General features: G+C 63.3%; 52 protein-coding genes and 1 riboswitch (2 of these 53 only partly in view). Of the genes, 32 read left to right on the plus strand and 20 right to left on the minus strand.

Annotated elements, in window-relative coordinates:
* Positions 1–388 carry the 3' portion of a prolyl oligopeptidase family protein gene (locus KIP88_RS23340; protein ID WP_214490332.1) on the plus strand. It extends 1,670 nt beyond the left edge of the window, so 388 of the gene's 2,058 nt are visible here — the last part of the coding sequence; its start codon lies off the left edge, out of view; its stop codon occupies positions 386–388.
* Positions 389–434: 46 nt separating this feature from the next.
* Here KIP88_RS23340 and KIP88_RS23345 read toward each other — a convergent pair whose 3' ends face one another.
* Positions 435–929: a type II toxin-antitoxin system HicB family antitoxin gene (locus KIP88_RS23345; RefSeq protein WP_214490333.1), complete on the minus strand. Its 495-nt coding sequence runs from the start codon at positions 927–929 to the stop codon at positions 435–437.
* Positions 930–1,021: 92 nt separating this feature from the next.
* Between KIP88_RS23345 and KIP88_RS23350 the strand changes: the two genes are divergently transcribed.
* Positions 1,022–1,891, plus strand: coding sequence for a protein-L-isoaspartate O-methyltransferase (locus KIP88_RS23350; RefSeq protein WP_214490334.1), 870 nt, complete (start codon positions 1,022–1,024; stop codon positions 1,889–1,891).
* Positions 1,892–1,906: 15 nt separating this feature from the next.
* Here KIP88_RS23350 and KIP88_RS23355 read toward each other — a convergent pair whose 3' ends face one another.
* The gene (locus tag KIP88_RS23355) at positions 1,907–2,593 is read right to left on the minus strand and encodes a DUF938 domain-containing protein (RefSeq protein WP_214490335.1); all 687 of its coding nucleotides are present in this window, start codon (positions 2,591–2,593) and stop codon (positions 1,907–1,909) included.
* Between the two features lie 46 nt (positions 2,594–2,639).
* Complete coding sequence (locus tag KIP88_RS23360; protein ID WP_214490336.1) at positions 2,640–3,005, minus strand: helix-turn-helix transcriptional regulator; 366 nt, start codon at positions 3,003–3,005, stop codon at positions 2,640–2,642.
* 254 nt (positions 3,006–3,259) lie between these two features.
* Between KIP88_RS23360 and soxC the strand changes: the two genes are divergently transcribed.
* The 10 genes from soxC to KIP88_RS23410 all read left to right on the plus strand — a co-directional run bounded on the left by soxC (position 3,260) and on the right by KIP88_RS23410 (position 11,050).
* Positions 3,260–4,468, plus strand: a complete 1,209-nt coding sequence (soxC, locus tag KIP88_RS23365) for a sulfite dehydrogenase (RefSeq protein WP_249790967.1) — start codon at positions 3,260–3,262, stop codon at positions 4,466–4,468.
* Entirely contained in the window at positions 4,452–5,123 is a 672-nt protein-coding gene (locus tag KIP88_RS23370) for a c-type cytochrome (RefSeq protein ID WP_214490337.1), read from the plus strand. Before soxC ends, KIP88_RS23370 begins: the two co-directional genes overlap by 17 nt.
* A gap of 62 nt (positions 5,124–5,185) precedes the next feature.
* Complete coding sequence (gene soxX / locus KIP88_RS23375) at positions 5,186–5,512, plus strand: sulfur oxidation c-type cytochrome SoxX (protein ID WP_214490395.1); 327 nt, start codon at positions 5,186–5,188, stop codon at positions 5,510–5,512.
* 32 nt (positions 5,513–5,544) lie between these two features.
* Positions 5,545–6,033 carry a thiosulfate oxidation carrier protein SoxY gene (gene soxY / locus KIP88_RS23380; protein ID WP_214490338.1) on the plus strand — a complete coding sequence of 163 codons (489 nt, stop codon included), beginning with the start codon at positions 5,545–5,547 and terminating at the stop codon, positions 6,031–6,033.
* Positions 6,034–6,115: 82 nt separating this feature from the next.
* Positions 6,116–6,427 (plus strand): thiosulfate oxidation carrier complex protein SoxZ, encoded by a 312-nt coding sequence (soxZ, locus tag KIP88_RS23385; RefSeq protein ID WP_214490339.1) that lies wholly within the window; start codon positions 6,116–6,118, stop codon positions 6,425–6,427.
* Entirely contained in the window at positions 6,424–7,290 is an 867-nt protein-coding gene (soxA, locus tag KIP88_RS23390) for a sulfur oxidation c-type cytochrome SoxA (RefSeq protein WP_214490340.1), read from the plus strand. The genes soxZ and soxA overlap by 4 nt, the downstream gene beginning before the upstream one ends.
* Positions 7,287–7,604: a hypothetical protein gene (locus KIP88_RS23395; RefSeq protein ID WP_249790963.1), complete on the plus strand. Its 318-nt coding sequence runs from the start codon at positions 7,287–7,289 to the stop codon at positions 7,602–7,604. Before soxA ends, KIP88_RS23395 begins: the two co-directional genes overlap by 4 nt.
* Before the next feature lie 26 nt (positions 7,605–7,630).
* Positions 7,631–9,379, plus strand: a complete 1,749-nt coding sequence (gene soxB, locus KIP88_RS23400) for a thiosulfohydrolase SoxB (protein ID WP_214490341.1) — start codon at positions 7,631–7,633, stop codon at positions 9,377–9,379.
* Complete coding sequence (locus tag KIP88_RS23405) at positions 9,376–9,837, plus strand: hypothetical protein (protein ID WP_214490342.1); 462 nt, start codon at positions 9,376–9,378, stop codon at positions 9,835–9,837. The genes soxB and KIP88_RS23405 overlap by 4 nt, the downstream gene beginning before the upstream one ends.
* A 172-nt stretch (positions 9,838–10,009) precedes the next feature.
* Complete coding sequence (locus tag KIP88_RS23410) at positions 10,010–11,050, plus strand: MBL fold metallo-hydrolase (protein ID WP_214490343.1); 1,041 nt, start codon at positions 10,010–10,012, stop codon at positions 11,048–11,050.
* A 152-nt stretch (positions 11,051–11,202) separates the two neighbouring features.
* Here the strand turns inward: KIP88_RS23410 and KIP88_RS23415 are convergent, their stop codons facing one another.
* From KIP88_RS23415 to KIP88_RS23425, 3 genes are read right to left on the minus strand one after another with little or no spacing between them, the layout of a single operon-like run.
* Positions 11,203–12,039 carry an ABC transporter substrate-binding protein gene (locus tag KIP88_RS23415; protein WP_214490344.1) on the minus strand — a complete coding sequence of 279 codons (837 nt, stop codon included), beginning with the start codon at positions 12,037–12,039 and terminating at the stop codon, positions 11,203–11,205.
* Entirely contained in the window at positions 12,039–12,821 is a 783-nt protein-coding gene (locus tag KIP88_RS23420) for an ABC transporter ATP-binding protein (protein ID WP_214490345.1), read from the minus strand. The genes KIP88_RS23415 and KIP88_RS23420 overlap by 1 nt, the downstream gene beginning before the upstream one ends.
* Positions 12,818–13,861, minus strand: coding sequence for an iron ABC transporter permease (locus KIP88_RS23425; RefSeq protein WP_214490346.1), 1,044 nt, complete (start codon positions 13,859–13,861; stop codon positions 12,818–12,820). Before KIP88_RS23425 ends, KIP88_RS23420 begins: the two co-directional genes overlap by 4 nt.
* 135 nt (positions 13,862–13,996) lie before the next feature.
* Positions 13,997–14,197, plus strand: a riboswitch (cobalamin riboswitch).
* A 178-nt stretch (positions 14,198–14,375) separates the two neighbouring features.
* Here KIP88_RS23425 and KIP88_RS23430 point away from each other — a divergent pair.
* The 3 genes from KIP88_RS23430 (at position 14,376) to KIP88_RS23440 (ending at position 17,466) form a co-directional block, all read left to right on the plus strand.
* Entirely contained in the window at positions 14,376–16,583 is a 2,208-nt protein-coding gene (locus KIP88_RS23430) for a TonB-dependent receptor (RefSeq protein ID WP_214490347.1), read from the plus strand.
* Between the two features lie 346 nt (positions 16,584–16,929).
* Positions 16,930–17,169 carry a transcriptional regulator gene (locus tag KIP88_RS23435; RefSeq protein ID WP_214490348.1) on the plus strand — a complete coding sequence of 80 codons (240 nt, stop codon included), beginning with the start codon at positions 16,930–16,932 and terminating at the stop codon, positions 17,167–17,169.
* Positions 17,170–17,175: 6 nt separating this feature from the next.
* Positions 17,176–17,466 (plus strand): hypothetical protein, encoded by a 291-nt coding sequence (locus tag KIP88_RS23440; protein WP_214490349.1) that lies wholly within the window; start codon positions 17,176–17,178, stop codon positions 17,464–17,466.
* A 145-nt stretch (positions 17,467–17,611) separates the two neighbouring features.
* Here KIP88_RS23440 and KIP88_RS23445 read toward each other — a convergent pair whose 3' ends face one another.
* Positions 17,612–17,854, minus strand: a complete 243-nt coding sequence (locus KIP88_RS23445; protein ID WP_214490350.1) for a hypothetical protein — start codon at positions 17,852–17,854, stop codon at positions 17,612–17,614.
* 167 nt (positions 17,855–18,021) lie between these two features.
* Here KIP88_RS23445 and KIP88_RS23450 point away from each other — a divergent pair, with 167 nt between their 5' ends.
* The gene (locus KIP88_RS23450) at positions 18,022–18,186 is read left to right on the plus strand and encodes a hypothetical protein (RefSeq protein ID WP_214490351.1); all 165 of its coding nucleotides are present in this window, start codon (positions 18,022–18,024) and stop codon (positions 18,184–18,186) included.
* A gap of 130 nt (positions 18,187–18,316) precedes the next feature.
* Here the strand turns inward: KIP88_RS23450 and KIP88_RS23455 are convergent, their stop codons facing one another.
* The gene (locus KIP88_RS23455) at positions 18,317–19,567 is read right to left on the minus strand and encodes a hypothetical protein (RefSeq protein ID WP_214490352.1); all 1,251 of its coding nucleotides are present in this window, start codon (positions 19,565–19,567) and stop codon (positions 18,317–18,319) included.
* Positions 19,568–19,843: 276 nt separating this feature from the next.
* Between KIP88_RS23455 and KIP88_RS23460 the strand changes: the two genes are divergently transcribed.
* On the plus strand, positions 19,844–21,058 hold the full coding sequence (locus tag KIP88_RS23460; protein WP_214490353.1) for an MFS transporter: 1,215 nt from the start codon (positions 19,844–19,846) through the stop codon (positions 21,056–21,058).
* 98 nt (positions 21,059–21,156) lie between these two features.
* Entirely contained in the window at positions 21,157–22,899 is a 1,743-nt protein-coding gene (locus KIP88_RS23465) for an amidohydrolase family protein (protein WP_214490354.1), read from the plus strand.
* A 172-nt stretch (positions 22,900–23,071) separates the two neighbouring features.
* On the opposite strand, the gene KIP88_RS23470 is transcribed toward KIP88_RS23465, so the two are convergent.
* Entirely contained in the window at positions 23,072–24,346 is a 1,275-nt protein-coding gene (locus KIP88_RS23470) for an MFS transporter (protein WP_214490355.1), read from the minus strand.
* Positions 24,347–24,608: 262 nt separating this feature from the next.
* On the opposite strand from KIP88_RS23470, the gene KIP88_RS23475 reads away from it, so the two are divergent.
* The 4 genes from KIP88_RS23475 to KIP88_RS23490 are packed head-to-tail and all read left to right on the plus strand — an operon-like array spanning position 24,609 to position 29,239.
* Positions 24,609–25,283: an ABC transporter ATP-binding protein gene (locus KIP88_RS23475; protein WP_214490398.1), complete on the plus strand. Its 675-nt coding sequence runs from the start codon at positions 24,609–24,611 to the stop codon at positions 25,281–25,283.
* Positions 25,280–27,742: an ABC transporter permease gene (locus tag KIP88_RS23480; RefSeq protein WP_214490356.1), complete on the plus strand. Its 2,463-nt coding sequence runs from the start codon at positions 25,280–25,282 to the stop codon at positions 27,740–27,742. Before KIP88_RS23475 ends, KIP88_RS23480 begins: the two co-directional genes overlap by 4 nt.
* Positions 27,732–28,817, plus strand: a complete 1,086-nt coding sequence (locus tag KIP88_RS23485) for a lipocalin-like domain-containing protein (RefSeq protein WP_214490357.1) — start codon at positions 27,732–27,734, stop codon at positions 28,815–28,817. Before KIP88_RS23480 ends, KIP88_RS23485 begins: the two co-directional genes overlap by 11 nt.
* 29 nt (positions 28,818–28,846) lie before the next feature.
* On the plus strand, positions 28,847–29,239 hold the full coding sequence (locus KIP88_RS23490) for an MAPEG family protein (RefSeq protein WP_214490358.1): 393 nt from the start codon (positions 28,847–28,849) through the stop codon (positions 29,237–29,239).
* A 221-nt stretch (positions 29,240–29,460) separates the two neighbouring features.
* On the opposite strand, the gene KIP88_RS23495 is transcribed toward KIP88_RS23490, so the two are convergent.
* The 3 genes from KIP88_RS23495 to KIP88_RS23505 form a co-directional block, all read right to left on the minus strand.
* Positions 29,461–30,654: an ABC transporter substrate-binding protein gene (locus tag KIP88_RS23495; RefSeq protein ID WP_214490359.1), complete on the minus strand. Its 1,194-nt coding sequence runs from the start codon at positions 30,652–30,654 to the stop codon at positions 29,461–29,463.
* Positions 30,655–30,907: 253 nt separating this feature from the next.
* On the minus strand, positions 30,908–34,060 hold the full coding sequence (locus KIP88_RS23500; protein WP_214490360.1) for an efflux RND transporter permease subunit: 3,153 nt from the start codon (positions 34,058–34,060) through the stop codon (positions 30,908–30,910).
* On the minus strand, positions 34,057–35,187 hold the full coding sequence (locus tag KIP88_RS23505) for an efflux RND transporter periplasmic adaptor subunit (RefSeq protein ID WP_374226503.1): 1,131 nt from the start codon (positions 35,185–35,187) through the stop codon (positions 34,057–34,059). The genes KIP88_RS23500 and KIP88_RS23505 overlap by 4 nt, the downstream gene beginning before the upstream one ends.
* 660 nt (positions 35,188–35,847) lie before the next feature.
* On the opposite strand from KIP88_RS23505, the gene KIP88_RS23510 reads away from it, so the two are divergent.
* From KIP88_RS23510 to KIP88_RS23540, 7 genes are all read left to right on the plus strand, one after another.
* Positions 35,848–37,002 (plus strand): iron-containing alcohol dehydrogenase, encoded by a 1,155-nt coding sequence (locus KIP88_RS23510; protein WP_214490361.1) that lies wholly within the window; start codon positions 35,848–35,850, stop codon positions 37,000–37,002.
* 16 nt (positions 37,003–37,018) lie between these two features.
* Positions 37,019–38,569: an AMP-binding protein gene (locus tag KIP88_RS23515; RefSeq protein WP_214490362.1), complete on the plus strand. Its 1,551-nt coding sequence runs from the start codon at positions 37,019–37,021 to the stop codon at positions 38,567–38,569.
* Between the two features lie 235 nt (positions 38,570–38,804).
* On the plus strand, positions 38,805–40,400 hold the full coding sequence (locus tag KIP88_RS23520; RefSeq protein WP_214490363.1) for an ABC transporter substrate-binding protein: 1,596 nt from the start codon (positions 38,805–38,807) through the stop codon (positions 40,398–40,400).
* Positions 40,401–40,542: 142 nt separating this feature from the next.
* Positions 40,543–41,490, plus strand: a complete 948-nt coding sequence (locus KIP88_RS48245) for an ABC transporter permease (protein ID WP_214490364.1) — start codon at positions 40,543–40,545, stop codon at positions 41,488–41,490.
* Between the two features lie 4 nt (positions 41,491–41,494).
* Positions 41,495–42,388, plus strand: a complete 894-nt coding sequence (locus tag KIP88_RS23530) for an ABC transporter permease (protein ID WP_214490365.1) — start codon at positions 41,495–41,497, stop codon at positions 42,386–42,388.
* Positions 42,388–43,401, plus strand: a complete 1,014-nt coding sequence (locus tag KIP88_RS23535; RefSeq protein WP_214490366.1) for an ABC transporter ATP-binding protein — start codon at positions 42,388–42,390, stop codon at positions 43,399–43,401. Before KIP88_RS23530 ends, KIP88_RS23535 begins: the two co-directional genes overlap by 1 nt.
* Positions 43,398–44,390 (plus strand): ABC transporter ATP-binding protein, encoded by a 993-nt coding sequence (locus tag KIP88_RS23540; protein WP_214490367.1) that lies wholly within the window; start codon positions 43,398–43,400, stop codon positions 44,388–44,390. Before KIP88_RS23535 ends, KIP88_RS23540 begins: the two co-directional genes overlap by 4 nt.
* A 95-nt stretch (positions 44,391–44,485) precedes the next feature.
* On the opposite strand, the gene KIP88_RS23545 is transcribed toward KIP88_RS23540, so the two are convergent.
* The 7 genes from KIP88_RS23545 to KIP88_RS23575 all read right to left on the minus strand — a co-directional run bounded on the left by KIP88_RS23545 (position 44,486) and on the right by KIP88_RS23575 (position 53,234).
* Positions 44,486–46,465 (minus strand): acetyl-CoA carboxylase biotin carboxylase subunit, encoded by a 1,980-nt coding sequence (locus tag KIP88_RS23545; protein WP_214490368.1) that lies wholly within the window; start codon positions 46,463–46,465, stop codon positions 44,486–44,488.
* A complete protein-coding gene (locus KIP88_RS23550; protein WP_214490369.1) occupies positions 46,462–48,078 on the minus strand; it encodes an acyl-CoA carboxylase subunit beta in 1,617 nt (538 codons plus the stop codon). The genes KIP88_RS23545 and KIP88_RS23550 overlap by 4 nt, the downstream gene beginning before the upstream one ends.
* 154 nt (positions 48,079–48,232) lie before the next feature.
* Positions 48,233–49,099, minus strand: a complete 867-nt coding sequence (locus KIP88_RS23555) for a 3-keto-5-aminohexanoate cleavage protein (protein ID WP_214490370.1) — start codon at positions 49,097–49,099, stop codon at positions 48,233–48,235.
* A gap of 66 nt (positions 49,100–49,165) precedes the next feature.
* A complete protein-coding gene (locus KIP88_RS23560; RefSeq protein ID WP_214490371.1) occupies positions 49,166–49,987 on the minus strand; it encodes an AraC family transcriptional regulator in 822 nt (273 codons plus the stop codon).
* A gap of 114 nt (positions 49,988–50,101) precedes the next feature.
* Complete coding sequence (locus KIP88_RS23565) at positions 50,102–50,758, minus strand: glutathione S-transferase family protein (RefSeq protein WP_214490372.1); 657 nt, start codon at positions 50,756–50,758, stop codon at positions 50,102–50,104.
* 36 nt (positions 50,759–50,794) lie between these two features.
* Positions 50,795–51,946: an acyl-CoA dehydrogenase family protein gene (locus KIP88_RS23570; protein WP_214490373.1), complete on the minus strand. Its 1,152-nt coding sequence runs from the start codon at positions 51,944–51,946 to the stop codon at positions 50,795–50,797.
* 133 nt (positions 51,947–52,079) lie between these two features.
* Positions 52,080–53,234, minus strand: a complete 1,155-nt coding sequence (locus KIP88_RS23575; RefSeq protein WP_214490374.1) for an acyl-CoA dehydrogenase family protein — start codon at positions 53,232–53,234, stop codon at positions 52,080–52,082.
* A 213-nt stretch (positions 53,235–53,447) separates the two neighbouring features.
* Between KIP88_RS23575 and KIP88_RS23580 the strand changes: the two genes are divergently transcribed.
* Positions 53,448–54,659: an ABC transporter substrate-binding protein gene (locus KIP88_RS23580; RefSeq protein ID WP_214490375.1), complete on the plus strand. Its 1,212-nt coding sequence runs from the start codon at positions 53,448–53,450 to the stop codon at positions 54,657–54,659.
* 12 nt (positions 54,660–54,671) lie between these two features.
* Here KIP88_RS23580 and KIP88_RS23585 read toward each other — a convergent pair whose 3' ends face one another.
* A complete protein-coding gene (locus KIP88_RS23585) occupies positions 54,672–55,250 on the minus strand; it encodes a TetR/AcrR family transcriptional regulator (protein ID WP_214490376.1) in 579 nt (192 codons plus the stop codon).
* Positions 55,251–55,363: 113 nt separating this feature from the next.
* Here KIP88_RS23585 and KIP88_RS23590 point away from each other — a divergent pair, with 113 nt between their 5' ends.
* Together KIP88_RS23590 and KIP88_RS23595 are read left to right on the plus strand one after the other, a co-directional pair.
* Positions 55,364–55,618, plus strand: a complete 255-nt coding sequence (locus tag KIP88_RS23590; RefSeq protein WP_214490377.1) for a hypothetical protein — start codon at positions 55,364–55,366, stop codon at positions 55,616–55,618.
* A 250-nt stretch (positions 55,619–55,868) separates the two neighbouring features.
* Positions 55,869–57,491, plus strand: the 5' portion of a protein-coding gene (locus KIP88_RS23595) for an acyl-[ACP]--phospholipid O-acyltransferase (RefSeq protein ID WP_214490378.1). The gene runs 1,809 nt beyond the window's last position; only the first 1,623 of its 3,432 coding nucleotides appear in the window; it begins with the start codon at positions 55,869–55,871; its stop codon lies beyond the right edge, outside the window.

Here is a 57,491-nt window from a genome sequence, read left to right on the forward strand (position 1 = left end):
AAGATTCGGCGCGCTGTTCTGCACGATTCCTTTGATCGACATGCGCCGCTACACAAAGCTGCTCGCGGGTGCAAGCTGGATCGCGGAATATGGCGATCCCGACAAGCCCGCGGAGTGGGAGTGGCTGAAAACCTATTCCGCCTATCACGCCGCAACGCCGGGCCAGAACTACCCGCCGATCCTGCTCGCCACCACGCGCCGCGACGATCGCGTGCATCCCGGCCACGCCCGCAAGATGGCGGCCAAGCTGGGATACGAAGCCTGGTTCTACGAGCCGGCGGCCGGCGGTCACGGCTACGGCAAGGACAACCGCGAGCGCGCGGGGTTCATCGTGCTGGGATATACATTCCTGAGGAACAAGATCGGCTGGGCGGATAACGCCGCGTAGCGCTTCGCTATCGGCGTCCGAATGTGAGGCTAAAATCCACGTCCTTTCACGGCCGCTTCTTGCCCGATTTCCTTTCGGCTCGCACCGCACCGGTCTTGTGGACCTTTGAGCGAGGATCCGCGACGCCGGGGCGCGGGAAGCCCGGACTCCAATCAAGCGCAATCGTGGCGGCGAAGCCGAAGAAGCTGGAGCGGCTCATGCCGAACTCCGTGGCGCGCTTGTCGATCCGCGCAATCAGGCTCTTCGGCAAATAGACATTCACCCGTTCGGACGGATCGGGCGGATCGACCCCGACAATGAAGTAGGCGACGACGTCCGCGCCCTTGGGCAAGGCGATCTGCTCGATCGGCGTCGGCTCCGGCAGCGGCCTGCCCTGCTCTGCCATTCCATCCAGCGCTCGCGCCAGCGCATCCTCTGCTCTTTCGATCGCCTCTTCCTGCGATCGCCCGCCGGCAACGCAGCCCGGAAAATCGGGAAACCACGCGCCGAGCGCGCCGCGCGGACCGCGCTCCAGCACTGCCGGATAAAGCCGCTTTTTCAATCTGGCCTCCATACGACTGTTATGCTATTTAACACACACGCCGGTGTGTCAAATCACACAACATTGATAGCATGGGCCAAGATGGAAACAAAATGGACACGCAAGCCGAACTCCGCATCGTCCGAGCCGCATACGCCAAGCAGGTGCTTGCCGCTGCTGCCGTCGACAATGCGCGCCTCGCTCAGGCGTTTGCCACCATTCCCCGCGAGGATTTTCTCGGCCCGGGTCCGTGGCTGGTGCGACGGTGGCTACGCGACTACGTGTCGACACCCGACGCCGACCCCGTCTATCTCTATACCGACGATCTGGTCGCGCTCGTGCCCGAGCGTGGCGTCAACAACGGGCAGCCGTCGCTGCACGCCCATCTCATCCATCAGGCCTTGCCCGCCGCCGGCCAGCACGTGGTGCATGTCGGAACTGGCACGGGCTATTACACGGCGATCCTCGCACATCTCGTCGGGCCGTCAGGGCGGGTAACGGGAATCGAATATGATGGGAGCCTCGCCGCGCGCGCCAGAGCCAGCCTGGCGCCCTATGCGAATGTCGCAGTGATTGAAGGCGACGGCACGCAGGTGCCGTTCGATGCCGCCGATGTCATCTATGTCAATGCCGGCTGCACACGGCCAGCTGCACGCTGGCTCGATGGCCTTGCCGATGGCGGCCGCCTGATCATGCCGATGACGTCGGATCAGGGATTTGGCGCCATTGCGCCGGAGCGCCTGGCGAGTGCCGGCGCGGTGTTCCGGATTGAGCGAAGAGCTGCAGACTATCTTGCATACTGGATCTCGCCCGTTGCGATCTTCCCCTGCGCCGGGGGCCGCGACGAGGCATCCGAACGAGCGCTTGCCGAAGCCTTTAGCCGTGGCGGCTGGCAGAAGGTCACACGACTGTATCGAGACGAGGACGTTCCCGAAGAGCGCTGCTGGCTTCGCGGACCGGGCTGGTGCCTCGCCTACAATTGACGCGCCGAAGGGCGACTACGCCGACAGGTTCGATCTTCCGAAGACCAGGATCATATTGTTGGCGGGCATTTGCACGGTTTCGAACAATGCGAGGCCCACACCAGCAGCAAGCTTTTCGAGATCGACGATGTCGCGCACGCCCCATTCGGCATCCTGCTCGCGCAGGCTGGTGTCGAACACGGCGTTGCTCATCGCGGTGTGCTTGCCCTCGCGCTTGAACGGGCCATAGAGAAACAAAAGCCCCTCGCTGCGCAGATAGCGGCCTGCGCCGGCGAACAGGCCTTCGGCAACGCGCCACGGCGCGATGTGGATCACGTTGGCGCAAAACACCGCCAGCAATTCGGCCGGCCCGCTGCCGTCATGCATCGCCGGACACCACGCGGGATCGGTGAGATCGATCTGCAACGGCGGACGAATGTTCGACAGGGCGGCATGCGCGCGCCACGCTTCGATGCTCCTGATGTGCCGCTCGTTGAGATCGCTCGGCCACCAGGTGATGCCCGGGGTATTTTTTGCAAAATGCACGACATGCTGGCCGGTGCCGCTGCCGGCCTCGACGACGTCCCCCGTTTTGCCGGCGAGGAATTTCTGCAGCACCGCCCAGATCGGCGCATGGTTGCGGTGGAACGCCGCCGCATCGAGCCGCCCGTCGGGTTCGACCGGCCGGCCATCCTTGCCGAATTCCACTACGTATTCGGCCATTGCCGCCTCGCCTGAAAATCGTTGTGGGTCTGAAACGCCGAAAGCGTCACTTCAGTTCGCCGCAATAAATCTCTTTCAAAACCTGCAGCAGGCGCAACGCGCGCTCGTCGGCGACGCGATAATGCAGTGTCTGCGACGTCCGCCGGAATTCGACCAGGCCATCGGCGCGCAGTTTCGCCAGATGCTGCGACAATGCGGACTGGCTCAGCTTGACGATGCCGACGAGTTCCCCGACCGTCATCTCACCGCGCACGGCCAGAAAGCAGAGGATCAGCAAACGCTTTTCGTTGGCGAGCATTTTCAGGAGTTGCGCGGCTTCGCCCGCCTGCTTCGCCAGCTTCTTCAGCGCTGCCGCATCATCGGCGCCGGGCGCGGATTGTATCTCTTTGGCTGCTGTCGCGGCTGCTCTCATAGTGTCTAATCCGGAGTGGTTTTCCGTGCCTGCGAAGCACAGATATCATACTACCGCCCAGGCCTTTCTTTAGCATTGACTAAATTAGCAAATGCCGATACCGGTTCAAAAAAGCAAGAAATAATGCGGCGATGTGGCCGTGAGGGGAAGAAAACGTGCGGCATAACCCGTTACGCAGCAAAGCTATTCTTTCCGATCTTGCCGGCTCGGACGCGCCTGTGGGGCGACGCGGCTTCCTCACCCTCGGCGCGGCGCTGACCGGCGGCCTCGCCCTTGGCGGCAAAACCGCCATGGCCGACCCCGCGCCGGAGGCTCCTCCCGCGGACGCCCCCTGGTCGCAATCGATCGGCGCGGGCGTGGTCGACCGGCCCTATGGCCGGCCTGCGGATACCGAAGCCTCCGTCATCCGGCGCAACGTCCCCTGGCTTACCGCCAGCGCGGAATCGTCGGTGAGCTTTTCGCCGCTGCAGGACCTTCACGGCATCATCACACCCAATGGATTATTCTTCGAGCGTCACCACGCGGGCCGGCCCGACATCGATCCGGCGCAGCACAAGCTCATGATCCACGGACTGGTCGAGCGCCCGCTGCTGCTCACCATGAAGGACATCCTGCGCTTTCCATCGATATCGCGCATCCATTTCATCGAATGCCCGGCCAATGGCGGCATGAACTGGCGCGCCGCGCAGATGAACTCGCTGCAGTTCAGCCACGGCATGGTCAGTTGCGCCGAATGGACCGGAGTCAGGCTGTCGACGCTGCTGGAGGAGACAGGCGTCAAGAAGGACGCGAAGTGGGCGATGGTCGAAGGCGCCGACGGCGCGCATATGAACCGCAGCCTGCCGCTCGACAAATGTCTCGACGATTGTCTCGTGGTCTACGCGCAAAACGGCGAGGCGCTGCGGCCCGAACAGGGTTATCCGCTGCGGCTGGTGGTGCCGGGCTGGGAAGGCAACGTCAACATCAAATGGCTGCGCCGGATCAAGCTCGGCGACAAGCCTTGGCATTCGCGCGAAGAAACCTCGAAATACACCGACCTGATGCCGGACGGCACCTCGCGCGGCTTCACCTGGCTGATCGACGCCAAATCCGTCATCACCTTTCCCTGCCCGGAAAAGCCGCTCGATGGGCCCGGCCTCTATGAGATCAGGGGACTGGCGTGGACCGGCAACGGCAAGGTCAGGCGTGTCGACGTCTCCATGGATGGCGGCGTCAACTGGCAGACCGCGTGGCTGCACGAGCCGGTGCTGTCGAAGGCGCTGACGAAATTCACCCTGCCCTGGCGCTGGGACGGCCGACCGGCGCTGGTCGCATCCCGCGTCATCGACGAGACCGGTTACGTGCAACCGACAATTGCGGAGCTGCGAAAGCAGCGCGGTTCGAACTCGGTCTATCACAACAATTCGATCCAGACCTGGCAGGTCAAATCAGACGGAAGCGTCTTCAATGTACAGCTCGCGTAAGATTTGTCTGCCGATCACCGTCATCCTGCTTGCGGCCGGAAGCCTCGCGGGCGCGGCAGAGCCCGGCTCGTTCGGTTATGGCCGCGTGGCGACGCCGGCGCAGATCGCCGGATGGGATATCGACGTGCGCGGCGAGGACGGCGCAGGCCTGCCGCCAGGCAAGGGCACGGTTGACCGGGGCGCGGACGTCTATGCCGAGCAATGCGCTGCCTGTCATGGAACCTTCGGCGAAGGCGAAGGCCGCTTCCCCAAGCTGGTGGGCGGCGTCGGATCGCTCCGGGACGAGCGCCCGGAGCCGACGGTCGGCAGCTACTGGCCGTTTGCCCCGACCCTGTGGGACTATATTAACCGCGCCATGCCGATGGCCGCGCCGCACACATTGTCAGCGGATGACGTTTATGCTTTGACCGCCTATATTCTAAGCCTGAACGACCTCGTTCCCCATGAATTCGTTGCCGATCGCAACAGCTTGCCGAAAGTCAAAATGCGCAATCGCGACAATTTCATCTGGAGCGACCCGCGGCCCGATACGGTGGCAGCTCCTTGCATGAACGCTTGCGTCAACGCCGCCGATGTCAGGATATCGTCGACGGCCGAAGGCAGGAATCTCACGCCACGCACGACCGGACCGCTCGACACGATGCAACCGAAATAGAGATTACGGAAACGCCTGTGACCGATCATTCCCTGACGAAATCCGCAAAGCTCCCGGCGTTCATGCTGGCGCTGATGATCGGCGCTTTCGCTTCCACAGGCGCCGCGCAGGCGCAGTCCGCCGCGGCCGAAGGCCAGAAGCTCGCCTTCGATCGCAGCAAGGGCAATTGCCTGACCTGCCATGTCATCAAGGGCGGCAACCTTCCCGGCTCGCTCGGGCCGGAGTTGATCGACATCAAGAGCAAGTACCCCAATCGTGCGGACCTCGTCGCCATCATTACCGACGAAACGCTGCGCAACCCGCTGACCGTGATGCCGCCATTCGGACGGAACCGGATTTTGACCGAAAAGGAAATCGAAGCGGTGGTCGATTTCCTGCAGACGCTGTGACGTGCGCGCGCACGCTTTAGGAGACGATGCAAATGACTGACGTCGGATTTTCGGCCACGCGGCGGCTGATCCTGCAGGGTGCAGGCGCAGTGGCGCTCTTAGGCCTGGGCAACCTTCCGTTTGGCCTGACGCCGGCGCTCGCCGCGGCCAACGACAAATATCCGGAAGAGGCGTTCAAGGCCAAGAGCGAAGCCGACGCGATCAAGGCGCTCTACGGCAAGACGGCGGAGCCTTCGGACAAGGTCAAAATGGACGCGCCCGAAATCGCGGAGAACGGCGCCGTGGTTCCGATCTCGGTAACGACGACGCTGGCCGACGTGACCTCGATCTCGTTCCTGGTCAGCGAGAATCCGGTCGCGCTGGTGGCGTCCTACAAGATTCCGGCCGGCACGCTTCCAAACGTTGCCAATCGCATCAAGATGGCGAGAACCAGCAACGTCATCGTGGTCGTGGAAGCCGGCGGCAAGCTTTACAGCGCCAACAAGGAAGTCAAAGTCACCGTCGGCGGTTGCGGCGGCTAACGGGCAGCACGCATGATCCGGACAAGTCGGTACCGGTTTTTCGACAAGATCATGCGCCAAATATTGAGCTAGGAGAATTCAGATGGCATCGACCATTCGCGTGCGCGCCACTTCGAGCGGCGAGACCACCGAGGTGCAGGCGCTGATCCAGCACCCGATGGATTCCGGCTTCATCAAGGACGCCAAGGGCGAGATCATTCCCGCGCATTTCATCCAGCAACTCACCTTCGAGTACGACGGCAAGAACGTGTTCACGGCCGATTGGGGCGGCGGCGTTTCCAAGGACCCTTACGTCAAGTTCGCCTTCAAGGGCGGCAAGAAAGGCGATGAGCTGAAGGTCAGCTGGGTCGACAACAAGGGCGCGACCGACACCACCACGGCGAAGATCCAATGAAGCTGCGATCCGCGATCTATCTGGCTTCCGCCACGCTTGCGTTCGCGGCGTTGACGTTTGCGAGCACGCTGCCCTCGGGCGCCGCCGACAAGATCGACCCGGTTGCCGACGCCAAAGCGTTCCAGAAATTCTTCACCGACAAATTTCCGAAGGTGAAGTACGAGGATTTCGTCAACGGTCCCTATTCGATGAACGAGGACCTGCACCGGCAATGGCAGGAGAAGGAGCAATTCCCGCCCTACGAGTTCTCGCTCGAAATGGGCAAGGAAATGTTTTCCAAGCCATTCAAGAACGGCAAGACCTACGAGGATTGCTTCCCGAATAAAGGCATCGGTATCCGGCAGAACTATCCTTACTTCGACGAGAAGGAAGGCAAGGTCATCACGCTCGAGCTGGCGCTGAACCGCTGCCGCGAGGCCAATGGCGAACCGCCGTATTCCTATGTGAAAGACGAAATGGCGGCACTGACCGCCTACATGGCCTTCACCTCGCGTGGCAAGCCGATGGACATCAAGATCCCGGACGATCCCCGCGCGCTCGCGGCCTACGAGAACGGCAAGGAATATTTCTACACGCGGCGCGGCCAGCTCAACTTCTCCTGCGCCACCTGCCACGTGCAGAGCCCAGGTGAGCGCATCCGCGCCGAAATCCTGGCGCCTGCGCTCGGCATCGTCAACGCGATGCCGATCTACCGCTCGGAATGGAGCGGCATGGGCACCACCAGCCGGCGCTTCACCACCTGCAACAGCCAGATTCGCGGCGTGCCACTCAGCCCGCAGGACGATGAGTACCGCAACGTCGAATACTTCCTGTCCTATGTCAGCAACGGGTTACCGATATCGGGGCCGGGAGCGCGGCCATGAGGAACATGACGCAGAAATCCGCATTGGTTCTGGCGCTGCTGGCCGCGGGCGCCGTGTCCGCGCTCGCCGCGGGCTCCGAGGACGAATACAAAGCGGCGTTCGCCGCCGCTGAAGCCGCCAACAAGGAAGCCGGCAAGCTTCGCAACCAGTGGACCACCACGGCGTCGACGCTGGCGGCGGCAAAGAAGTCGGCCGAAGCCGGCGATTTCGACAAGGCCACGACGTCTGCCAAGGAAGCCGAGGCGCTGGCCAAGGCTTCGATCTTCCAGGCCACCAGCGAGAAAACCCGCTGGAAGGATATGGAAATACGTTGAAGCCGTTACGACGCGCGGAGACCCGCATGCACATCCGCCGCCGCGATTTCCTGACGCTAGCGGGCGCCGCTACCCTGTCCGGCAGCCTGCCACGGCTGGCGCGCGGGGCCGATAATGCGGGCGTTTACGATCTCGAGCGCTTCGGCAATGCGCGCATCTTGCACATCACGGATACACACGCACAGCTCAGGCCGGTGTTCTTCCGCGAGCCGAGCGTCAATCTCGGCGTCGGACCGATGCGGGGCAACCCGCCGCACCTTGTCGGACGCGCCTTCCTCGACCGCTTCGGCATCCGGCCCGACAGTGCCGACGCCTATGCTTTCACCTGCATCGAGTTCGAAAAGGCCGCCGGGAGATTTGGCAAGCTCGGCGGGTTTGCGCATCTGAAGACATTGGTCGATCGGATGCGCAGCGAAGCCGGCTCCGGGCGCGCGATGCTGCTCGACGGCGGCGACCTCTGGCAGGGCACCGGCCTTTCCAACACGCTGCAGGGCGCCGACATGGTCGACGCCGCCAACCTGCTCGGCATCGAGGCGATGACCGGTCATTGGGAATTCACCTACGGCGAGAAGGCGCTACGCGCCAACCTCGAACGCTTCAAGGGCGAATTCCTGGCGCAGAACGTCTATCTCACCGAGGAAGCCGCCTTCAACGACGCCAAGGCGTTCGATCCGGCATCAGGCCGAGTGTTCAAGCCGTCCGTCATCAAGGAAATTGGCGGGTATCGCGTTGCCATCATCGGCCAGGCGTTCCCCTACGTCCCGATCGCGCATCCGAAGCGTTTTACGCCGGACTGGAAATTCGGCATCCGCGACGAGGAATTGCAAAAGCTCGTCGATGTCAATCGCAACAATGACAAGGTCGACGCCGTCATCCTCCTTTCCCATAACGGCATGGACGTCGACCTCAAGCTCGCCAGCCGCGTCACCGGCATCGACGTCATTCTCGGCGGCCATACCCACGACGCCGTGCCGCAGCCGATCGCCGTGACAAATCCGGCGGGCGTCACACTCGTCACCAATGCCGGCTCCAACGGCAAGTTTCTGGCGGTGCTCGATCTCGAGATCGGCAAGGGCAAAGTCGCCAATGTGCGCTACCGGCTGCTGCCGGTGTTTTCGGAGTTGCTGAAGCCCGATCCGGCGATGCAGTCGCTGATCGACAAGGCCCGCGAGCCGCATGCGGCCAACCTCAACGAGAAGATCGGCGTCGCCGACCGCCTGCTCTATCGCCGCGGCAATTTCAGCGGCAGCATGGACCAGCTGATCTGCGACGCCTTGCTCGGCGAATTGAATGCCGAGATCGCGCTGTCGCCGGGCTTCCGTTGGGGCACCACCGCGCTGGCGGGCCAGCCGCTGACGATGGAGGACGTGATGGCCCAGACCGCCGTCACCTATCCGGAGACCTACGTCCAGACCATGACCGGCGGCCAGATCAAGGACGTCCTGGAAGACATCTGCGACAATCTCTTCAATACCGATCCCTATTACCAGCAGGGCGGCGACATGGTCCGCGTCGGTGGTCTCGCCTACACCTGCAGTCCGAACGAGACCGCGGGCAAACGGATTTCCGAACTCAAGCTCGACAACGGCCACGCACTGCAAGCCGGCAAGAGCTACAAGGTGGCGGGCTGGGCCTCGGTCAACGAGCAGACCGGCGCGCCGGTCTGGGACGTGGTCGCCAAACATCTGCGGTCGGGCAAGCCGCCCAATCGGGCGGCGCCGGGCGTGACGCTGAAAGGCGTCGAGGACAATCCGGGCATTGCAGGACAGGGATGAGCGGCTTTTCGACCATCTTTCGGGTGACGACCGCGGCGCTGCTGATCGCCGCCGCCGCGCCCGATGCTCGCGCCCAGCAGGCGCCGCTGCAGGACAAGCCGTTTGCCGAGCACAAGATCGTGCTGCAGCTCTCCGACAACGACCCGCGCAAACAGGGCCTCGTGCTCAGCGTCGCCAGCAATCTGATGAAGCATTACGACCCCGACAAGGTCGCGATCGAGATCGTGGCGTTCGGCCCCGGCATCGAGCTGCTGCGCCCGGAAAATCCCAACCGCAAGATGGTCGAGAGCCTGGTGGCGCAGGGCGCGCGTTTCGATATCTGCGTCAACACCGTCGACACGCTCGAACGTGAGAATGGCAAGCGGCCAGAGTTCATATCAGCGGCAACACCGGTGCAGGTCGGCGTGGCGCAGATTCTGTTTTTGACGGAGAATGGGTATACGCTGGTGCGGCCGTGAGCGCCGTTTACGTCGTCATTGCGAGGAGCGTCAGCGACGAAGCAATCCATGATTACCGCCCGGGGAAAGGTGGATTGCTTCGCTTCGCTCGCAATGACGTGAAGAGCAGGGGTGGCATTACGTCCTGCGCTGATGTGGTATCATCAGGGATCAACTCGTTGCGGTGTCAGCCATGATCTTTCGCCAACTCTTCGACAGCGTCTCCGGCACCTACAGCTACCTGCTGGCCAGCCGCGCCGGCGGTGAGGCGTTGATCCTCGATCCCGTGCTGGAAAAAGCCGACCGCTACTGCCAGCTCCTGCGCGAGCTCGATCTGCGGCTGGTGAAGGCGGTCGACACCCATCTGCATGCCGACCACGTCACGGGCCTCGGCGAACTGCGCGACCGCACCCAGTGCATCACCATCATGGGCGAGCAGAGCAAGGCCGACGTGGTGTCGATGCGCGTTTCTGACGGCGACAAGGTGATGATCGAGGGCTTAAGCCTCGACGTCATGTACACGCCCGGCCACACCGACGATTCCTATTCTTACCTGATGGGCGACCGCGTCTTCACCGGCGATACGCTGTTGATCCGCGGCACCGGCCGCACCGATTTCCAGAACGGCTCTTCGCGCGCCCAATATGAATCGATCTTCAACCGGCTCCTGAAACTGCCTGATGAAACCATGGTGTTCCCCGCCCACGACTACAAGGGCGACACGGTCTCCACCATCGGCGAGGAGCGGCGTTACAATCCGCGTCTCCAAGTGCGCTCGGTCGATGAATATATCGAGCTGATGGCCAATCTGAAGCTGCCGAACCCGAAGATGATGGACGTCGCGGTGCCCGCCAACATGCATGTCGGCCTGCACCAAGAGGAGCTTGCCAAGCAGGGGCTCGCGCTCAGCGCCCTTGATGCGATCAAGAGTCTCGGCCGTCCCGACATCCTCTTGGTCGATTTGCGCGAGACCAGCGAACGCGTCAAGCACGGCACGATCTCGGGCGCGCTGCATGCGCCCTACCCCGGCATCGCCGAGAGCCTCAAGCCCGGCGGCATGCTGCGTGAAGTGGCGGCCGCAACCGGCCGCCGCGTGGTGTTCTTCTGCGCCTTCGGCGAACGCTCGGCGATGGCGGTGGCGGCGGCGAAGAATGCGGGGTTGGCCAACACGGCGCATATTGAGGGCGGTATCGACGCGTGGAAGAAGGTGGGTGGGCCGGTGGTGATGGGGTAGTCTTTATTGGCGTCGTCCCTGCGAACGCAGGGACCCATACGCCGCGGCGCCGATGATGGAAGGCAGTGGCCGACGCCTCGCTTGAATTATAACGTCCTGTGGTTATGGGTCCCTGCGTTCGCAGGGACGACGAGATAGTTTTGCCGGGGACATCACCGCCCCACCCGCTTCACCTCCGCCGCCAGCGCGTCGAGCGCGTCCGCCAGCATCACGCCGCCGCACTCGGTCATGCGTTCCGGAATCACGATACGCTTTTCCGGCGGATAGAAGCGCTCCAGCGCCGGATGCAGCAGGAACGCCTGGCCCTCGTCCCTCGCCGTGTCGCCGGCCTGCGAAACCACGATGAAGTCGGGCCTCAAATTCACGATCGCCTCCAGCGAGGCAAATCCACCGAAGCTGAAGCCGAGATCGCCGGCTGCGCTGCGCAATCCGGTTTCGCCGAGCAGCGAGCCGACAAAGCTGTCGCTGCCCGCCACCCAGCCGCGCCGCGATAGCGGCAGCACGCGGTAATGCCGTTCTGAGACGGCACGGCGGGCGCGCGCCAGCGCCGCATCGAGCCGAGCGATTTCCGCCGCCGCGCGATCCGGATGTCCGGTGATGTCGCCGGCCTCACGGATCTGTTGCCGCGCTTCGTCGAGGGTTCGCGGCACAGCGAGTTCGGCGAGACGAAGCCCCTTGGCCTTCAACAGCTCCCGCGTCGAACGCTTGTCGAACGCGCTGGCGACGACAATGTCGGGCCTGATGAGCAATATGTCCTCGGCTCCCCCCGACAAAACCGGAAAGCGGCTGATGTCGCCCGCCTGCGATTGCCAACCGTCCCGCGAAAACCGGCTCAATCCCAGAATCTGTTTGGGGTCGGCAAGCGTCAGCAGCAATTGGTCGGTGCAGACATTCATCGACACCAGGCGCGGCAGATTGGCTGCGCGCGCAATGCTGCCCGGCAACACAAGCGCCATCACCGCGACCAGAAATCCCAGCCGCCATCGCATCAGATATCCGCCCAAGGCACAATCACCACCTCGCGCTGGAATTCCGCGCGATAGGCCGTAATCCTGAACACGTCAGCCATCACCTGCTCGGACAGCGCCTCGGCCGGCGCGCCCTGCGACACCAGGCGGCCTTCGCGCAGTACCAGCACATGGTCGGCAAACCGCGCGGCCAATCCCAGATCATGCGTCACGACAATGACGAGCACGCCCTTGTCGGCGGTGGCACGCAGATTCTTCATGACGTCGATCTGGTGCCGCGGGTCGAGCGAGGCGGTCGGCTCATCGGCGAGGATGACCGGCGCCTCGACCGCCAGCGCACGGGCCAGCGCGACGCGGCTGCGTTCGCCGCCGGATAGTTCCGTGACGCGGCGGTCGCTGAACTCCATGACGTCGACCGCCTGCATCGCGCGCAGCACCGCCTCCGCATCCCCAGGCGACAGCCGCGCCGGATCGGTGGCGCCATGCGGATAGCGGCCGAGCGCCACGATATCGCGCGCCGGCAGCGGCCAATGCACCACATGCCCCTGCGGCAGGTATCCAAACCGTTTTGCACGCTCGCGCAGCGGCAGCGACGACAACATTTGGCCGCCGATCTCGATCTCGCCATCAGACGGGATCAACCCCGAGAGCGCCCGCAACAGGGTGGTCTTGCCGGCGCCGTTCGGCCCGACCAGCGCCACCAGATGTCCCGCCGACAGCGCCAGCGAAACATCTTGCAGCACGACGCGGCCGGCAAGCCGCACGCCGATTCCCTTTGCAGTCAGCAGTGCCGTTTCAGTCATGCGACGCCTCCGCCGAGCGCGCGGCGTTCGCGCATGATCAGGTAGAGGAAGAACGGCACGCCGATGATCGAGGTCAGCACGCCGACCTTGATGTCCGATGTCGAGGGGATGATCCGCACCGCGATATCCGCCGCCAGCAGCAGCGCGGAGCCGGTGAGCGCGCTCGGCACCAAAAGCCGCCCCGGATCATGCCCGATCAACGGCCGCATCAGATGCGGCGCGACGAGCCCGATGAAACCGATGGTGCCGGTGACGGCGACCGCGCCGCCGACACCGAGCGCCACGCCCGAAATCACCAACAGCCGCAAACGTCCGACATCGACGCCGAGGCTTTGTGCGGTTTCCTCGCCGAGACTGAGCGCGCGAAAGGCATGGCGCTGGCTGAACAGCATGACCGCGCCGGCAATGATGAACGGCAGCGCCAACATCACGTGCTGAAAGCTGCGGTCCTCCAGCGAGCCGAGCAGCCAGAACGCGATCTCCAGCACCACGAAGGGATTGCTGGAGAGGTTCATCACCAGCGCGGTTGCAGCCCCCGCAAAGCTCGAAATCGCAAGTCCCGACAGGATGAGGATCAAAAGCCCCGCATTGCGGCCGGCGATCGAGAGCAGCACGAAAACGGACGTGAACGCCGCGATGATCGCCGCGACCGGCAGCGCATAGGAGCGCACGTCGGCCAGCCCCAGCGCGATCACCAGTACGGCGCCGAACGCCGCCGATTGCGGCGCGCCGAACAGCGAGGGCGAGGCCAGCGGATTGCGCAACAGGCCCTGCAGCGATGCGCCCGACAGCCCGAGAATGGCGCCGATCGCCAGCGCCAGCAGCGTCCGCGGCAGGCGGATTTCGCGCACGATCACCTGCGACACCTCGCTGCCGCCGCCGAACAGCGCTTCCGCCACCGCCAATGGAGAGAGCCGCACCGGCCCGATGCCGAGCGAGATCAGCACCAGCAGCACGACGAGAGCGGCAAGCGCCGCCACAGCGCCGATCCGCCGGCGCGCGGCATCCTCGTTGGTCACGGTAACAGCCTCAACACTCATCGATCGTCCCTAAGCAGTTTTACCCGCCCCGGTACAGGAGCTCAGGCGAGCGCGCTCATGCGGCAAAAATAGCGCACTCGTCCAGTGAGGACCGCGGGGGCGCCCAAGGCGGATTGACTCGAACTTTGACAGACTTCTACCATAGTTGCCGACGGTTCCCGTTTTGGGGATCAAAAGGGAATGCGGTGCGGGGAAATCTCCCCAATTCCGCGGCTGCCCCCGCAACTGTAAGCGACGAATCCTTTGTCATAGGCCACTGGGAATCTCGGTCCTGGGAAGGCGACGATGGGTAACGACCCGCGAGCCAGGAGACCTGCCGTCAGCCGTGGTCACACGCGAAGATGTCGGTCGGGGAGTACAGGCATTAGCTTCACTGGATTCGCGCAAGCGCGATAGTGAGCTTGGTTCGCTGTGACGTGCCACTGACGTCATGCCGAGGCCTCGAACTATGTCTTCCACGCCAGCCACAGCCATACAGCGGCGTCGCGCCCTTCTGCTGGCTTCGACTTTTCTCATGCCGACCCTCTTGCTGGGTATCTCTGCTGCAAGTGCGCAGCAAGCCGCATCGTCGGATCAGTTGCCGCCGATCGAGGTCAATCCACCCGGCGACGCGAACCGGACCCGGGCCAAACCCGCCACCGACCAGACCTCGACCTCGCGCCGCGTCGTGCCTCGCACATCTCGGAGGGTCGACCCCAACGCCGTTCCGGCGCCCGGCCCGGCGGCGGACTCGTTCTCGACCGGCGCTGGCGCTGTCCGGCAATTCAACGGCATCGTCGGAACATCGACCGCGGTCATAACAGCGCAGGATATCGCGAGTTCGCCGGCCTACACCGTGCAGGAAATCATCGCGCAGACGCCGGGCGTGCAGCTGACGAGCCTGTTTGGCGGCGTTAATGGCGCAAGGACCAGTGTCGACCTCCGTGGCTTCGGTGCGTTCGCCTCCTCCAATACCCTGCTCCTCATCAATGGACGCAGGGTCAATGACGTCGACATACAAGGCGTGGATTTCTCGACCATTCCGCGCGATTCGATCGAGCGCATCGAGATCACTCGCGGCAACAGTGGCGCAGTGCTGTACGGCGACAATGCCATCGGCGGCGTCATCAACATCGTCCTGAAGAACGGCGTCGGCGGCCCGCCGGTCGCGATCCGCGGCGAGGCCGGCGTCGGATCGTTCAACCAGCGGCAGGCCTCGGTTTCGGCCGCGACCAATTACGGACCATGGTCGACGTCGTTCTATGGCAACGGCATCAAGTCCGACGGCTATCGAGTCAACAACGCCCTCGACCAGCGCAACGGCGTCGGCAATTTGAACTACACCACACCCGGCCTCACCGCGTTCCTGACACTGACAGGCGACGACCAGAAGCTCGGTTTTCCCGGCGGCCGCACGGTTGATCCGTCGATTGGCCTGAACCAGCTCATCACCAACCGCCGCGGCACCAATACCCCGTTCGACTACGGCAACCAGCAAGGCGCCAACGCCACCGCCGGCTTCACCAAGACCTTGATGAACGGCGTCGACCTCATCGTCGATGGCGGCGTGCGGGACAAGAAACAGCAAGCGGGGTTCTTCGGCCTGCTGCCGACGATCCCGTTCAACTATGTCGACAGCCACCTGCAGACCTGGTCGATCACGCCCCGCTTGAGCATCAGGAACGTGATGTTCGGAATGCCTTCGACCATCCTGACCGGCGTTGATTATTATGACGCGACCTATCACTCAGAGCGCCCGGTCGCCAAAGGCATGATTCCCATTCACACCTACGATTTGTCGCAGCAAACGCTCGCCGGGTACTTTCAGCAAACCATCGGACTGTTACCGACGACAGATTTTTCATACGGCGGTCGCCTTCAACGGACCACCCTGAAAGCCCGGGACATCCTCCAGAACGATCCGAACTGCGCGATATTCTTTACGTGCAGCGTCCAGAACTTCCCGCTTGACAGCGAGGAAGGCCAATACGCGCTGCATATCGGCCTCGAACATCGACTCAATAATGTCTTTTCGGTATTCGGTCGCGCCGCGCGCGCGTTCCGCACGCCGAACGTCGATGAAAGGCTCTCCTCGGGTCCCGCCTTCGATCCCTTCTTCAACGCGCTTCCCGGCGACTTCAGGCTGAAGACCCAGACCTCTCATGACATCGAGGGCGGCGTTCGCATCAAGTCCGGACCGCTCGAAGTCCAATCGAGCATCTACAACATGGACCTCGAGAACGAGCTCCAGTTCAACCCGGTACAGCGCTTCAACGTCAATCTTGACCCGACCCGCCGTTACGGCTCGGAGACCAGCGCGTCGTTTCGCGTCAGCGATACCGTGCAGTTGCGCGGCGGCATGGCCTATACCCGTGCGGTGTTCCGCGAAGGCCCGTTTGCCGGCAACGACGTTCCGCTGGTGTCCCGCTACACTGGCAGCGCCGGCGTCAGCTGGAATATCTGGCAGAACTATCTCGTCGCCGACGCCACCGTGCGTGCCTGGAGCGAGCGCTTCATGGACAATGATCAGGCCAATACCCAGCGCCTGATTCCCGCGAGCGCAACGGTCGATTTCAAGCTGAGCGGCGCGTACGAGCGCTTCTTCTGGTCGGTCTCCGTCAACAATATCTTCGACGCGCTGTACTACGACTACGCCGTCGCGAGCATGTTCACGCCCGGCCGCTTCTCGGCCTATCCCTTGCCCGGCCGAACCTACATGGTGAAGGCCGGCGCGACGTTCTGACCGGAATAGCCGGTTCGGCCTCCTGCCGGACCGGCTTGTGACGGGACGGTATTCTCCTTTGGCACTGCCGGTGCTTACCGGCCAGCCGCCCACGGCGGTGGCCAGTGACCGCCGAGGCCGGCAGCGTCCGCATTGCGTTGCGCAGGGCCAGGCGTCAGCGGCGCTTGCCAGCTTCAATTCTGCGAGTTCCGACGAAAGCGACGATGAGGTGGCTCCTCATCAAAATGGCTAATTTGACAAGAAACGGCACCTTTTTCGACCGAAAATAACATCCTCTGCGCCCAGATCCGTGGTAAACCGCCCCAAAACCGCTCGACGATATCTGTCGTGATTTCAGAGGTATGACATGAACGATGAGCCGAAGAGCGCCGCGGAACTGAAAGAGATCAGGCTGAATCGCAAGCGCGCCCAGGAAGTCGAAGGCATCAAGGCAATGGCCGAAATCGCGGCCGCCGACGTCGCGATCCGAAAGCGGACCGAGAAATTGCGCGCACTGCGTCTGGCAAAGGAAGCGGCCGACCGCGAAAACCCGCCGGAACCGGCGGTCAAGACCAAGGCCAAGACCAGGGCCGCGAAAAGAGGCTGACCTGAAATGACGAAAGAGGATCGTGATCGCGCCCAGGCACGCGCCGACAAGGTGGCAAGGGCGGCCCAGGACGCGAGATCCGGCAAGGCCGAACGCGACGCTTCGGCAAAGGCCGTGCTCGACAATATGGCGAAGCTGAAGGCGTTGCGGCTTGCGCGCGAGGCAGCCGAGCCGCAACGTGCTCCCGCCGCGAAGGCCGCAAAGAAGGCGCCCGCCGGCGCCAAGCGGTCGAACGAGAAGCCGGTGGCCCTGTCCGACTGGCTGGCGAGTCAGCAGAACGGCGGACGACGAACCTGAGGCAGGACTCTTAGGCAGGGGCTCTTAGGCAGGACTCTTAAATACGACTCTTACGGGTGTCTCGTCATGCCCAGGCAAAAGCGCGAAGCGCGTCTTCGCGCTTCTGCCCGGCTGTGACGAAAAGTAAAGTCGGAGATCCGCAGCGTTAGGCCGGCCCCGGCCAATCGATCATCGAACGCGTCTTGTTCTCGGCATCATAGACCTGAACCTGAAGCATCTGAAATTTGTTCTTCAAGGCCATGCCCGCCTCTTCGGCGGCCTCAACCGTGTCGTGATGCGACTTGAAATGACCGTCCACCACCAGCGAGTAACCGCTGGTCGGCGCCTTGTCGGCGCGGATGGTTTTGCGCGGCTGCGGTTCGTCCGCCGCAGGGCGGGGCTTCTTCATGATGGCTCCGTGTGAACGCCCTTTTGGACTGAACGCCTCAAAAAGGGCAGGAAAGTTCTTGTGGTCAGCGGTAACATGCCGGCCAAACCAAATCAGATTGAGATCATGCCGATACTCCGAATCGGCATGCAGAGCAACGTCGATTCATCCGACGAAAAAGGCATCACATGGGCGGAACCGGCAGGAAGAACGAGCCTCCCGCGCCTCCGAAGCAAGGCGACGACAAGCCGAAGAAACCGGAGCGTGCGCCGATCGAGGATGACGACTATGAGGACGGCGACATCGCCACGCCGAAGCGCGACCGCCACGGCAATGATGATGAGCCGTTGTAGCGCGGCCGGCAATTCGTAGGGTGGGCAAAGCGACTTGTCCGCCGTAGCTCAAAGAGCGAAGGCGGAAGCGTGCCCACCATTCAGGTTCATTGTCGAGGATAGATGGTGGGCACGCTGCGCTCTGCCCACCCTACGGCTCACGCGCCAAACCCTCGATCACACGAATGCTCTTCAGATCGAGCAGATGCGCGCCAAATCCGCCGCGCGCGAGTTTGATCGCTGACTTCGGCGAAGCCAGCAGCAATGCCGCCGTCACCGCAAGCGGCACGGCGCTGATCCAGTCCGCTTTCACCGGCGTGAGCTCTTCAGTGCTGCCGGCATAGGGGCCGCTGTTCGCAAACAGGCGCCAACATTCCCTGGCAATATCGCGGCGCGTCCCACCTCGCGCGCCACACCCGAGCAGCGCCTGCATCGCCAGATGCGTGCGTACGCCTTCGCGTCCCTCGGGCAATGCTGCCGGCATCTCGCCCAGCGAGATCCGAAGCAGGAGCCCGACCAGATCGACACCCGCGCGATACGCGTTCATTGGCTCGACCAGGCGCGGATTGCAATCGATCAGCAATGGCGTGTCACCATCATCAGGCATGATGTAGTCGATCGACAGCGCACCGTGCCAATCGAGCGCTTGTCCGATCCTTTCGAGATGAGCGCGCACGACGGGCCGCCTCATGCTCTGCTTGATCGCCTCGCCGCCGCCGACACCAGCCGCGATCTGCCGATAGGCATGAAAGCCGAACATTTGGCCGCGGCAAAACACCGACTGCGCCTTCTCGGTCGTGCCCGCGACAAGGTCCTGCACCAAGACTTCATCGGCGAATGCGTCGCAGGCTGCAAGATCGTGCAGCGCGCCTTCGAGATCGTCGTCGCTGCGTATGAACCAGATGCCGCGGCTCGCGGTGCCGACCGACGTTTTGACGACGGAAGGAAATCGGACGGCTTCACGCAATTGCTGCGCCGACGTCACGATGCGCGTCGGCGGCTGTGGCAGTCCCAATCGATCTAGCAGCCGGCTGAAGCCTGCCTTGCTGTGCGCGGTGCGGTAGCTTGCGAAGCCCGGCAGCGCGACACCGGTGCAGCCTTCCACGCGCTGCTTCGCCCGGGCGAACAAAAATCCCTGCTCATGCGTCGGCAGCAGCACGTCGAATTTCCCGTCGGCCAGCCGCTGCTCGATGAAGGCCAGATAACCGGCGGGGTCATCCCGAAGTCCAGGGCAGCGGTGAAATTTTCGGACGAAGCCCGAGAACCGCGAAAGGCACCACGGCGAGGGATCGCAGACCTCGACGTGATGGCCCGAAAGACCCAGAATCGTAATCGCCTCCCGGGCCGAGGTAGAGGAACCTTCGGAGACAAGCACCCGGAGCGATTTTGCGGGATCAGGCATATCGGATCATTGCCGCGCCGGGGCGCCTTTGTCTCCCGATTTGGTGATGCAATCGGCGTGTCCTTGCGCTCCGCCGGGGCAGCCATGCAGCGGTATTCATGGACAAATAACGGCTGGACGATATTTTCGCCGCAGCCTGGAGCCTTTTCCGTTCCGATGGAATCGGAACGGGGCTCTAGATTTTTGATTTGACGCGTTTTCGTGGACCGCGAACCGGTCCCCACTTCGCTGGAAAACGCTTCAGCCGCCGAAAGTGACACGGGAATTTGAGCTGACATGGTCGACGTTCTAGCCGCACCGCAACAAGCCAAGGCGGACACATCGCTGCGCACGCTCGCTGCGATTTCGGTCGCCCATTGGGTCAGCCATTTCCACCTCTTCGTGCTGCCGATGCTGTTTCCGTTCCTCAAAGAACAACTCGGCGTCGGCTATATCGAGCTCGGTTTCGCGCTGACCGTCTTCGGCGTCGTCTCCGGCCTGACGCAGGCCCCGATCGGTTATCTCGCCGACCATATCGGCGCGCGAAAAGTCCTGCTGATCGGGCTCACCGTCGGCGGCCTGGCGCTGATCATGCTCGGCTTGCATCTGAGTTACGTTTCGCTGATCGTCAGTGCCGCCCTGCTCGGCCTTGCCAACAGCGTCTATCACCCGTGCAACTATGCGATCCTGTCGACGCATATGGACGAAGCGCGGATGGGCCGGGCATTTTCGGTCCACACCTTTGCGGGCTTCCTTGGCGGCGCGGTGGCGCCCGCGATCATGGCCGCGCTGGTGGCAACTGTCGGCGGTCTCGGCGCGCTGATCGTGGCCGGTGCGGTCGGCCCGGTGGTGGCGCTGCTATTGATTGCCGTCGGCATTCCCGATGCGAGCTCGGCCGATCGCAAGACCGATGGCGCGCCGGCGCCACAGCAGAGCATCGTCACGCCGGCCATCATCGTGCTGACGATCTTCTTCATGCTGCTCGGCCTGTCCAATGCCGGCATCAGCAATTTCGGCGTCGTTGCGCTGATGAGCGGCTATGGCGTGACATTCTCCGCCGCCAACATCGCGCTGACCGCCTTTCTCGGCGCCAGCGCCGTCGGCGTGCTGGCCGGCGGCTACCTCGCCGACCGCACCCAGCGGCACGGCAATGTCGCCGCCGCGTGCTTTGCGATCAACGCCGTCATCATCACGGTCATTGCGACGATCAACCTGCCGTCGGCCGTGCTGACCGCCGCGATGGGACTGGCCGGATTTCTCGGTGGCGTCATCGCGCCCTCGCGCGACATGCTGGTTCGCAACGCCGCACCGGCGGGCGCGGCGGGCCGCGCGTTCGGCATCGTCTCCACCGGCTTCAATTTCAGCGGCATCCTCAGCCCGCTATTGTTCGGCTGGATCATGGACCAACACCTCCCGCATTGGGTGTTCGGCGCGTCCGTCGCCTTCATGGTGCTGACCGTCCTGCTGGCGCTGGTGACCGACCGCAAGCCGGCGGAACCCGCCAGGACGTAAACTACCTGCCGATGCATTCCTGAGTCTCATCCCCGGCGGTTGACTGTACGGGGGGACGTCGGATGATGCGTCAACAAAACAGAACCGGGATGGAAGCCATGACCTCGACCCCCGACCTCGTGATCCGCGGCGGCACCGTTGCCGATGGCAAGGGTAGCGAATTGTTCGAAGCCGATGTGGCTATCTCCGGCGGCCGCATCACCGAAGTCGGCAAGGTTGCCGCGAAGGGCGAGGAAGAGATCGACGCCAAAGGCAAACTGGTCGCACCCGGCTTTGTCGACGTTCACACCCATTATGATGGTCAGGTCACCTGGAGCCAGGACATCACGCCCTCGTCGCAGAACGGCGTCACGACCGCGATCATGGGCAATTGCGGCGTCGGCTTCGCGCCCTGCCGTCCGGCCGATCATTTCAGGCTGATACAATTGATGGAGGGCGTCGAGGATATTCCCGAGCCGGTCTTGAGCGCCGGCATTCCCTGGGCCTGGGAAAGTTTTCCGGATTACATGGAGTGGCTGTCGAAGCGGAGTTTCGACATGGATGTCGGGGCGCAATTGCCGCATGCGGCGCTGCGCGTCTATGTGATGGGCGAGCGCGGTGCGCGCCGCGATCCCGCAACGCCTGAGGACAACAAGGCGATGGCGACGCTCGCCGGAGACGCCGTGCGATCAGGTGCGCTGGGCTTTTCGACCTCTCGCACCCTCAACCACCGCACCTCGACCGGCGATTACACGCCGACGCTGAAAGCGGGCGAAGATGAATTGACCGCGATTGCGGCTGCGATGCATGGCGTCGGCCGCAGCGTGCTGCAATTCGTGCTCGACCAAAGCACCGTTCATGAAGATCTGCCTATGATGCTCCGGGTCGCTGAAAGTACCAGATGCCCGATCTCGTTTTCCGTAGCCCAGGCCGACAAGGCGCCGCGGCGCTGGCGCCAGACGATGGACACCATCAATGAAGCCGCCGCCCGCGGCCTGTCGATCACGACACAGATTGCCGCGCGTCCTGTCGGGCTGCTGCTTGGGCTCGAATTGTCGCGCAACCCGTTTCAGACCCATCCGAGCTATCGCGCGATCGCCAAGCTGCCACTGGCTGAGCGGCTGACGCATTTGCACCGGCCCGAGGTGCGCGCCGCCATCCTGAGCGAGACGGCGACAGCGACCGACGATCCGCTGTTCTTCCGCCCGAACTACGACAAGATGCATCTGCTCGGTAATCCCCCTGACTACGAGCAACCGCCGGAAAATGCGCTCGGCCCGCAGGCCCGCCGTCAGGGCCGACAGCCGGAAGAGCTCGCCTACGACGCGATGTTAACCGACGAGGGCCGCGGCATGCTCTATGTGCCGTTCCTCAATTATGCCGACGGCAATCTCGATGCCGTGCATGAGATGCTGCGCGAACCCAGCGCCGTGCCGGGATTGAGCGACGGCGGTGCGCATTGCGGCATCATCTGCGACGCCAGCTTCCCGACCTACCTCCTGACGCACTGGACCCGCGACCGCACCCGCGGCGAAAAGCTCTCCATTCCGTTCGTGGTGGCCGCGCAGTCGCGCAAGACCGCGCTCTCGGTCGGCCTGTACGATCGCGGCGTGATCGCGCCGGGCTTCAAGGCCGACGTCAATGTGATCGACTATGATCGTCTGCATCTGCATCCGCCCAAGGTCCATTACGATTTGCCGGTCGGCGGCCGCCGCCTGATGCAGCAGGTCGATGGCTATGAGGCCACCATCGTCTCCGGCGTGGTGACGCAGCGCGGCGGCAAGGCCACCGGCGCGCGCCCGGGCAAACTGGTGCGCGGCACGCAGGGGACGAAGCCGCAGATGGATGCGGCGGCGAGCTAGCGAACACAGCCGGATTCAACAAACTCGGTGTCGTCCCTGCGAACGCAGGGACCCATAACCACCGATGTGAATTGTTTGACCGAGGCGTCTGCCACATCGCCATAGTTCATAGGCCGCGGCGTATGGGTCCCTGCGTTCGCAGGGACGACGAGAGAGTTGCTACTCCACCCCCTTACGCAAATTTCGGCTGCGCTGCTGCCTGCGCCACCAGCCTTGCACGTTCCGTATTCGGCCAGAGCAGCAGCAGTCCGAGCAGGCCCGACGCCGCCATGATCACGGCGTTGATGGTGAAGCCGGTCATATAACCGTCGAGCGGCACCGCCGCATTCTGGATCACGGCGCCCATCACGAACGGCGCGATCATGCCTGCCAGAGTATAGATCGCGCCGTAGATCGCGATCACGGCGCCGCGCTGTCGCACCGGCGTGAATTCGCCAAGCATCGGCGGGCAGACCACATAGATCGAGCCGCAGAGTCCGGAACCGACCACGAGGAACGCGATCTGCCATCCCGCGCCGTTGACATACGGCAGAACCGCTAGGATCAGCCCGCCAACGATCAACGGCACTGAACCGAGTACGCCGCGTGCACCACGTGTGGTGTAGCCGCGCGTCAGCATCACCTGCGAGATCCATCCGGTCAGCAGCACGATGGTGGCCCCAAACACCCAAGGCAGCACCGATACCCAACCCGCATCCTTTTGCGAGAAGCCGAGCCCCTTGACGATGAACGGCGTGAACCAGGTCAACCCGAGCGACAGCGCCCAATAGGCGCCGAAGGTCGCGGCACAGCAGCCGATGAATGTTCGCGAGGTCAGGAGCTGGAAATAGGGAACGCGCGGATCGGCCGCGGCCATCGCGACCGTCTGCACCAGCGGTCCTTCCTTGCCCATCACCAGCCACGCCACGACCCACATCAGACCGACCACGCCGAGCGCGCCGAAGGCGTAGTGCCAGCTATGATTGACGATGATCCAGTTCAGCGCCGGCACCGCCAGGATCACGCCGAATGCCGAGCCCTGCGAGAGAATGGCAGTCGGCAGCGTTCGCTTCTCGTCGGGAAACCACTTGTAGAGCGCGTGCGCCGCCACCGCGAAAGCCGGCCCCTCGCCGGCGCCGAGGATAATGCGGCAGATCAGCAGCGTGGTGAAACTGACGGTGCCAACCATCGGAAACTGCGCCACCGACCAGATTACCGCCATCGCGAGCAACACCCAGCGTGTGTCGACGCGATTGACGATGAAGCCGACGACGATGGCCGAGATCGAGAACAGGAAGAAGAACGAGGAGCCGAGCAGGCCGAACTGTTCCGGAGAAAGCTTCATCTCGTCCATGATCGGGGCGCCGGCGAGGCCGACCACGATCTTGTCGGCAAAATTCACCAGCATGAACAGGAACAGCAGGAAGGTGATTTTCCAGGCGCCCTTCGGCGTCGGTTGCACGGTCATGGCTGGTTTCCCCGTCTATCCTTGCTGGCTCTGTAAAGATCGGCCGGTTCCAATGCTACAAGGGGCGTCGCGGGCAAGGCAACCGGGATTTTCCCGCGAGCGCCCGCTCCGCAACTGCCGGCTGCGGCGGCGGGCGCGCGCCACAACCGGATCACGATCACGTCGCGGCGCGATTGAGGCCGTGATCAGGAGCGCCCGCCCTGATATGTTGCATGCCATCACGACAGGGGATTTTCATGGTCAGATCGGTCCATCGTCGCGCATGACCAACGGTAATCCCAACGTGCTTCACGTCGCCGGCCTGACCAAGAGCTACCGCACGGCCGGCGAACAGGTCGCGGTGCTGCGCGGGGTGAACCTGACGGTCGCCGCGGGCGAGAGCGTCGCGCTGACGGGTGAATCCGGCAGCGGCAAGAGCACGCTCTTGCACCTGATCGCAGGCCTCGATGCCGCCGATGGCGGCGAGATCAGGCTGGCCGACGCGCCGGTTTCCGACCTCAGCGATGCCAGGCGCGCGGAATTGCGTCGCGACCGGCTCGGCCTGGTGTTTCAGCAATTCAACCTGATTCCGAGTCTCACGGTGGAAGACAACCTCGTCTTCCAGTCGCGCATTGCCGGCCGTCACGACGCGGCCTGGCACCGCGAACTGGTGGAGCGCCTCGGGCTCGGCAATTTCCTCAAACGCTATCCCGAGCAGTTGTCCGGCGGCCAGCAACAACGCGTCGCGATCGGCCGGGCACTGGCCGTAAAGCCGCTGCTGCTGCTGGCAGACGAGCCGACCGGCAATCTCGACGAGGACACCGCGGACGAGGTGCTGGCGCTGGCGCGCGATCTGGTGACGCGCAGCGGCTGCGGTTTTCTGATGGTGACCCACAGCGCAAGACTGGCCGCCACGCTCGACCGGCAGGTCAACCTGCATGCCGGGGTGATCGCGTGAAGCGCGCGCTGTGGACGCTGGCCGTATTGCTGAGCCATTGGCGGCGGCACCCGATGCAGCTTGCGACCTTGCTGATCGGATTGATCTCGGCGACCGCGCTGTGGAGCGGCGTGCAGGCGCTCAATCAGCAGGCACGCAGCTCCTACGATCGCGCCGCCGCCACTTTTGGCGGGACGCGCACCGCCATGCTGGTCGCCCGCAGCGGCGCAAGCTTTCCGCAACAACTCTTCGTCGACCTGCGCCGCGCCGGCTGGCCGGTCTCGCCGGTGCTCGAAGGCCGGATCCAGATTGAGGGACGGTCGTTCCGGCTATTGGGCATCGAACCGGTGACGCTGCCCGCCGAAGTCGGCAACGCGCCCACAGTTGGCAAAGCCGATCTGCAATCCTTCATGACGCCGCCGGGCGCAATGCTGGTGGCGCCGGAAACGCTTTCCGATCTCAAACTCGCGGAGGGCGCCCGCCCAGAGGCCAATGGCGGCGCATTGCTGCCGCCACTTCGCGTGCAGCCGAACCTGGTGCCCGGCGTGTTGGTCGTCGACATCGGCATCGCGCAGAGCCTCTTGAAAATGCCGGATCAGCTCTCGCGCCTTTTGATCGGCAAGACGGCGGGCAGGCACGCGCCACTTGAAAGCATTGCCGGTGATGTATTGCGCCTGGTCGAGCCTGACGCGGAGACCGACCTCGAACGCCTCACCGACAGTTTTCACCTGAACCTGACCGCGTTCGGCTTTTTGTCATTCTTTGTTGGCCTGTTCATCGTAAATTCGGCGATCGGGCTTGCCTTCGAACAACGGCTGCCGGTGCTGCGCACCTTGCGCGCCTGCGGCGTCTCGGCGCGGATGCTCAACGCCGTGCTGGTGCTTGAGCTGGTGTCGCTGGCGCTGATCGCGGGGCTGATGGGTCTCGTGTGCGGTTACTTCATCGCCGATGCCCTGCTGCCCGACGTCGCCGCTTCGCTACGCGGGCTCTATGGCGCGCAGATTCCGGGACATCTGACGCTCAAGCCGCAATGGTGGTTCGCCGGCGTCGCCATCAGCGTTCTCGGCGCGCTTGCGGCCGCCGCCGCCAGCCTGACCAAGGCGCTGCGGCTGCCGCTGCTCGCCACCGCCCAGCCTTTCGCCTGGCAACAGGCACAGCGCCGCTGGTTGACCTATCAGAGCGCGCTTGCGCTCGCAGCGTTCGCCGCCGCGGCGTGTTTTCTCCGGTTCGGCGATTCCCTGATTTCGGGCTTTGCCGTGCTCGCGGCGTTGATGCTCGGCGCGGCGCTGATCCTGCCGATGTTTCTGGAATTCATGCTGTCGCTTGGTCAGCGCTATGCGCGAGCTCCGGTCAGCGTCTGGTTCTGGGCCGACAGCCGTCAGCAGCTATCCGGGCTGTCGCTCGCCCTGATGGCGCTGTTGCTCGCACTATCAGTCAATGTCGGTGTCTCCACCATGGTCGAGAGTTTCAGCCGCACGTTTTTGGTCTGGCTCGACGGGCGGCTGGCGGCGGACGTCTATGTCAACGCCGCGAACGACGCCCAGGCCGACGAGATCAGGGCGTGGCTGCGCGAACGTCCCGAGGTCGAGGCGGTGCTGCCCGGGGCCCGCGCCGATACGCAATTGGCGGGCGCGCCGATCGAGGTGCTGGGCCTGCCCGATCACGCCACCTATCGCGATAACTGGCCGCTGCTGCAGTCGACCGAGAATGCCTGGATCAAGCTTCGTCCGGGCAATGCGGCCCTCGTCAGCGAGCAACTGGCGCGGCGCCTGCACCTCTCCGTCGGCGACCGCATCGAGGTGCCCGCGTCAGGCGGAAACTGGCCGCTCGACGTGGTCGGCATCTACGCCGATTACGGTAACCCCAAGGGCCAGATCGCGGTGAACTTCGCCGCGCTGACGCGGCGCTTTCCGGAAATCCCGCTGACGCGCATGGGATTGCGGGTCGCGCCGGACAAAATTCCAACCCTGATCTCGGCGCTGCAGGAAAAGTTCGCGCTTGGCGACCGCAATGTCGCCGATCAGGCGACGATGAAGGCGGAATCGACGCGGATCTTCAACCGCACCTTTGCGGTGACCGCCGCGCTGAATGCCTTCACGCTCGGCGTCGCCGGCGTCGCGCTGTTGACGAGCCTGCTGACGCTTGCCAATTCCCGGCTGCCGCAACTGGCGCCGCTATGGGCAATGGGCATCACGCGGCGGCGGCTCGCGGTCATCGAGCTTCTCAAGACGATGTCGGTGGCGCTGATCACCACCATCTTCGCGCTTCCGCTCGGTCTGCTGGTCGCGTGGTGCCTGCTCGCGATCGTCAACGTCAAGGCGTTCGGCTGGCGGTTGCCGTTTCACGTCTTCCCGACGCAATTGCTGTGGCTCACAGGCGTCGCGATGGCGGCCGCCCTTGCGGCGGCCGCGCTGCCCGTCATCAGGCTGGCGCGCATGCAGCCGGCGAGCCTGATCAGGATCTTCGCCAATGAAAGGTAGCGGCCCGATCACCCGCCGCGGCTTCATCGGCGGCACGCTCCTCGCAGGCTTCGGCGGCAAGGCGTTCGCGCAGGGTTTTGCCGGGCTTGGTGAAAGCGCGGATGGATTTGCGTCGGTCGTGCCCGGCAGGACATTCGCATTTCCCGCCGACCACGGGCCGCATCCGGAATTCCGTATCGAGTGGTGGTATGTGACGGCTAATCTCGCTGATGCCAATGGCGTTGCCTACGGCGCGCAATGGACGCTGTTTCGGCAGGCGATCGCGGCGGGCGGACCGCAGGAGGGCTGGGCCAACCAGCAGATATGGATGGGCCATGCCGCCGTCACGCGCGCCGATACCCATCGCGTCAGCCAGACGTTTGCGCGCGGCGGCGTTGGCCAGGCCGGCGTCGACGCAAAGCCGTTTCATGCCTGGATCGATTCCTGGGAGATGCGCGGGCTCGATCCGGTGAACGACGACAATATCGCGCCTCTTCAGCTGAAAGCATCCGGCTCAGACTTCAGCTACGCGCTGCGCCTCGGCGCGGAGCGTCCGCTGGTCCTGCAGGGCGACGGCGGCTACAGCCGCAAATCGCTGCGCGAGCAGGCTTCTTACTACTACAGCCAGCCGCATTATAAGGCGACGGGCATCCTGACCATCGACGACAAGGCCGTCGATGTCACCGGAATGGCCTGGCTCGATCGCGAGTGGAGCAGCCAGCCGCTCGCCTCCGATCAAAGCGGATGGGACTGGCTCTCGCTGCATTTCAATTCCGGCGACAAATTGATGCTGTACCGGATGCGCCAGACCGACGGCCAGCACTACGGCTCCGGCAAATGGATCGCACCCGACGGCAAGACCGAACTGCTCGCCTCCGCCGACATCACGATGACGCCGCTGGCCTTCACCGAGATCGAGAAACGAAAGATCCCGACGACCTGGCGTATCGCCATTCCGAGAAGAGCGCTGTCGATCGAATGCACGCCGCTCAACGCCCGAAGCTGGATGGGGACGAGCTTTCCCTATTGGGAAGGCCCGATCAGCTTTGCCGGCAGCCATGCCGGGCTGGGCTATCTGGAAATGACGGGTTATTAGAGCGCTGCATCAAGAGGGGAAATTCTGCGATGTATCACTTCACTGCGCTCGTCACCTTGCTGGCGGTCCTGGTCTACTTCTATTCGTCAATTCTGGTATCGCGGGCGCGCGGCAAATTCGGCGTCAAGCTGCCGGCCATTTCGGGCAATCCGGATTTCGAGCGCGTGTTTCGCGCGCAGATGAACACGCTGGAATGGTTGCCGATCTTCCTGCCGTCGCTGTGGCTGTTTGCGATCTATATCGGCGATGGCATCGCGGCCGGGATCGGGCTGGTCTGGGTGATCGGTCGCATTCTCTACGTGCTCGGCTATGCCAGGGCGGTCAAAGACCGCGGCCCGGGCTTTGCGATCCAGGCGCTGGCGGCGATCGCGCTGTGGATCGGCGCGTTCGGCGCCATCGTGTGGCGGCTGGTGCAGGCGTAAGGAGAACGACGCGAACTCTATCCCCACGTCGTCCCTGCCTGGTGCGCAATTGCGCACGGGCGCAGGGACCCATACCGCGTGATCCCTCGGTGAGGCGCAGTAGCTGACGCTCTGCGCTAGACTCGTAGGGTGGGCAGAGGAGCGAAGCGACGTGCCCACCATCCATCAGCGAACGAGCTGCGAGATGGTGGGCACGCTTCGCTTTGCCCAGCTACGGCTTTTTACTTCACCAGCGGGCAGCCGGAATCCTTCGCCGCCGGAAACGCCTTGTCGCCGGGGACCACGGCGAGCTGCTTGTAGTAATCCCACGGCTTCTTCGATTCCGACGGCTTCTTGACCTCGAACAGGTAGAGGTCGTGCACCATGCGGCCGTTTTCCAGCACCTTGCCGCCCTGCGCGAAGTCGTCGTCCACCGGAAGCTCTTTCAGCTTCCTGGCGACCGCCTCGGTGTCCTTCGTGCCTGCCGCCTTGACCGCCTTCAGATATTGCAGCGTCGCCGAATAGGTGCCGGCCTGGATCATGTTCGGCATGCGGCCGGTACGCTTGAAGAAACGTTCGGCGAGGTTGCGGCTCTTGGGGTCGCGGTCCCAGTAATAACCTTCGGTCAGCACCAGGCCTTGCGCGGCCTCGAGCCCGAGGCCGTGCACTTCGGCGAGCGTCAGCAGCAGGCCGGCGAGCTTCTGACCGCTCTTGACGATGCCGAATTCCGCCGCCTGCTTGATCGAGTTTGTGGTGTCGAGGCCGGCATTGGCGAGCCCGATGATCTTGGCTTTCGAACTCTGCGCCTGTAACAGGAATGACGAAAAGTCCGACGAGTTCAGGGGAATGCGGACCGCGCCGAGCACCTTGCCACCCTTGGCTTTTACGAAATCGCCGGTGTCCTTTTCGAGCGCATAACCGAAGGCGTAGTCGGCGGTCATGAAGAACCAGCTATCGCCGCCGGCTTCCACCAACGAGCCGCCCGTGCCGAACGCGAGCGCATGCGTATCGTAGGCCCAATGGAATCCGTAGGGCTGACAGGCGTCGCCGGTGAGGCGCGACGTCGCAGCGCCCACGACGATGTCGATTTTCTTCTTCTCCTTCGAAAGCTCGTGAATCGCGAGCGCGACCGAAGAGGTCGTCAGTTCGGTGATCATGTCGACGCCTTCGACGTCGTACCAGCGCCGCGCAATGGCGCTACCGAGATCCGGCTTGTTCTGGTGGTCGGCGGAGACGATTTCGATCTTGTGGCCGAGCACCTCACCACCGAAATCCTCGATTGCCATCTTGGCAGCCTCGAACGACCATTTGCCGCCATAGTCAGCGTAGACCCCGGACTGATCGTTCAGAATACCGATCTTGACGCCCTGCGCCGATGCCGGCGCGGCGAGCAGGAGACCACCCACCGCAACGGCGGCTAACAATCCCGACTTCATTTTTTTCTCCCGGAATTTTTTGTCAGAGGAACCTGGCAACACTATTCAATAACCCCGCCACTTCCCATCCATTTCGGATCAGCCAAAAGTATGGGGAACTTGCGAAACGCAGCGCTGCAACACCTTCTCCGTCATTCCGGGGCGCGACGAAGTCGCGAGCCCGGAATCCATCAGGCGGCATAACCTGTGGTCAAATGGATTCCGGGCTCGCGCTTCGCGCCCCCCGGAATGACGGCAGGGGCCAATTGTCCACTCACACCACGGCCGGCTTCTTGCCCTTCCCGTCCGCCAGATTCCTCACGATAACGTAAAAGATCGGCGTGAAGATCAGGCCGAACAGCGTGACGCCGATCATGCCGAAGAACACGGCAACCCCCACCGCCTGACGCATCTCCGACCCCGAGCCCGACGAGATCACCAGCGGCAGCACGCCGAGGATGAAGGCGAACGACGTCATCAGGATCGGCCGCAACCGCAGCCGGCAGGCTTCGATGACAGCCTCCAGCCGCGCCTTACCCTCGAGTTCGATGTCGCGCGCGAACTCGACGATCAGAATAGCGTTCTTGGCCGCCAACCCCACCAACACCACGAATCCGATCTGGGTCAGGATGTTGACGTCCTGTCCCATGATCCGCACGCCGATGGTGGCGGCAAACAGGCACATCGGCACGATCAGTAAGACCGCGAACGGCAGGCTCCAGCTGCCATATTGCGCCGCCAGCACCAGATAGACGAACAGCACGCAGATCGGGAACACGAGGAGGCCGGCCTGGCCGCCGGTCACCTGCTGATAGGACAAATCTGTCCACTCAAAGCCGAAGCCGGTCGGCAGCGTCTCCTCGGCGAGCTTCTTCATGGTGTCGATGGCAGTCGCCGAGCTGGTGCCCGGCAGCGTGTCGCCCTGCAGCTCGGAAGCTGGATAGAGATTGTAGCGTGCGACGCGGTCGGGGCCGGCGATATCCTTGAAGTCCACAACGCTGCCGAGCATCACCATGTCGCCGGCAGCGTTGCGGGTACGCAGGCGCGAGAGATCGGTGCTCTCTTTCCGGAACGGCAGATCGGCCTGTGCCGTGACGCGGTAGGTGCGCCCGAACAGGTTGAAGTCGTTGACATAGGTCGATCCGAAATAGGTCTGGATCGCCTCATTGATGTTCGCGATCGGCACGCCGAGCTTCTGCGCCTTCACGCGGTCGATATCGACGAACAATTGCGGCGTGTTGGCGGTAAACGGCGAGAACACCTGGGTCAGCCCGGGCGCCTTGCGGGCAGCGCCGACCAGTTCGTCGGTCGCAGCCGCCAGCAGTTCAGGGCCGCGGCTCTGACGATCCTGGATGCGCATGGTGAAGCCGCCGCCGGTACCGATGCCGGGCACCGCCGGCGGCGGAATGACGATGATGAACGCGCCCTGGATGCTCGCAAGCCGCTTGCGCAGATCACCGGCAATTGCGTCGGCGGACAGTCCCTTCTTGTGGCGAACCTCCGGATCTTCGAACACGGGGAACAGCGCCGCGGCGTTGCTCGCTTGCGTGCGGGTTGCGCCCGAGAAGCCCGCAAACGCCGCGACCCGGACGATGCCGGGCGTCTCGAGTGCTCTTTTCTCGACCTCCCTGACTATTTCGGTCGTCCGCGCCAAAGAGGCCGCGCCCGGCAGCTGCACGGAGACGATGACGTAGCCGCGATCCTGCGCCGGAATGAAACCCTGCGGTGTGGTGACGAGCAGCCATCCGGCGCCGCCGATCAGCGCCACGTAGACCAATAACATCACCACCGAATGCCGGATCACGAAATCGGCGGCCCGGGCATAACCATGCGCGAGCCGGTCGAAGCCGCGATTGAACACGCCGGTAAACGCGTCCCAGCCGCGGGCGATGAAATTCCAGCGCGCCGGAGGCCGCTTGTCCGCATGCGGCTGCAGGATCATCGAGGCCAGCGCCGGTGAAAGCGTCAGCGAGCAGAAGCAGGAAATTGCCGTCGCCACCGCAATGGTGACGGCAAACTGCTGGAAGAACTGACCGGAGATGCCGCCGAGGAATGCCGTCGGCACGAACACCGCGCACAACACCAGCGCAATCGAAACCAGCGCGCCGCCGACCTCTTCCATGGTGCGCAGCGCGGCGTCGCGCCTGCTCATGCCGTGCTCGAGATGTCGCTCGACATTCTCGACCACCACGATTGCGTCGTCGACGACGATGCCGACCGCGAGCACCAGGCCGAACAAGGTCAAATTGTTGATCGAGAATCCAAGTGCGGCCATCACCGCAAAGGTGCCGACCAGCGACACGGGAATAGCGATGATGGGAATGATGGCCGGTCGCCAGCCCTGCAGGAACACCAGCACCACGATCACCACCAGCGCCATCGCTTCGTAGATAGACTTGATCAGCTCGCTGACGGACTGCGCAATGAATTCGGTCGGGTTGTAACCGATATTGTAGTCGAGCCCCTTCGGAAAGCTCGCCTTCAGCCTCTCCATCGTGTCCGAAATGCCCTTGGCGGTCGCCAGCGCGTTCGAACCCGGCCGCTGGGTCACCACCATGCCGACGGCAGATTTCCGCAGCAGGAAGCTGTTGGTCGAGTAGGCCAGCGCGCCGAGCTCGATCCGCGCGACGTCGCGCAGCCGCACGATACGCCCGTCGGTACCGGCCTTGACCACGATCTCCTCGAACTGTTTGGGATCCTTCAATCGGCCGGTGAAGGTAAGATTCGGCGAAAAGGCGCGGTCGGCAATCGGCGGTTCGGCGATCTGGCCACCCGCGATCTGCACGTTCTGCGACCGGATCGCCGCAACCACCTCGCCGGCCGTCAGGCCCAGCGTGGAGATCTTGTCGGGATCGAGCCACAGCCGCATCGAATAGTCGCGTGCGCCGAAGATCTGGATGTCGCCGACGCCGTCGAGCCGCTCCAGCTGGTCGCGGACCCGCAGCAGCGCGTAGTTACTGATGTAGAGCTGGTCGAACGTGTCGTCCGGCGACAGCATGAACACGACCATCAGGATGTCGGGACTGTTCTTGCGGGTGACGACGCCGCCGCGCTGCACTTCTTCGGGCAGCCGCGGCTGCGCAATCGCGACGCGGTTCTGCACCAGCACCTGCGCCTGGTCGAGATCGGTCCCGAGCTTGAACGTAACGGTGATCGTCAACTGTCCATTCGAGGTCGCCTGGCTGTAGAGATACAGCATGTCCTCGACGCCGTTGATCTCCTGCTCGATCGGGGCGGCGACGGTGTCGGACACGGTTTGCGCAGAGGCGCCTGGATATTGCGTGGTGACCGTCACCGTCGGCGGAACCACTTGCGGATATTCCGCGACCGGCAGCGTGGTGTAGGCGATCGCGCCAACGATCATCAGCACGATCGACAGCACCATCGCCAGGATGGGCTGGTTGACGGAGAGGCGGCCCAGATTCATGTCTTGCCACCGGCCGGCTTGATCTCGGCGGTTTGCGGGGTGACTTTCGCACCCACGCGCGCTCGCTGCAGGCCGTCGATGATGACGCGGTCTTCAGCTTTTATCCCTTCGCGGATCACGCGCAGGCCTTCATCCAGCGGCCCAAGCGTCACCGCCTTCGCCTCGACCGTATTGTCGTCCTTGACGACGAAAACGATCTTGCGCGATTGGTCGGTCGCGACAGCGGTATCAGGCAGCAGCAACGTCTCATAAGGCGCACTGCCGATGATCCGGACGCGGCCGAACTGGCCCGGGAGGATCGAGAGATCCTTGTTCGGGATCACTGCACGGCTGCGCAGCGTCCCGGTCGAGACGTCGAGGCGATTGTCGAGGAAATCCATCTTGCCCTCATGCGAGGGCTTGGTTCCGCCGGTCAGCGTCACTTCGACCGGGTTCGGCGTGTCGCGCGAGCTCGGCCGCTTGCCTTCGGACCAGAGCCGGCTGTTTCGCAGGTAGGTCGCCTCGTCGACGTCGAAATAGATGTAGATCGGATCGAGTGAGACGATCGAAGTGAGCAGCGTGGAGCCGCCATCGCTGCCCTGCACGAGATTGCCCGGCGTGACCAGGTGGCGGCTGACGCGGCCCGTAATCGGCGCCATCACATGGCTGAATTCGATATTGAGCTTGGCGGCCTTGAGCGCGCCTTCGGCCTGCATCTCCGCCGCGCGCGCCGCCTGCAAGGTCTGGCGGCGCTGGTCGACGATGGAATCGGATACGGCCTGGGTCTGATTCAACGTCAGCGCACGGTCGAGTTCGCGCCTGGCAAGCTCCCCCTTCGCCCGCGCGTCGGATAGCTGGCCGTCCGCCTGTTCGGCGACCGCCTCGAACGGGCGGGCGTCGATCACATAAAGCAGATCGCCGGCCCGCACGATGCTACCGTCGCGAAATTCGACTGATTTCACGAAGCCGCCGACGCGGGCGCGAACCTGGACCTCCTGAATCGCCTCGAACCGTCCGGTGAATTCATCCCAGTCGGTGACAGTACGCTTCACCGGCTGCGCGACCGTAACGGGCGGTGCCGCGGGAGCCGCTTGTTGCGGCGGCTTGTTGTCGCAAGCGGACAGCGCCAGTGCGAGCAGCGGGGTCAACCATTTGAGGCCACGGAGAGCGCGAATGTCGACCTCTGTCGGCAAAGCCGGACTTTTCAATTGCTCAGTTGCAGTCAAACCCCATCTCCCCTCTCGACATCCCTGATGGATGAAAGCCGCCGTGGAACTTAACGGCGGAGGCCACAGATGTGATCGGTTCCCAGTCTCGTCAAGAACCCGGCGGGATCAAGCACAATCGTTATGCATTCGTGGAGCTAACGGCCTGCGCCACGCGGATCACCCGCTTTTCCGCACTGCGATGACCGCGCAACCCGCTGCGACGAGCATTCAGCTAATCGCCGGCTGATGACGAAAACGTGACGTGAAGGCGCTTTGCGGGTGCAGCGCTCAGCCGGTCTTCGCCCACCGATTGAAGGGCAGGAAGTTGATAGCAAACCTCGGGCGCAATGCGCCGCGAGATCGCAAAGTCACATCCACTTGTCGTCACCCGCGAAAGCGGGTGACCCAGTATTCCAGTGACGCCAGTGATTGAGTCGAGAAGCCGCGGCGTACGGATACCCCGCCTTCGCGGGGTATGACGGCTCATACGGGCATTGCGCGCTCCATCGCCATCTTCAGGCATGACGCCGGGAATTTCCTCCGCTAACCTTTGCCTCCAAGGCCCGCAACAAGGGCCAAAAATGTCCGGGGAGGACAGCCGTGCATAAAGGTCGTGTCGTATTCGGCGCGATGGATGAGGTCGTGTTCGGACGGCCGGCATCCGAGGCGCTCGTCGAGCAGTTGAACCGGCTCGGCACCACACGCGCCTTTCTGATGGTCAGCGGCACGCTGAACCGCGAAACCGATGTGATCGAGAACATCCGCCGCGCGCTGGGGCCGCGCTGCGCCGGCACCTTTGACGCGATGCCGCCGCACACGCCCCGCTCCGCGGTCATCGCCGCCAGCGAACAGGCCCGCGCCGCGAACGCCGATCTCATCGTCACGATCGGCGGCGGCTCGATCACCGACGGTGCCAAGGCGGTGCAGCTGTGCCTCGCCAACGATGTCCGCAATCCCGATGACATCGACCGGATCAAGGCCGGTCGCGGCGCTTCGCCGCAGCTCGCCACGCCGACGGTACGCCAGATCAGCGTGCCGACGACGATTGCCGGCGGCGAGTTCTCCGCCACGGCGGGAGTCACCAACGAGAAGACCAAGGTCAAGGAAGCGCTGCGCCATCCGCTGTTGATGCCGCGCGCGGTGATCCTCGATCCCTGGCTCAGCCTGCACACGCCGGAATGGCTATGGCTCTCGACCGGAATCCGCGCCGTCGACCATTGCGTCGAAGGTATCTGCTCGCGCGAGGCGCACCCTTACGGCGATGCCCAGGCGCTGAAGGGTCTATCGATGCTGGCGCAGGCGTTGCCGCGGGTGAAGGCCGACGCCGCCGACCTCGACGCGCGGATGGATTGCCAGATCGGGACCTGGCTTTCGACCGGGCCGCTGGCTTCCGGCGTGCCGATGGGCGCCAGCCACGGCATCGGCTACGTGCTCGGCGCGGAGTTCGGCGTGCCGCACGGCTACACTTCCTGCGTGATGCTGCCGTCGGTGATGCGCTGGAACAAGTCAGCCAATGCCGAGCGGCAGGCGCTGGTCTCGGCCGCCATGGGCCATCCGCACGAGGACGCAGGCGGCGTGCTCGACCGGTTCATTCGCGGCCTCGGTATGCCGCGCAGCCTGCGCGAGGTCAAAGTGGACCCGGAGCATTTCGACCGCATCGCGCAGGCCGCGATGGCGACACCCTGGGTGCCGCGCAATCCGCGCAAGATCGAGGGGTCGACGCAGGTGCGCGAAATTCTGGATATGGCCGCATAAGGAGACCGAAGCCAACATGTACACCGGCAAGCACGCTCATCTTCGTCCGCTTCAGCCCGCCTTCATCATGGCGTCATCAGGCGAGGCGGTGACCTATCGCGAACTGGACGCGCGCTCCAACCGGCTGGCGCATCTGTTTCGCAACCGCGGCCTGAAGCGGCTCGATCACTATTCGATCTTCATGGAGAACAACAGCCGCTACTTCGAAGCCTGTGGCGCCGGCGAACGCTCGGGTCTCTATTACACCTGCGTGAACTCCTATCTGACCGCGAGCGAGCTGGCCTACATCCTGACCAATAGCCAGTCGCGCATCCTCATCACATCCAGGGAAAAACTCGATGTCGCGCGCGAGGCGTTGAAGGAATGCCCGAAAGTGGAGCTTTGCATCGTCGCCGATGGCGAGGGCGAAAGCGATCGCATCGTTGGTCTGCAAGAAGTAACGGCCGGCTTACCGCACACACCGATATCAGATGAGTGTGTTGGCACCGCGATGCTTTATTCCTCCGGTACCACCGGCCGCCCGAAGGGGATTCTGCGCCCGCTGCCGGAACTGCCGGCCGATCAGCAGTTGCCGCTGTTCGATTTCCTGGTGAAGATCTGGCAGTACCGCGAGGGCATGATCTATTTGTCGCCCGCGCCGCTCTACCACTCGGCGCCGCAGGCCGCCGTCAATCTCACGATCAAGATGGGCGGCACCGCCATCATCATGGAACGGTTCGATCCCGAACATTATCTCGCACTGATCCCAAAATGGGGCGTCACCCACACCCAGCTTGTGCCCACGATGTTCTCGCGGATGCTGAAACTGCCGGAAGACGTGCGCAAACGCTACGATCTCTCATCCCTCGAAATCGCGATCCATGCCGCCGCGCCCTGCCCCGCTGCGGTGAAGGACGACATCATCAAATGGTGGGGACCGATCATCCACGAATACTACGGCGCCACCGAAGGGCTCGGCTTCACCTCCTGCGACAGCGAGCAATGGCTGGCCCATCGCGGCACCGTCGGCAAGGTGCTGCTCGGCGACCTGCATATTCTCGATGAGAGCATGCAGCCCTGCCCGGTCGGCACGTCAGGCACGGTGTGGTTCAAGACGGCGACGCCGTTCGAATACTTCAACGATCCGGCCAGGACCCAGGAGGCGCGTTCGGCCGACGGCAGCATGAGCACGGTCGGCGACGTCGGCTATGTTGACAATGACGGCTATCTCTATCTGACCGACCGCGCCACGTTCATGATCATCTCCGGCGGCGTCAACATCTATCCGCAGGAATGCGAGAACTTGCTGATCACCCATCCCAAGATCGCGGACGCGGCGGTGTTCGGCGTGCCCAATCCAGATCTCGGCGAGGAAGTGAAGGCGGTGGTGCAGCCGATGCCCGGCGTTCCGCCGGGGCAGGAACTGGCCGATGAACTGATCGCCTTCTGCAGCCAGTCGCTATCGCGCCAGAAAGTGCCGCGTTCGATCGACTTCGAGGCCGAGCTACCGCGACTTCCGACCGGAAAACTCTACAAGCGGCTATTGCGCGATCGCTATTGGGGCAACAAGACCTCGCGGATCGTCTAGCGACATGGGTCATCGTCAAGCGAAGCAATGTGACGAAGTGCGATGCAATGACCGCGCTGCAACGAAGCGGCTGGATCGTCGCAGTGGCTGGCAAATCATCGCAAGTTCCGCCACGCGGATTTCGATTAGTCCAAATTACCAAGCCTCGCATTGGCCTGGCAGGTTGCCCGAACGCTGCGCCATGGTATCCTCGATACCAATCGGCCAGTTGAGACCGAAAAATGTGGAGGGGATCATGCGGAGCGTGCAAGCGCTTGCCGTCGCGGCTTTGTTGTTGCTGCCGGCATACGATGTCGCATCGGCCGGGGAGCCGAAACAGGGCGGCATTCTCAGGATGTATCACCGCGACAGTCCGGGCAGCGCCTCGATCCACGAGGGCGCCACTTACTCCATCAACGTCCCCTTCATGCCGGTGTTCAACAATCTCGTCATGTTCAAGCAGGATGTGCCGCAGAATAGCGTCGAGTCGATCGTCCCCGATCTCGCCGAGAGCTGGGCCTGGAGCGGCGACAACAAGAAGCTGACCTTCAAGCTGCGGCAGGGCGTCAAATGGCATGACGGCAAGCCGTTCACGTCCGCCGACGTCAAATGCACCTTCGACATGCTGATGGGCAAGTCGCAGCAGAAGTTCCGCCAGAACCCGCGAAAGTCCTGGTACGATCAGGTCAACGAAGTGACCGTGAACGGCGATTATGAGGCTTCGTTTGAGCTGAAGCGGCCGCAGCCGGCGCTGCTATCGCTGCTCGCTTCCGGCTATACGCCCGTCTATCCGTGCCACGTCTCTCCGGCCGAGATGCGCACCAAGCCGGTTGGCACCGGGCCGTTCAAATTCGTCGAGTTCAAGGCCAACGAATCGATCAAGCTGACCAAGAATCCCGATTACTGGAAGAAGGGCCTGCCGCACCTCGACGGCATCGAATTCACCATCATTACCAACCGCTCGACGGCTATTCTCGGCTTTGTCTCCGGGAAATTCGACATGACCTTCCCCACTGAAGTGTCGATCCCGCTGCTCAAGGAGGTCAAGTCGCAGGCGCCGAACGCAGTCTGCGTGGTCGAGCCGATCAACGTTTCGACCAACATCATCGTCAACTCGTCTTCGCCGCCGTTCGATAATCTTGATATCAGACGCGCCTTGGCGCTGGTGCTGGATCGCAAGGCGTTCATCCAGATCATGTTCGAAGGACAGGCCGATATCGGTGGCACCATGCTGCCGGCGCCGGGCGGCTTGTGGGCGATGCCGAAGGAAATGATGGAATCGATCCCCGGCTACGGCCCCGACATCAACGCCAACCGGGAAGAGGCGCGCAAGCTGATGCAGAAGGCAGGCTACGGCCCGGACAAGCGCCTCGCCGTCAAGGTCGCCACGCGCAACATTCCGATCTACCGCGATCCCGCCGTCATCCTGATCGACCAGATGAAGGGCATCTTCATCGACGGCGAACTCGATGTCGTCGATACCGCGCAATGGTTCCCGAAAGTCGCGCGCAAGGATTACACGCTCGGCCTCAACCTCACCGGCAACGCGGTCGACGATCCCGACCAGTCGTTTTACGAAAACTATTCCTGCGGATCGGAGCGCAACTACACCAACTACTGCAACAAGGAGATCGAAAAACTGTTCGATCAGCAGTCGGCCGAGACTGACAAGGAGAAGCGGAAGAAGCTGGTGTGGGAAATCGACAAGAAGTTGCAGGAGGATGTGGCGCGCCCGATCATCTTCCATGGCCGTACCGGGACGTGTTGGAACCCTTATGTCAAGGGCGTCACCGTCATGGTGAACAGCTCCTACAACGGCTATCGTTACGAAGACCTCTGGATGGACAAGTAACCGTTCAGCCGCAAGCATAGCGTTTTCGAGCGAAGCGGGACCCGGTTCGCGTCAAGAAAGCGCGTCAAAACAAAAAAATGGAGTTCGGTTCTGATTTAATCAGAATCGACCTCAAGCCAGTCGGCCAGGGAGAACCGCCTAGGTGTTTGCTTATATTGTGCGACGCCTCGCCTTGATGCTCGTGACCCTTGTCGGGATCTCGATCATCATCTTCGTGCTGCTGCGCGTCGTTCCCGGCAACATCGTCGACATCCTGTTCGACGCCGCGGGCTTCGTCGATCCCACCGACAAGGCCAACCTCGAAAAGGAGCTTGGCCTCAACCTGCCGATCTACGTGCAATATCTGAACTGGATCGGCGGGCTGCTGCAGGGCGATCTCGGCTATTCCTACGTGTCGGAAAAGCCGGCGCTGCAGGAGATCCTGCCGCGCATTCCGATCACCGCGCGGCTGGCGGCGCTGGCGTTGCTGTTCTCTGCTGCCATCGGCATTCCCTTGGGGGTACTGAGCGCGGTCCATCAGGGCTCGCGGCTCGACTATGCCTTGCGCATCGTCAGCCTGAGCGGCCTGTCGCTACCCTCGTTCTGGCTTGGCCTGTTGATCCTGATGGCGTCGGTCTCGCTGTTCGGCAGCATGCCGATCTACAACCCCAACCCAAAGACCTGGACCGAGGCTTTTGCGATCTATGCGGTGCCGGCGATGGCGGTCGGCTTCCGCAGCGCGGCGCTGACCATGCGCATCACGCGTTCCTCGATGCTGGAAATCCTGCGGCAGGACTACATCCGCACCGCGCGCGCCAAGGGCGCATCCGAGGCATCGGTCAATTATCGCCACGCGCTGAAGAACGCCATTCTCCCGGTCATTACGGTGATCGGCATCGAGGCGGCCTTCCTGATCGGCGGGCTGATCGTCACCGAAACCGTGTTCAATATTCCCGGCGTCGCCCGCTTCCTGGTCGAGGCGCTGCGCTGGCGCGACTACCCGATCGTCCAGAACCTCGTGATGCTGATCGCCGTGGTCGTGGTGGTCGCAAACTTCACCGTCGACATGCTTTACGCCGCGATCGACCCGCGCATCCGGTATGGGGATTAGCCGCTTGGCCACGATCAACTTCGATAGCGAGTTAAGACGGGCCGGCGCCCATTCGACGCATGGCTGGCGCCGTCTGCTGTTTCTGGCGCAGCGCTATCTGCTCGGCACGATCGGCCTTGTCATCATGGTGATGTTCGTCTGGATGGCGATCTCGGCCGACCTGATCTGCCGTTACGATCCGCTCAGCGTCGATTCCGCGCAGCGGCTGGCCTCGCCCAGCGCGGCGCACTGGATGGGAACCGATTCATTCGGCCGCGACGTCTGGAGCCGGATCGTCCATGGCGCGCGGATTTCGCTGGCCGTCGGCATCGGCGCCACCGCGCTGGGATCATCGATCGGCGTCATCGTCGGCCTCGCATCGGGCTATCTGTCGGGTTGGGTCGACCTCTTATTCCAGCGCATCACCGACATTTTGCAGGCCCTGCCCTTGCTGGTGCTGGCGCTGGTGATGACGGCGGCGCTGGGGCCATCGCTGCCCAACGTGATCATCGCCATTGCGATCCCGCTGATCCCGACGGTCGCCCGCGTCATCCGCGCCAACACGCTGGCGCTGCGCGAATTGCCCTTCGTCGAAGCCGCAAAATCGATCGGCATGAGCGAGACCCGCATCGCGCTTCGTCATGTGCTGCCCAACACGCTGGCGCCCCTGATCGTGCTGGCGACCGCGCAGCTCGGCTCGACCATCCTCACCGAGGCCTCGCTGTCGTTTCTCGGCCTCGGCATTCCCGAACCCTATCCGTCCTGGGGCCGCATGCTGTCGGAATCGGCGGCGGAATATGTCCGCACCGCGCCGTGGCTGGTGATCTTCCCGGGCGTCGCGATCAGCCTTGCGGTGTTCGGCACCAATCTGTTCGGCGATGCGCTCCGCGACATCCTCGACCCGAGGCAGCGCGGCTGATGACCGAGGCGCAGAAGGATGACATGGTTCTCGATGTGAAGAACCTGCAGACGGTGTTCTTCACCAATTCGGGACTGTTCCGCGCGGTCGACGACGTCTCGTTCAGCGTTCGCCGTGGCGAGACGCTGGCGATCGTCGGCGAATCCGGCTGCGGCAAGAGCGTGACCGCGCTGTCGGTGATGCGGCTGGTGCCGGACCCGCCGGGCCGGGTGGTCGGCGGCTCGGTGACGCTGGAAGGCACCGATCTGCTTGGCCTCGAGGAAGCCGAGATGCGCAAGATCCGCGGCAACCGCATCTCGATGATATTTCAGGAGCCGATGACCTCGCTCAATCCGGTGATGCGGATCGGCGATCAGATCACCGAAGTGCTCCGCCTGCATCGCGAAATGACGTCCAGGGAGACCTGGGCGAAGGCGGTCGAAATGCTGCGCCTCGTCCGCATCCCCGAGCCGGAACGCCGCGCGCTGGAATATCCGCATCAGCTTTCCGGCGGCATGCGACAACGCGCGATGATTGCGATGGCGCTGGCGTGCCGGCCGGCGCTGCTGATCGCGGACGAGCCGACGACCGCGCTCGACGTGACGATCCAGGCGCAGATCCTGGCGCTGATCGTCGATCTGCAGAAGACGCTCGGCACCGGGCTGATCCTGATTACTCACGACCTCGGCGTCGTGGCGCAGACTGCGCAGCGCGTCATCGTGATGTATGCCGGCAAGAAGGTCGAGGAAGCGACCGTGGAGGACCTGTTCGAAAACCCGAGGCATCCCTACACGCGCGGGCTGATGGCCTCGATGCCGGCGGTGATTTCATTTGGCGCCAAGACCGACGCACGGCTGAACGAAATTCCCGGCATGGTACCGTCGCTGACGAATCTGCCGCCGGGCTGCGCCTTTGCGCCGCGCTGCAGCCTCGCTATCGATCGCTGCCGCGCAGAATACCCGCCGCTGCAGGAAGTCGACAGCGATCACTTCGCAGCGTGCTGGCGTGCGGCGGAATTGGTGGGTGCGCCATGACCTATCAACGGCCCCTGCTTGAAGTCACCGACCTCGTCAAGCACTACGCGGTGCGCGGTGGCGTGTTGCGACGTCGCATCGGCACGGTGCACGCCGTCGATGGCGTCAGCTTCTCCGTCGGCAAGGGCGAGACGCTGGGGCTGGTCGGCGAGTCCGGCTGCGGCAAATCGACGGTCGCGCGCAGCGTGCTGCGGCTGGTGGAGCCGTCCTCCGGCGCCATCAAGCTCAATGGCACCGACATCACCGGCCTGAGCAAGGCCGAGATGCGGCCGCATCGGCGCTCGATGCAGATCGTGTTCCAGGACCCGTTCGCCTCGCTCAATCCGCGCATGACAGCGGGCGATATCGTCGGCGAACCGCTCGCCGTGCACGGCCTCGCAACCGGTCGCGCGCAACAGGAACGCGTCGCCGAACTGTTCGCGCAGGTAGGCCTGCGGGCGGACCAGATGAAGAACTATCCGCATCAGTTCTCCGGCGGACAACGGCAGCGCATCTGCATCGCGCGCGCGCTGTCGCTCGGGCCGAGTCTCATTGTGTGCGACGAGCCGGTATCGGCACTCGACGTCTCGATCCAGGCGCAGGTGATCAACCTGTTGATCGACCTGCAGCGCAAGAACGATTTTTCGTACCTGTTCATCGCGCACGATCTCGCCGTCGTCGCCCATATCAGCCACCGCGTCGCCGTGATGTATCTCGGGCGCATCGTCGAGATCGCGGACAAGAGCGAGTTGTTTGCCAACCCGCGTCATCCCTACACGCAGGCGCTGCTGGCCTCTGTCCCGATCGCCGATCCCAAGGCAAAACGCCTTGCGCCCATGGTCGACGGCGACGTTCCAAGTCCCATCAACCCGCCCTCCGGATGCGCCTTCCACACCCGCTGCCGCTACGCCATGGACCGCTGCAAGGTGGAGCGGCCCGCGCTGGTTGGGGCCGGCGAACGCCATCAGGTGGCGTGCTGGCTGAATGAAGGGACGGGGCGGCCGGAGTGAACGTGTAGGGTGGGCAAAGCGCAGCGTGCCCACCATCTTTTCGCGCAGCAAGAATGGTGGGCACGTCGCTACGCTCCTTTGCCCACCCTACGAAGCTAAGCGAGCGCCGCGATCTCCACGACGATCCTGCCCGTCGTCACCTGCTCACCCTCGGCGACATCGATGGCTGACACCGTGCCGGCGACGCCCGCCGTATGCACGTGCTCCATCTTCATCGCTTCCAGCGTCATCACAGGCTGGCCGGCGGCAACCTGCTCACCCGGCTTGACCAGCACCGCCACCACGCGACCGTTCATCGCCGCGCGCACCTTGCCGTCGCCGCCGGCCGCCGCGGCCGACACCGGTGCTGCCAGCGTCAGGTCGCGAACGGCCATCGTGGCGCCGCGGTGCAGAACATAGAGCCGGTCGCCATCGCGCAGGAACCTCGCCGATTCCATCATGCCGTCGGTACGGAATCGGATCGCGTCGAGCCCGAGTTCGTCAATCTCGAACCACTGTTCGCCGCCTTCGAGGCCCGCGATATAGCTCCCATCGCGCTCCCGCACGATATCCACCTCAAGCACACCACGGCCGAGATCGATCCGCATCGTCAGCGGAAACGTCGCTGCCAGACTTCGCCCGGCGCGCCAGGGCGGTGCGTGTGGGTTGGTGACGTAGAGCAACAAGGCGGCCAGCGCAGCTTCCGCCTTGTCGTCCGCGCGGGGCGCCAGCAGTTCATCGCGATGATTGCCGATGAAAGCCGTGGTCGCCTCGCCCTTGGCGAAGACGGCATGACGCAGACAGGAAATCAAAAATCCCTGATTGGTGGTGACGCCGAACGCGGCGGTCTGCTCCAGCCCGCAGATTAGCCGCCCCCGCGCCTCGTTACGATCGGCGCCATGGCTGATGATCTTGGCGATCATGGAATCGTAGAATGGCGGAATCTCGGAACCGGATTGAAGCCCGTGCTCGACGCGGACGCCGTCCGGCATCTGCCACAACGCCATTATGCCGGACTGCGGCATGAAATCATGATTTGCGTCCTCCGAGCACAGCCGCACCTCGATCGCGTGGCCGGAGAATTTGACATCCTCCTGCCTGAGCCCAAGCGGTTCACCCGCGGCGATGCGCAACTGCAGCTCGACCAGATCGAGCCCGGTGATCGCCTCGGTGACGGGATGCTCGACCTGCAGCCGCGTGTTCATTTCCATGAAATAGAACTCACCACCTGGATCGAGCAGGAATTCCAGCGTCCCCGCGCCCTCATAGCCGATCGATTTGACCGCGGCGACCGCAACAGCGCCCATTCGCGCCCGCAGTTCCGGCGTCACCTTCGGCGACGGTGCTTCCTCGATCACCTTCTGGTGCCGGCGTTGCACCGAGCAATCGCGCTCGCCGAGATGGATGGCATTACCGCAGCGGTCGCCGAACACCTGGATCTCGATGTGGCGGGGATCGACGATGGCGCGCTCAAGGATCACGGTGGGATCGCCGAACGCGCCCTGCGCTTCGGAGCGCGCGCTGCGCAACGCGTCCGGGAACGCTGCAGCATCTGCGACCAGCCGCATCCCACGCCCGCCGCCACCGGCGACCGCCTTGATCATGACGGGGAAGCCGATCTTTTCGGCTTCCCGCAACATCACGGCGTCGCTCTGGTCCGCGCCCTGATAGCCGGGCACGATAGGCACGCCGGCCTTCTGCATGATGTCCTTGGCGCCGGCCTTGTTGCCCATCGCCCGAATCGCCTCGGGCGACGGACCGATGAAGACCAGTCCGGCCTCGCGGCAGGCTTGCGCGAAATCTTCGTTCTCGGCGAGGAAGCCATAGCCCGGATGCACCGCGCCGGCGCCGCTGGCCTTGGCGGCGGCAATGATCGCATCGATCCGCAGGTATGACTGCGCCGGCAGCGCCTCCCCAATCCGCACCGCCTGGTCGGCCTCGCGGACATGCAGCGCATCGCGGTCGGCATCGGAATAGACGGCGACCACCCCATAACCTAGCCGCCGCGCCGTGCGCATGACCCGCAGCGCGATCTCACCGCGATTGGCGACCAAAATCTTGAAGAACGGCGTTCGCTTCACTGCTATCCCGCTCATGGCCGCGCGACCGAGAATTGCATGCGCTGGGGCGAGCGGGCTTCGGCCTCACGGCAGATCGCCAGCACCTCGGAAAGCACGCTGCGGGTATCGCGCGGATCGATCACGCCGTCGTCGAGCACCCGCGCGCTGGTCGAGAACACGTCCATCTGGCCGTCGAACACGCCCGTGATCTGCTCCTTCATCGCCTCCAGCTTTTCCTTCTCGATCGGCTTGCCGCGCCGCGCCGCCGCTGCCTCGGTCACGATCGCCATGGTCTCCGCCGCCTGCTCGCCGCCCATCACGGCGGTCTTGGCGTTGGGCCATGAGAAGCAGAAGCGCGGATGGAAGCCACGCCCACACATGCCGTAATTACCTGCGCCGAACGACGCGCCGCAGTAGATCGTGATCTGCGGCACCGTCGCCGAAGTCACCGCCTGGATCATCTTGGAGCCGTGCTTGATCATGCCGGCTTCCTCGTAGGCCTTTCCGACCATGTAGCCGGTGGTGTTGTTCATGTAGAGCAGCGGCGTGCGTGACTGGCAGCAGGCCTGAATGAAATGCGTCGCCTTGTTGGCGCCGGGCACGTCGAGCGGGCCGTTATTGGTGATGATGCCGATCGCCTGCCCCTCGATGCGGGCGTGGCCGCATACGGTGGCAGGTCCGTAATTCGCGCCGAACTCGGTGAAGTCGGAATCATCGACAAAGCGCGCGATCGCCTGCCGCATGTCGACGGGACGCTTGTGGTCCATCGGCATGATGCCGAGTAGTTCCTCGGCGTCGTAGCGCGGCGGCTTGAATGAAGCTTCCGCCGGCTTCGGCCGGTCCCATTCCAGATTGGCCATGATATCGCGCGCGATGCGGAGCGCGTCGCGGTCGTCTTCCGCCAGATAATCGCCGAGACCGGAAATGGAGGTGTGCATCTCGGCGCCGCCGAGCTCTTCCTCCGTTGCGATCTCACCCGTAGCAGCTTTCAACAGCGGTGGGCCGGCGAGGAATGCGCGGGTGCGGCCACGCACCATCACGATATAATCGGATAATCCAGTCTGATAAGCGCCGCCCGCGGTCGACGAACCATGTGTCACGGTGACGACAGGCAACCCAGCCGCCGACAGCCGCGCCAGGTTACGAAAGATATTGCCGCCGCGAATAAAATCCTCGACGCGGTAGCGCAGCAAATTGGCGCCGGCGCTTTCGACCAGTTGCACGTAAGGCAGCTTGTTCTCCAGCGCCAGTTCCTGCACCCGCAACGTCTTGTCGAGGCCGTACGGCTGCAACGCGCCGGCATCGATGCCGGAATCGTTGGCGCTGACCATGCAGCGGATGCCGGAGACGAAACCAATGCCGGCGATCGCTCCGCCACCGGGGATACTCTTGTCGGCGTCGGGCACGTCGAACATGTAGCCCGCAAGAGTGGACAGTTCGAGGAATGGTGAGCCGGGGTCGAGCACCAGCGCCACGCGCTCGCGCGGCAGCAACTGCCCGCGCTTGTGGAAGCGATCCCTTGCCGCGGCCGATGCGGTGCGCGTGCTATCTTCGAGGGCGCGCATGCGCGTGATCAGCGTCAGCATGCCGTCGCGGTTGGCCTGGTAGGCGGCGCTACCAGTCGCGATGGTGTTTTCGAGGACGGCCATAAACTAACTCACTCCGCCATTCCGGGATACGCCGGAGGCTTGGCATTCTCTGATTGACCCAACACGTCGTCACTGCGAGGAGCGTCAGCGACGAAGCAATCCATACTTTTCCCGCCGCGAGATGGATTGCTTCGCTTCGCTCGCAATGACGGCGCTAATGCCTTGTCCCGAAAATCTGTCGCGCTTCGACCGGGCTCGCGATCTCGCGGCCAGCGCGCCGCGCACAGGCGGCAATCGCCTCGATCAATTGCCCGTTCGAGGTCACCTTGGTGCCATCGCCGAGATAGAAAGTATCCTCCAGCCCGGTGCGGAGATGCCCGCCGAGATCGGCGCAGCGCTGGTGCAGCGGCCAGATTTCGGCGCGGCCGATCGCGGTGACCTGCCAATGCGCTTTCGGCAGCTTCAGCTTCAACAGGATCGGCAACAGGTCAGGATCGGCGGGCATGCCGGAGGCGACGCCCATCACGAAGTTGTATTCGAGCGGGCCGGAATACATTCCAGTCTGCCGGTACATGCCGACGCAGCGCACGATGCCGACGTCGAAGCATTCGAACTCGGGGATCGTGCCGGCTTCCTTCATGACGTCGAGATAGTCCTGCACCTTCTCGACCGCGTTATCGAACATCATCGGCGGCCAGGCCCAGGTGTTGTCGGACTTCACCTTCAAATAATTCAGCGAACCCGCATTGCAGGCCGCGATCTCAGGCTTCGTCTCGCGCACGCAGTCGAGCGCGCCCTGATACTTGGGACCCGACGTGCCCGTGGTGTGGTTGATGATGACGCCGGGGCAGGCCTCGCGGATCGCCTGCTGGATTTCCTTGCTGACGCTGACGTCCCAGGACGGCAGATGGCCCTTGTTCGGCTCCTGCTGGCGCAGATGGACATGCATGATGCTGGCGCCGGCGTTGAACGCGGCCTTGGCCTCGCGCGCCATCTGCTCCGGCGTAACCGGCACGTTGTGCTGCTTCGGATCGGTCAGCACGCCGTTCAGCGCGCAGGTAATGACGGCCTTGTCGCCCATGGATCAGCCTTCGATTGCGAGACGCGAGGGATCGCGGAAATATCGTTTGCGATCATGCGTCCGGCATCAGCCGGCTTCTTGCGTCAACCCGCTATTATCGGCACTGGCGCGGCCGTGGCTATAGATCGCCAGATCGCGCGAGCCTGAAAAGATCGCGCGCGGCTTCAAGCCGTAGAAGCGGCGGATCGAGTGGCTGAAATGCGTGGAGTCGGGATAGCCGATATCCTGCGCCAGATGCGCAAGGTTGATGTCCTGGTTGGCGAAATGGAGCAAATGCCGCGCCCGCTTCCAGGCTCGGAACGAACGGAAGGAAATGCCTGTCTCTTCCTTGAACAAATGCAGGAAGCGCGAGGGGGACAAGCCGGCCTCCGCGGCGCAGCTCGCCGCCGTCACTGGCTCGCCGCAGAATTTTCCGATCTGCACGATGGCGCGCGCCACGCGGGCATCGAGTTCGCGCTGTGGCAGGGCCTCGCCGAGGCACAGGGTATCGAATTCGGCGCTGGAGAACTCGTCGCCGGCGTGATGCTCGCGGAGTTCGCGATAGGCGGCGCGGATGCGGCTGGTGAAAGCTTCGCCTTCAGGCCCTGCGAGACGCCGTGCGAGATCTTCCAGTACGCCGGGACGAACGCTTTCCGGTTCGATCACGACGCTGAGCACCGAACGATAATCGCTGGCGATGGTGTGCCTGATGTTCGGCAACAGAGCGACCATTTCACCATGGGTTTCACGGCCATCGGCGGTCGTGAGCCACAGTCCGCCCTCGATCGAGACATAGATGTTGAACGCGCCCGAGCAGCGTTGGCGCGGACGGCCGAGCAGGCCCGCGTAAAAAACGCGCTCCGGGGTGATCAGCATCAGATGACCGGATTTCTGGCCGATGTCGTCCATGGCTCGTCCTCCTCGCGCGGCTCTTTGGCCGCTGCGACGGGGTCAACCATAGCGGAAAATTGGAGTCTGTCACCGATCGGGAGAGGTTAATTCGCGGTCCGAATCGGCACCATTTCAAGCCCGTACGCGCGGCGCCACATTCTGCTCGACGCCGGCCTTGCGTTCCGCGGCAACGGCGCGCTTGTACCCGTCACGTTCCTGCAACCGGGCCCAATAGGCGGCGACATTGGGGCCGAAATCCTTGGCGAGCCCGATATTGCCGGCCAGCCGCAACGCATAGCCGTTGACGATATCGGCCGCGGTGAATCGACCGGCGCACAAGGTTTCGGCATTCGCGGTGGCTGCCTCGACAGCGCGCAGCCGGCCGAGGAACCATTTCGCGTAATCGCCGGCAACTTGCGGGTTCCGTCGTTCTTCCGGTTCGAGCTGGCTGTATCGCAGCACCAGCGTTTGCGGAAAAGTCAGTGTGGCGTCGCTGAAATACATCCAGTTCAGGAACGCGCCGTAGGCGGGGTCGTCCTGCCCGACCACAAGCGGTGTCGGGCCATACTTGGTGCCAAGGTAATAACAGATGCCGGAGGATTCCGTCATTTTGGTCTCGCCGTCGATCATGAAGGGAATGGTGCCGAGCGGATTGATCGCAAGATATTCCTTGGCGAACACCCGCGGCGGGAACGGCAACATCTTCAACTCATACGGCAAGCCCATCTCTTCCAGCATCCAGAGCGGACGGAATGAGCGTGCGCCGTCGCAGTGATAGAGCGTGATCATCAGGCGTTCCTCATCGTTACTTCTGATCGTTTCTTATTAGCTTTTAGGCAGTGTGCCCATCATCTTGCACAGCACCGTCAGCATAACCTCGTCGGCGCCGCCGCCGATCGAGGTCAGGCGGCTGTCGCGATAGGCCCGGCTCACCGGCGTCTCGTTCATAAAGCCCATGCCGCCCCAGAACTGCAGGCAGGCGTCGGTGAGTTCGCGGCCCAACCGGCCTGCCTTGAGTTTGGCCATGGTGGCGAGCCGCGTCACGTCCTCGCCCGCGACCAGCGCCTCCGCGGCGCGGTAGATCAGCGCGCGCAGCAGTTCGACCTCGGTCTGCATCTCCGCCAGCTTGAAATGGACGGTCTGGTTGTCGAGGATCGACTTGCCGAACGCTTTTCGGTTGCGGGTGTATTCGATGGTCTCGGCGATGATGAACTCATGCGCCTTGAGGCAGGCCGCCGCGCCCCACAGCCGCTCCTCCTGGAACTGCACCATCTGGTAGGTAAAGCCCTTGCCTTCCTCGCCGATGCGGTTGCGCTTGGGCACCCGGACATTGTCGAAGAAGATCTGCGCGGTGTCGGATGAGCGCATGCCCATCTTGTCGAGCTTGCGCGCGACCTGCACGCCCTTGGTCTTCATCGGCACGCAAATGAGAGACTTGTTGCGATGGACCTGATCGTCGCTGGTATTGGCGAGCAGGCATATCCAGTCAGCCTGCACGCCATTGGTGATCCACATCTTGCCGCCGTTGATGACGTAGTCATCGCCATCAGAGCGCGCCTGCGTCTTGATCGAGGCGACATCGGAGCCGGCGCCGGGCTCGGAGACGCCGATACAAGCCACCGCATCGCCGGCAATCGCGGGTGCGAGAAACTCGCGGCGCACTTCGTCTGAACCAAACCGCGCCAGCGCGGGCGTCGCCATGTCGGTCTGCACCCCGATCGCCATCGGCACGCCGCCGCAGGTGATGGCGCCGAGTTCTTCCGCCATCATCAGCGCGTAGGAGTAATCGAGCCCCTGGCCGCCGAACTCGACCGGCTTGTTGAGGCCGAGAAAGCCGAGATCGCCGAGCTTCTTGAACAGCTCATGCGCGGGGAAGATGTCGTTCTTCTCCCATTCATCGACGAACGGATTGATCTCGACGGCGATGAACTTTTGCAGAATGCGGCGAGGTTCGTCGTGGTCGGCGGTGAAGAGCATTTTGTTTCCCTGTCGTTCCGGGGCGGCGCGAAGCGTCGAACCCGGAACCTCGACATTGTGTAACTCATCTCCAGATTCCCCGATGTGCAATTGCACATCTGAGGTTCGCGCTTCGCGCGCCCCGGAATGACGGCTAGAGCCCCATCTGCCTCGAAGCGAGATCCTTCATGATCTCCTCGGTGCCGCCGCCGATGGCGTTGACCTTGACCTCGCGGTAGATGCGCTCAACCTTGACGCCGCGCATGAAGCCGGCGCCGCCAAAAATCTGCACGGCCTCGGAGGCGCAGAACGCCATGGTCTGGGTCGCCTGGTTCTTCATCATGCAGATTTCGGCAACCGGGCTCTCGCCCTGCCCGAGCCGCCATGCCAGCATTTCCAGCATCGCCTGCGACGCCGTGATCTTCTGGGCCATGTCGACCAGCTTGTGGCGGATCACCTGGTGCTCCGCGATCGGCTTGCCGAACGTCTTGCGCTCCTTGGCGTACGCAATCGCGTCCTCGACGCAGACGCGGGCGTAAGCCGTGCAGCTCGCCGCCATGCCCATGCGCTCGCTGTTGAAATTATGCATGATGATCTTGAAACCCTGACCCTCCTCGCCGATCAGATTTTCGGCCGGCACACGGCATTCGTCGAAATGCAGCGTGGCGGTGTCGGAAGCCCACCAGCCCATCTTCTTCAGCTTCGTGCGCGACAGGCCCGGCGTGTCGCCCTCGATCAGCAACAGACTGACTCCCCCCGGTCCCTCGCCGCCGGTACGCACCGCAACCGTCAGATAATCGGCCCGCATTCCCGAGGTGATAAACGTCTTTTCGCCGCTGACGACATAATGGTCGCCGTCACGCCGCGCCTTGGTTTTGAGATTGGCGACGTCGGAGCCGCCGCTGGGCTCGGTGATCGCGAGCGCGGAGATTTTCTCGCCCGACAGCACCTGCGGCAGCACCCGCGCCTTGATCTCGGGCCGCGCGGCGCGCGCGATCGGAGGCGAGCCGATGGTGTGGCTCATCAGGCTCGAACTGACCCCGCCGGCGCCGGCGTGCGCCAGCTCCTGCGATGCCACGATTTTCATGAACTGGTCGGCAACCACACCGCCATATTCTTCCGGGAAACCGAGCCCGAGCAGCCCGATCTCGGACGCCTTGCGATATAGCTCGCGCGGAAACTCGCCGGCCTCGTCCCATTCATGGGCATAGGGCTCGATCTCGCGCGCCACGAAGCGGCGCATCACGTCGCGGAACGCCTCATGTTCGGCCGTATAGAACGGGCTTTGCACCCCTGTGCGCTCCAGCATGCTTTCCTCCCGGAGAAATCACGATGCCCCGATTTGGCCCGCGCAAACTTGCGTTGAGCGGCTGGCATCGTCTTGCAGGCGCGGCCGCCGCACCAGCAAACCCGACGCGTGCGGTGTCCAGCAACTGAACGCAAGACCGGTCCCCGAGCATGCCCTAGCCTTGGTTCAAAACCAATAACAACATTGTCGGCCATTCGCCGGGGAGGATGAAGCATGATCCGATCGAGCAAGTTCGTCCCGGCCTTCTTTTCTGCGCTGCTCTCCCTCACTGCTGCGACGACAGTGTCAGCTCAGCAACCCGGCATATCAGACACCGAGATCAAGTTCGGCAACATCATGCCGTATAGCGGCCCGGCGTCGGCGCTCAGCGTCACCGGCAAGGCCTTTGCGGCCTATTTCGACCTGATCAACGAGAAAGGCGGCGTCAACGGACGCAAGCTCAACATGATCTCGCTAGACGACGGTTTTTCGCCGCCGAAGACGGTCGAGGCGACGCGCAGGCTGGTCGAGAATGACGGCGTCGCCTTCATGTTCGGAACCATGGGCACCGCGCCGAGTTCGGCGACGGCAAAATATCTCAACGGCGCCAAGGTGCCGCATCTGTTCCTGATCAGCTCCGCATCGAAATGGAACGATCCGGTCAACCAGCCCTGGCTGATGGCGCTGCCCTGGGCGCCCAACTATGTCGAGGAAGCCGGCATCGAGGTGCGCTTCGCCCGCGCCAAGAATCCCAATGCGCGCTTTGCGATCCTTTATCAGAACGACGACGCCGGAAAGGACTATCTGCGCGGCGTCAAGGAAGCGCTTGGGGCGGATGCCGACAAGGTGATCGCGATGGCTGCGAGTTTCGAGGTCGCCGATCCCACGGTGGATTCGCAGATCCTCACGCTCGCCAATACCAAGGCCGACGTCTTCCTGATCTACAGCGTGACGCCGCGTGCGTGTGCGCAAGCGATCCGAAAAGCCTACGAAACCGGCTGGCGTCCGATGCGTTTCATCTCCTCCGGCTGCGCCAACAAGGAAACCGTGATGGTGCCGGCCGGGCTCGAAGCCGCGACCGGCATCATGTCGGTCGGCGCGCTAAAGCCCTATTCGGCTGACTCCACCGACGCGGACCTGGTCGCCTATCGGGATTTCATGAAAGCGCGGCTGCCCAATATCGATCCGGCCAATCTGGCGGCAGGCTATGGCTACATGGTGGCCCAGGCGCTGGTCGTGGTGCTCACTCAGTGTAAGAACGACCTGAGCCGCGAAAACATCATGGCGCAGGCGGCCAATCTCAAGGGCGTCGCGCTGCCGATGCTGATGCCCGGGGTCAAGCTCAACACCTCCCCGACGGACTATCGTCCAATCAAGGACGGCTACATGGTCGAGTTTCGCGACAACCAGTTCAACGTGATCAGCGAATTGCTGAGGGGTTCGTGAAGAGGTGCAGGGTCAGACCTCGCCGTCTCGCGCCTTATCAAGAGAGATGCCTAACCCCACCAGGTGTGTATCCACGAATTGCGCCAACTGTTGGCGCAGCTTTTCCGGCGGCACCGCGACCATTCGCTCTTCCAGGCCGAGCGAAATGATGCCGTGCACGGCGGAGAACATCATGCGCGCCAGCAACGCCACCTCTTCCGGATTCCGGTCGGGCAGGAGCCGGACCATCGGCTCATGCATCAGCGCAAACGCCTGCATCACCATCAGCAGAATGTCTTCGGGGAAAGGCCGGTCGTCCTCCATCCGGTGTTCGAACAGCGAGCGCAAAAGATTGGCGTGATCGGCAGCGAACGCCAGGTAGGTCTCGGCCAATCCGTGGAGCTGGCGGACCGGGTCTTCGGCAGGGACCGCGACCAGGCGGGCGGTCAGCGCCCGAACCGTCTCGCGATTCACGGTCAGGATCAGGCCGTCGAAGTCTCCGAACTCGTTATAGACGCTTCCGATCGAGCAATCGGCGGCCTCCGCGACATCCCGAACTTTCAATGATCTCAATCCGTTAGTGGCAATCAAGCCGCGCGCAATCTCGATCATGAGATGGCGCCGCAAAGTTTTTTTGCGTTCCCGCAAAGATTCTTCTTGAGCACTGCTCACGTTTGGCCTATATATTTTGAACAATGTTCATTTTCAACCCGGAGGCTACCCAAATGCAAACCCTCGTTTCCCAACTGGCCACCACTTTCGTCGACGATGCCATCGAACTCGTGAAGGGATTTGGCAAGGCTATCACCCAAATCGCCACCGCGCCGATTGAGCGCATTGCCAATGCCTGCGACGTCGGCGGCGTTCTGGCCCGCCGGCAGTCGGCGCGTCGCCTGCGCGCGATGATGAAAGCCCATCGTCCTCGCAACGCCTGGAAGCGCTCGCTGTCACCGTTTGCCTCCCTGCACTACTTGACCTGAGGCGCCGCCGCTTTCGTTCAAATGTGTCTCCGATCGTAAGAAAGGGATCACTATGCCGCGGCAATTCATTCACCGGGTCCCGCGCAACAATATCCGGATAACTTTCCGTACAACCTTTCAATGCAACCGTGCCCGGTGGCCACTTCGCGCATTGGTCACAACCTGCGCGCGACCGACGACGCTCAAATTAGCAGCTCACGATTTTTAGACCGCATCCGGGATTGCCCGGCCGAAGTAACAGGAAATACTCATGATCAAGGAATTGCTGTCCTCTCACCGCTTCGCCCCGCTGTTCTGGTCGCAATTCTGTTCGGCATTGAACGACAATGTGCTGAAGAATGCGCTCGTCATCATGCTGCTCTATGGCGTGGCCGCCGAAGAGGGCGCTCCACTGGTGACGCTGGCCGGTGCGGTCTTCATCTTTCCCTTTTTCGTGCTTTCGGCGCTCGGCGGCGAACTGGCCGACAAATTCGTCAAAATGACCGTCGCGCGGCGCCTGAAGTTCGCCGAAATATTTGCCGCCTGCTTTGCGGCCGCCGGCTTCTATATGCATTCGATCCCATTGCTGTTCGTGGCGCTCGCGCTGTTCGGCATGATAGCCGCACTGTTCGGCCCGGTGAAATACGCGATCCTTCCCGACCAGCTTTCGGTTTCCGAACTCGCAACCGGCAACGCCCTTGTCGAGGGCGCGACCTTCATGGCGATCTTGATCGGCACGATCGCCGGCGGTCTGTTTATCGCAGGCGCCTCCCATATGGGATGGATTTGCCTGGCCGTGGTCGGGCTGGCGATCCTGTCCTGGGCATTCGCGGCCCGTATCCCCGTGAGCCAGCCATCCGCGCCTGATCTGCCGATCACAGCCAATCCCTGGACCTCCACCGTTCAGCTTTTGAAGACGCTCTACGCCGAACCGCGCCTGTGGGACGGCATGCTGATCGTGTCCTGGTTCTGGATGGTCGGCGCGATCGTGCTGTCGCTGCTGCCCGCGCTGGTCAAGGGCGGCGTCGGCGGCACCGAAGGTGTCGTGACGGTCTGCCTCGCCGTGTTCGCGATCGGTATTGCCGCGGGCTCGCTGCTTGCCGCGCAGCTCAGCCACGTGCGCCCGAATCTCGCGCTGGTGCCGATCGGCGCCATCGTGATGGGCATCGTCGGCCTCGATCTGGCCTGGGCCATCGGAAGCACGGTGCGCGGAGTAGACGTAACAGCCGCTGCATTCACCACCTCCTTCGCCGGCGTCCGGATGCTGGCCGACTTCTTCCTGTTCGCGGTTGGCGGCGGCTTGTTCGTGGTACCGTCGTTCGCCGCGGTCCAGGCATGGTCCGCGCCGTCGGAACGGGCCCGCGTGATCGCGGCCGGCAACGTGCTGCAGGCTGCCTTCATGGTGGTCGGCTCGCTGTTCGTCGCGGGATTGCAGGCGCTTGGTCTTCCGGTCGCCTGGATCTTCTTCGGCCTTGCAATCGCAAGCTTTGGCTCGGTCTGGTTCGTGCTCAATAAATGGGGCCGCGAAGGCGTGCGTGACTTCGGCGCGCTGCTGTTTCGTGCGCTGTTCCGCGTCGAGGTCCGCGGCATGGAGAATCTGCCGCCGGCCGGCACCCGCATGCTGATCGCGCCGAACCATGTCAGCCTGATCGATGGCCCGCTGCTGCACGCCACGCTGCCGATCGACGCCAGCTTTGCCGTCGACACCGGGATTTCCAAGGCGTGGTGGGCGAAGCCGTTCCTGAAACTGACCAAGCACTACACCATGGATCCGAGCAAGCCGCTGGCGGCGCGCGACCTGATCAAGCTGGTGGCGTCGGGCGAGCCCGTGGTGATTTTTCCCGAGGGTCGCATCACGGTGTCGGGCTCGCTGATGAAAGTCTATGACGGCACC

The organism is Bradyrhizobium sp. SRL28, from assembly GCF_018596315.1.
Classification (GTDB): Bacteria; Pseudomonadota; Alphaproteobacteria; order Rhizobiales; family Xanthobacteraceae; genus Bradyrhizobium.

Bases quoted from the DNA above. Each gene is read 5' to 3' on its own strand.
- KIP88_RS23350 (WP_214490334.1), top strand. From the start codon at position 1,022: ATGGACACGCAAGCCGAACTCCGCATCGTCCGAGCCGCATACGCCAAG.
- KIP88_RS23355 (WP_214490335.1), bottom strand. From the start codon at position 2,593: ATGGCCGAATACGTAGTGGAATTCGGCAAGGATGGCCGGCCGGTCGAA.
- KIP88_RS23360 (WP_214490336.1), bottom strand. From the start codon at position 3,005: ATGAGAGCAGCCGCGACAGCAGCCAAAGAGATACAATCCGCGCCCGGC.
- KIP88_RS23370 (WP_214490337.1), top strand. From the start codon at position 4,452: ATGTACAGCTCGCGTAAGATTTGTCTGCCGATCACCGTCATCCTGCTT.
- soxX (WP_214490395.1), top strand. From the start codon at position 5,186: ATGCTGGCGCTGATGATCGGCGCTTTCGCTTCCACAGGCGCCGCGCAG.
- soxY (WP_214490338.1), top strand. From the start codon at position 5,545: ATGACTGACGTCGGATTTTCGGCCACGCGGCGGCTGATCCTGCAGGGT.
- soxZ (WP_214490339.1), top strand. From the start codon at position 6,116: ATGGCATCGACCATTCGCGTGCGCGCCACTTCGAGCGGCGAGACCACC.
- soxA (WP_214490340.1), top strand. From the start codon at position 6,424: ATGAAGCTGCGATCCGCGATCTATCTGGCTTCCGCCACGCTTGCGTTC.
- KIP88_RS23395 (WP_249790963.1), top strand. From the start codon at position 7,287: ATGAGGAACATGACGCAGAAATCCGCATTGGTTCTGGCGCTGCTGGCC.
- soxB (WP_214490341.1), top strand. From the start codon at position 7,631: ATGCACATCCGCCGCCGCGATTTCCTGACGCTAGCGGGCGCCGCTACC.
- KIP88_RS23405 (WP_214490342.1), top strand. From the start codon at position 9,376: ATGAGCGGCTTTTCGACCATCTTTCGGGTGACGACCGCGGCGCTGCTG.
- KIP88_RS23410 (WP_214490343.1), top strand. From the start codon at position 10,010: ATGATCTTTCGCCAACTCTTCGACAGCGTCTCCGGCACCTACAGCTAC.
- KIP88_RS23415 (WP_214490344.1), bottom strand. From the start codon at position 12,039: ATGCGATGGCGGCTGGGATTTCTGGTCGCGGTGATGGCGCTTGTGTTG.
- KIP88_RS23420 (WP_214490345.1), bottom strand. From the start codon at position 12,821: ATGACTGAAACGGCACTGCTGACTGCAAAGGGAATCGGCGTGCGGCTT.
- KIP88_RS23425 (WP_214490346.1), bottom strand. From the start codon at position 13,861: ATGAGTGTTGAGGCTGTTACCGTGACCAACGAGGATGCCGCGCGCCGG.
- KIP88_RS23430 (WP_214490347.1), top strand. From the start codon at position 14,376: ATGCCGACCCTCTTGCTGGGTATCTCTGCTGCAAGTGCGCAGCAAGCC.
- KIP88_RS23435 (WP_214490348.1), top strand. From the start codon at position 16,930: ATGAACGATGAGCCGAAGAGCGCCGCGGAACTGAAAGAGATCAGGCTG.
- KIP88_RS23440 (WP_214490349.1), top strand. From the start codon at position 17,176: ATGACGAAAGAGGATCGTGATCGCGCCCAGGCACGCGCCGACAAGGTG.
- KIP88_RS23445 (WP_214490350.1), bottom strand. From the start codon at position 17,854: ATGAAGAAGCCCCGCCCTGCGGCGGACGAACCGCAGCCGCGCAAAACC.
- KIP88_RS23450 (WP_214490351.1), top strand. From the start codon at position 18,022: ATGGGCGGAACCGGCAGGAAGAACGAGCCTCCCGCGCCTCCGAAGCAA.
- KIP88_RS23455 (WP_214490352.1), bottom strand. From the start codon at position 19,567: ATGCCTGATCCCGCAAAATCGCTCCGGGTGCTTGTCTCCGAAGGTTCC.
- KIP88_RS23460 (WP_214490353.1), top strand. From the start codon at position 19,844: ATGGTCGACGTTCTAGCCGCACCGCAACAAGCCAAGGCGGACACATCG.
- KIP88_RS23465 (WP_214490354.1), top strand. From the start codon at position 21,157: ATGACCTCGACCCCCGACCTCGTGATCCGCGGCGGCACCGTTGCCGAT.
- KIP88_RS23470 (WP_214490355.1), bottom strand. From the start codon at position 24,346: ATGACCGTGCAACCGACGCCGAAGGGCGCCTGGAAAATCACCTTCCTG.
- KIP88_RS23475 (WP_214490398.1), top strand. From the start codon at position 24,609: ATGACCAACGGTAATCCCAACGTGCTTCACGTCGCCGGCCTGACCAAG.
- KIP88_RS23485 (WP_214490357.1), top strand. From the start codon at position 27,732: ATGAAAGGTAGCGGCCCGATCACCCGCCGCGGCTTCATCGGCGGCACG.
- KIP88_RS23490 (WP_214490358.1), top strand. From the start codon at position 28,847: ATGTATCACTTCACTGCGCTCGTCACCTTGCTGGCGGTCCTGGTCTAC.
- KIP88_RS23495 (WP_214490359.1), bottom strand. From the start codon at position 30,654: ATGAAGTCGGGATTGTTAGCCGCCGTTGCGGTGGGTGGTCTCCTGCTC.
- KIP88_RS23500 (WP_214490360.1), bottom strand. From the start codon at position 34,060: ATGAATCTGGGCCGCCTCTCCGTCAACCAGCCCATCCTGGCGATGGTG.
- KIP88_RS23515 (WP_214490362.1), top strand. From the start codon at position 37,019: ATGTACACCGGCAAGCACGCTCATCTTCGTCCGCTTCAGCCCGCCTTC.
- KIP88_RS23520 (WP_214490363.1), top strand. From the start codon at position 38,805: ATGCGGAGCGTGCAAGCGCTTGCCGTCGCGGCTTTGTTGTTGCTGCCG.
- KIP88_RS23535 (WP_214490366.1), top strand. From the start codon at position 42,388: ATGACCGAGGCGCAGAAGGATGACATGGTTCTCGATGTGAAGAACCTG.
- KIP88_RS23540 (WP_214490367.1), top strand. From the start codon at position 43,398: ATGACCTATCAACGGCCCCTGCTTGAAGTCACCGACCTCGTCAAGCAC.
- KIP88_RS23545 (WP_214490368.1), bottom strand. From the start codon at position 46,465: ATGAGCGGGATAGCAGTGAAGCGAACGCCGTTCTTCAAGATTTTGGTC.
- KIP88_RS23550 (WP_214490369.1), bottom strand. From the start codon at position 48,078: ATGGCCGTCCTCGAAAACACCATCGCGACTGGTAGCGCCGCCTACCAG.
- KIP88_RS23555 (WP_214490370.1), bottom strand. From the start codon at position 49,099: ATGGGCGACAAGGCCGTCATTACCTGCGCGCTGAACGGCGTGCTGACC.
- KIP88_RS23560 (WP_214490371.1), bottom strand. From the start codon at position 49,987: ATGGACGACATCGGCCAGAAATCCGGTCATCTGATGCTGATCACCCCG.
- KIP88_RS23565 (WP_214490372.1), bottom strand. From the start codon at position 50,758: ATGATCACGCTCTATCACTGCGACGGCGCACGCTCATTCCGTCCGCTC.
- KIP88_RS23570 (WP_214490373.1), bottom strand. From the start codon at position 51,946: ATGCTCTTCACCGCCGACCACGACGAACCTCGCCGCATTCTGCAAAAG.
- KIP88_RS23575 (WP_214490374.1), bottom strand. From the start codon at position 53,234: ATGCTGGAGCGCACAGGGGTGCAAAGCCCGTTCTATACGGCCGAACAT.
- KIP88_RS23580 (WP_214490375.1), top strand. From the start codon at position 53,448: ATGATCCGATCGAGCAAGTTCGTCCCGGCCTTCTTTTCTGCGCTGCTC.
- KIP88_RS23585 (WP_214490376.1), bottom strand. From the start codon at position 55,250: ATGATCGAGATTGCGCGCGGCTTGATTGCCACTAACGGATTGAGATCA.
- KIP88_RS23590 (WP_214490377.1), top strand. From the start codon at position 55,364: ATGCAAACCCTCGTTTCCCAACTGGCCACCACTTTCGTCGACGATGCC.